The 51,522-nt window shown below is 62.0% G+C and carries 36 protein-coding genes and 1 rRNA gene; 7 read left to right on the top strand and 30 right to left on the bottom strand.

Translation table 11 applies throughout. From position 1 onward, the window contains the following. The 17 genes from C8K58_RS31795 to C8K58_RS31715 all read right to left on the bottom strand — a co-directional run. On the bottom strand, nt 1–4,805 hold a 4,805-nt coding region (locus tag C8K58_RS31795), incomplete at its 3' end, for a filamentous hemagglutinin N-terminal domain-containing protein (protein WP_146188259.1). Nucleotides 4,806–4,834: 29 nt separating this feature from the next. Then, the gene (locus C8K58_RS31790; RefSeq protein ID WP_074848304.1) at nt 4,835–6,556 is read right to left on the bottom strand and encodes a ShlB/FhaC/HecB family hemolysin secretion/activation protein; all 1,722 of its coding nucleotides are present in this window, start codon (nt 6,554–6,556) and stop codon (nt 4,835–4,837) included. Nucleotides 6,557–6,978: 422 nt separating this feature from the next. Beyond that, nucleotides 6,979–7,461 carry a poly-beta-1,6-N-acetyl-D-glucosamine biosynthesis protein PgaD gene (pgaD, locus tag C8K58_RS31785; RefSeq protein WP_108574897.1) on the bottom strand — a complete coding sequence of 161 codons (483 nt, stop codon included), beginning with the start codon at nt 7,459–7,461 and terminating at the stop codon, nt 6,979–6,981. Between the two features lie 2 nt (nt 7,462–7,463). Then, the gene (gene pgaC / locus C8K58_RS31780) at nt 7,464–8,804 is read right to left on the bottom strand and encodes a poly-beta-1,6-N-acetyl-D-glucosamine synthase (protein WP_027608081.1); all 1,341 of its coding nucleotides are present in this window, start codon (nt 8,802–8,804) and stop codon (nt 7,464–7,466) included. 2 nt (nt 8,805–8,806) lie between these two features. Continuing rightward, nucleotides 8,807–10,804 (bottom strand): poly-beta-1,6-N-acetyl-D-glucosamine N-deacetylase PgaB, encoded by a 1,998-nt coding sequence (gene pgaB, locus C8K58_RS31775; RefSeq protein ID WP_108574896.1) that lies wholly within the window; start codon nt 10,802–10,804, stop codon nt 8,807–8,809. A gap of 12 nt (nt 10,805–10,816) precedes the next feature. Beyond that, the gene (gene pgaA, locus C8K58_RS31770; RefSeq protein ID WP_027608079.1) at nt 10,817–13,297 is read right to left on the bottom strand and encodes a poly-beta-1,6 N-acetyl-D-glucosamine export porin PgaA; all 2,481 of its coding nucleotides are present in this window, start codon (nt 13,295–13,297) and stop codon (nt 10,817–10,819) included. A gap of 300 nt (nt 13,298–13,597) precedes the next feature. Further along, a complete protein-coding gene (locus tag C8K58_RS31765) occupies nt 13,598–15,094 on the bottom strand; it encodes a YdgA family protein (RefSeq protein WP_098480630.1) in 1,497 nt (498 codons plus the stop codon). A gap of 148 nt (nt 15,095–15,242) precedes the next feature. Then, nucleotides 15,243–15,875 carry a hypothetical protein gene (locus C8K58_RS31760; RefSeq protein ID WP_027608077.1) on the bottom strand — a complete coding sequence of 211 codons (633 nt, stop codon included), beginning with the start codon at nt 15,873–15,875 and terminating at the stop codon, nt 15,243–15,245. 81 nt (nt 15,876–15,956) lie between these two features. Next, a complete protein-coding gene (locus tag C8K58_RS31755; RefSeq protein ID WP_027608076.1) occupies nt 15,957–17,399 on the bottom strand; it encodes an efflux transporter outer membrane subunit in 1,443 nt (480 codons plus the stop codon). Then, entirely contained in the window at nt 17,396–18,286 is an 891-nt protein-coding gene (locus C8K58_RS31750) for an efflux RND transporter periplasmic adaptor subunit (protein WP_027608075.1), read from the bottom strand. The genes C8K58_RS31755 and C8K58_RS31750 overlap by 4 nt, the downstream gene beginning before the upstream one ends. Further along, the gene (locus C8K58_RS31745) at nt 18,283–18,492 is read right to left on the bottom strand and encodes a DUF1656 domain-containing protein (protein WP_012721577.1); all 210 of its coding nucleotides are present in this window, start codon (nt 18,490–18,492) and stop codon (nt 18,283–18,285) included. The genes C8K58_RS31750 and C8K58_RS31745 overlap by 4 nt, the downstream gene beginning before the upstream one ends. After that, entirely contained in the window at nt 18,489–20,567 is a 2,079-nt protein-coding gene (locus tag C8K58_RS31740) for an FUSC family protein (RefSeq protein ID WP_092358613.1), read from the bottom strand. Before C8K58_RS31740 ends, C8K58_RS31745 begins: the two co-directional genes overlap by 4 nt. Then, nucleotides 20,564–20,974 carry a MarR family winged helix-turn-helix transcriptional regulator gene (locus tag C8K58_RS31735; protein ID WP_027608073.1) on the bottom strand — a complete coding sequence of 137 codons (411 nt, stop codon included), beginning with the start codon at nt 20,972–20,974 and terminating at the stop codon, nt 20,564–20,566. Before C8K58_RS31735 ends, C8K58_RS31740 begins: the two co-directional genes overlap by 4 nt. Before the next feature lie 413 nt (nt 20,975–21,387). After that, entirely contained in the window at nt 21,388–21,804 is a 417-nt protein-coding gene (locus C8K58_RS31730; protein WP_027608072.1) for a hypothetical protein, read from the bottom strand. A 644-nt stretch (nt 21,805–22,448) separates the two neighbouring features. Then, the gene (locus C8K58_RS31725) at nt 22,449–23,942 is read right to left on the bottom strand and encodes a Fic family protein (protein ID WP_108574895.1); all 1,494 of its coding nucleotides are present in this window, start codon (nt 23,940–23,942) and stop codon (nt 22,449–22,451) included. A gap of 100 nt (nt 23,943–24,042) precedes the next feature. Next, on the bottom strand, nt 24,043–24,288 hold the full coding sequence (locus tag C8K58_RS31720) for a DUF2789 domain-containing protein (protein ID WP_027608071.1): 246 nt from the start codon (nt 24,286–24,288) through the stop codon (nt 24,043–24,045). 33 nt (nt 24,289–24,321) lie between these two features. Continuing rightward, nucleotides 24,322–25,926: a glycosyltransferase family 39 protein gene (locus C8K58_RS31715; RefSeq protein ID WP_098480636.1), complete on the bottom strand. Its 1,605-nt coding sequence runs from the start codon at nt 25,924–25,926 to the stop codon at nt 24,322–24,324. 179 nt (nt 25,927–26,105) lie between these two features. Here C8K58_RS31715 and C8K58_RS31710 point away from each other — a divergent pair, with 179 nt between their 5' ends. Further along, nucleotides 26,106–28,268 carry an outer membrane assembly lipoprotein YfiO gene (locus C8K58_RS31710; protein ID WP_098480637.1) on the top strand — a complete coding sequence of 721 codons (2,163 nt, stop codon included), beginning with the start codon at nt 26,106–26,108 and terminating at the stop codon, nt 28,266–28,268. Beyond that, nucleotides 28,265–28,969, top strand: coding sequence for a DUF3142 domain-containing protein (locus tag C8K58_RS31705; RefSeq protein WP_098480638.1), 705 nt, complete (start codon nt 28,265–28,267; stop codon nt 28,967–28,969). Before C8K58_RS31710 ends, C8K58_RS31705 begins: the two co-directional genes overlap by 4 nt. A 105-nt stretch (nt 28,970–29,074) precedes the next feature. Here the strand turns inward: C8K58_RS31705 and C8K58_RS31700 are convergent, their stop codons facing one another. The 11 genes from C8K58_RS31700 to C8K58_RS31650 form a co-directional block, all read right to left on the bottom strand. Further along, nucleotides 29,075–31,525 carry a TonB-dependent siderophore receptor gene (locus C8K58_RS31700; protein ID WP_027608067.1) on the bottom strand — a complete coding sequence of 817 codons (2,451 nt, stop codon included), beginning with the start codon at nt 31,523–31,525 and terminating at the stop codon, nt 29,075–29,077. A gap of 92 nt (nt 31,526–31,617) precedes the next feature. Next, on the bottom strand, nt 31,618–32,568 hold the full coding sequence (locus tag C8K58_RS31695; protein WP_027608066.1) for a FecR domain-containing protein: 951 nt from the start codon (nt 32,566–32,568) through the stop codon (nt 31,618–31,620). Continuing rightward, nucleotides 32,565–33,074 (bottom strand): sigma-70 family RNA polymerase sigma factor, encoded by a 510-nt coding sequence (locus C8K58_RS31690; protein WP_027608065.1) that lies wholly within the window; start codon nt 33,072–33,074, stop codon nt 32,565–32,567. The genes C8K58_RS31695 and C8K58_RS31690 overlap by 4 nt, the downstream gene beginning before the upstream one ends. Before the next feature lie 73 nt (nt 33,075–33,147). After that, on the bottom strand, nt 33,148–34,593 hold the full coding sequence (locus tag C8K58_RS31685) for an efflux transporter outer membrane subunit (protein ID WP_098480641.1): 1,446 nt from the start codon (nt 34,591–34,593) through the stop codon (nt 33,148–33,150). Continuing rightward, nucleotides 34,590–35,648 (bottom strand): HlyD family secretion protein, encoded by a 1,059-nt coding sequence (locus tag C8K58_RS31680; RefSeq protein ID WP_092358600.1) that lies wholly within the window; start codon nt 35,646–35,648, stop codon nt 34,590–34,592. The genes C8K58_RS31685 and C8K58_RS31680 overlap by 4 nt, the downstream gene beginning before the upstream one ends. Nucleotides 35,649–35,663: 15 nt before the next feature. Next, nucleotides 35,664–37,199 (bottom strand): MFS transporter, encoded by a 1,536-nt coding sequence (locus C8K58_RS31675; protein WP_092358598.1) that lies wholly within the window; start codon nt 37,197–37,199, stop codon nt 35,664–35,666. Between the two features lie 235 nt (nt 37,200–37,434). Continuing rightward, nucleotides 37,435–38,355: a LysR family transcriptional regulator gene (locus tag C8K58_RS31670; RefSeq protein ID WP_027608061.1), complete on the bottom strand. Its 921-nt coding sequence runs from the start codon at nt 38,353–38,355 to the stop codon at nt 37,435–37,437. Nucleotides 38,356–38,414: 59 nt separating this feature from the next. Further along, nucleotides 38,415–39,263: an ABC transporter permease gene (locus tag C8K58_RS31665; RefSeq protein WP_027608060.1), complete on the bottom strand. Its 849-nt coding sequence runs from the start codon at nt 39,261–39,263 to the stop codon at nt 38,415–38,417. A gap of 12 nt (nt 39,264–39,275) precedes the next feature. Next, nucleotides 39,276–40,127 carry an ABC transporter ATP-binding protein gene (locus tag C8K58_RS31660; protein WP_027608059.1) on the bottom strand — a complete coding sequence of 284 codons (852 nt, stop codon included), beginning with the start codon at nt 40,125–40,127 and terminating at the stop codon, nt 39,276–39,278. Between the two features lies 1 nt (nt 40,128). Further along, nucleotides 40,129–41,154: an ABC transporter substrate-binding protein gene (locus C8K58_RS31655; protein WP_108574894.1), complete on the bottom strand. Its 1,026-nt coding sequence runs from the start codon at nt 41,152–41,154 to the stop codon at nt 40,129–40,131. Between the two features lie 14 nt (nt 41,155–41,168). Next, on the bottom strand, nt 41,169–42,062 hold the full coding sequence (locus tag C8K58_RS31650; RefSeq protein ID WP_027608057.1) for a TauD/TfdA family dioxygenase: 894 nt from the start codon (nt 42,060–42,062) through the stop codon (nt 41,169–41,171). A gap of 265 nt (nt 42,063–42,327) precedes the next feature. On the opposite strand from C8K58_RS31650, the gene C8K58_RS31645 reads away from it, so the two are divergent. The 5 genes from C8K58_RS31645 to C8K58_RS31625 all read left to right on the top strand — a co-directional run bounded on the left by C8K58_RS31645 (nt 42,328) and on the right by C8K58_RS31625 (nt 48,925). Next, the gene (locus tag C8K58_RS31645; RefSeq protein ID WP_098480644.1) at nt 42,328–43,035 is read left to right on the top strand and encodes a GntR family transcriptional regulator; all 708 of its coding nucleotides are present in this window, start codon (nt 42,328–42,330) and stop codon (nt 43,033–43,035) included. A gap of 338 nt (nt 43,036–43,373) precedes the next feature. After that, complete coding sequence (locus tag C8K58_RS31640; RefSeq protein WP_092358592.1) at nt 43,374–44,132, top strand: DUF3050 domain-containing protein; 759 nt, start codon at nt 43,374–43,376, stop codon at nt 44,130–44,132. Further along, nucleotides 44,129–45,067, top strand: coding sequence for a diiron oxygenase (locus C8K58_RS31635; protein WP_108574893.1), 939 nt, complete (start codon nt 44,129–44,131; stop codon nt 45,065–45,067). The genes C8K58_RS31640 and C8K58_RS31635 overlap by 4 nt, the downstream gene beginning before the upstream one ends. Beyond that, nucleotides 45,064–48,441 carry an amino acid adenylation domain-containing protein gene (locus tag C8K58_RS31630; RefSeq protein ID WP_108574892.1) on the top strand — a complete coding sequence of 1,126 codons (3,378 nt, stop codon included), beginning with the start codon at nt 45,064–45,066 and terminating at the stop codon, nt 48,439–48,441. The genes C8K58_RS31635 and C8K58_RS31630 overlap by 4 nt, the downstream gene beginning before the upstream one ends. A gap of 19 nt (nt 48,442–48,460) precedes the next feature. Next, a complete protein-coding gene (locus tag C8K58_RS31625) occupies nt 48,461–48,925 on the top strand; it encodes an SRPBCC family protein (protein WP_108574891.1) in 465 nt (154 codons plus the stop codon). 38 nt (nt 48,926–48,963) lie between these two features. On the opposite strand, the gene C8K58_RS31620 is transcribed toward C8K58_RS31625, so the two are convergent. Beyond that, nucleotides 48,964–50,844 carry a methyl-accepting chemotaxis protein gene (locus C8K58_RS31620; protein WP_027608051.1) on the bottom strand — a complete coding sequence of 627 codons (1,881 nt, stop codon included), beginning with the start codon at nt 50,842–50,844 and terminating at the stop codon, nt 48,964–48,966. A gap of 375 nt (nt 50,845–51,219) precedes the next feature. Further along, nucleotides 51,220–51,335: ribosomal RNA gene (gene rrf / locus C8K58_RS31615) — 5S ribosomal RNA — on the bottom strand. Nucleotides 51,336–51,522: the final 187 nt, after the last annotated feature.

Below are 51,522 nucleotides of genomic sequence, written 5' to 3'. Positions count from 1 at the left end.
GTGGCGCCTTTTTCGGCAGTGACGGCACTGCCGGCCAGCAGCAGGTCTGCACCGGCGACGACGGTGCTGTTCGTCCCCGCGCTGACCAGGCTGCCGACGTTGTTCACGACGTCGGTTTCATCCAGGCGGAATTTTTTGCCCTGGGAGGTTTTCTTGGTCTTGCTGTAGAAGCTGTAGTCCTGGTCTTGCGCGGCTTTGAACTCGAGGTTTTTACCCGAGACCAGGTAAGCCTCGTTGTCGGCATTGACCTGGCTGGCGACCAGTTGCAGGTTCTGCCCGGCGCTCAGGGTGGCGTCGCCGCCGGCCTTGATCACGCTGGACACTTGCTGCACGTGGTCTTCGATGCTCTTGACCTTTTTCGTGTTGGTCGTGGAGTGTTGCTCATTGGCTGCCGCGATGGCGTTGAGGTCGCGGGTGGCAATCAGGTTGACGTCGCGTTTGGCATTGATCTGGCTGGCCACGGCGCTGATGTCGCGCCCGCCAATCACATGCAGGTCGCGGCCGGCCTCGACCACCGAGCCTTGCTGGGCGATGGTGGTGAAGCTGGAGCGGTTGCCGATGGCGCCGCTGTCGAGGCTTTTCGAGGCGGTGATGTTGACGTCACCCACGGCTTTGACCGTGGTGTCGGCACCGCTCTTGAGCACGCCGCCGACGTTGTTGATGTTGCCGCCAGCCTGCATGGCCAGATCGTTGGCCGATTCGATGCGCGCGGCGCTGTCGACGAAGTCGCTGCGTTCGGTGCGGTAGCTGCTGGCGCTTTCGTGGGTGGTGACGCTGCGTTCGTTGAGCAGGTCGGCGCCGGCGGCGAGGTTGACGTTGCCCGCGCTGATCACACCGCCTGCGCGGTTGGTCAGGTTGTTGCCGCTGAGCAGGTCGAGGCGACCACCGGCTTCCATCAACCCACTGTTGGTGAGGTTGCTGCCGACGTTCGCCAGCAGGTTGCCGGTGGCGCGCAAGGTGCCGGCGTTGTTGAGGTGGCTGCCGGTGATCAGGTTGACGTCGGTGCCGGAAATCAATGCACCGTTGGGTGCCAGGCGGTTATTGGCCTGGGCCAGGTACAGCACCGGCACCAGCACTTGTTGCCCGGCGACGGTGGCGTTTTCCAGCCACACGATGTCGTGGGTCAGGGCGGCGACTTGTTCGGCGGTGAGGCTTACGCCCACCGACAGGTTAAGCGCGGTTTTGCTGCCGATGGCGTTGTCCATCAGGTGCTTGAACAGGTCGGCGTCGCTGGTCTGGCCATCGATGAAGCGCTGGCCGGTGCGGGCGAGCACGGCTTGCTGGATCAGGCGTTGTTCATAGAAGCCATCGCCCAGGCGACGTTGCGCGGTGTCGGGGTCGTAGCCGAGCTTGGTCAGCATGTAGTCCGAGCTCATGAACTGGCGCATGTCGGTGAGCAGCGGGTTGGTTTCGATCAGGTACTTGTGTGGGTTGGCCGCGAACTGGCTGGTGGGCAGGCCTTTGGCGCCATCGCTGTCGTTGAGGTGGAACAGGCCGTTCTGGCCGGTGGGCAAGTCGAAGCCGGGCAGGCCCAGCGGGTTGACCTGCTGCTGGGCAACGTCCGGTGGCAGTTGCGCGTTGAGGCTGACCAGGGTCGAGTAGCCCGGCGCCTTGGTGTTGGCGCCGCTGCCGACGTAGGTGTAGCCACCTTGCACGACGCTGTTGTCGATGCCGGCCTGGGCCTTCACATCCACCGCGCCACCGGCCTGGATGACGGCGGCGTAGCTCTGGTCGGGCACCATCAGCTGGGTGGTCTTGCGCAGCTTGTCCTTCTCGCCCTCCATCTTGCCAATGAACGACGCCAGGCCGGCTTCGACGCCGGTCATGTCCTGGCCTGCCGAATAGCGTTGAGTGAAGGCCGCGGCTTCACGGTACCAGCCTCCGGGCTTGCGCTCGCGGGCTGAGGTAAAGACGCGGTCATACTGGGTATCGTGGGTCACGACGCCGACGTTAGTGAGTTGGTTGACGATGGCCGTGAGGTTGCCGCCGGCGGCGATGCTACTGCTGCTGTTGAGCAGCTCGCCGCCGGTGAGCAGCATGTTGCCGCCCGAGGTAATGCTGGACGCTGCCGTGGCATCGCTGACGATGAAGTGATCACGCTGGGTAATCTGGAACGGCCGGTTCTGCTTGCCGCCTTCACAGTCGCCACCGGTCACCCCGTCGATACAGGCGATGGGCGTGATGGAGGCGCTGTAGATGCCGGACTCGGTGGTGAGCACAGTACGGATGTTCTGGAGCGTGCTGGCCGCCAGGATCAGGTTGCGCTCACTCTCGATCGTCCCCGAGCTGTTGATGATGCTGGTGGCCAGGCCGCCCTGGCCGTCGCGGTCGACACGCAGGTTGCCCATGGCGTAGATCGCGGCGCCGAGGTTTTTCAGGCGGTCGACCTTGAGGTTCATGTCGCCGCCGCTGAAGATCAGGCCGTGGTCGTTGAGCAGGTTGTCCACCGAAAGATCCAGGCTGCCCTGGCTGGCGACGCTGCCGCCCACGGTCCAGTCCTTGCCGCTGCCGACCAGGGCGCGGGTGCCGAGCAGTTTGCCGGTGGCGGTCTGTTGCAGGTTATCGACGTTGACGGTCAGGCGCCCGGCCTGGATCGCGGTGCTGTTGGTCCAGTTGGCTTTATCGAGGATCAGGTCGCCATTGGTCACCAGGCTGCCGCCGACATCGTCGAGGCTGATGCCGCTGAGGTCGAGTGCACCCGTGCCCACGTGCAATACCTTGCCGCCGGTGTTCTGGAAGCGGGTGGCGGCGAGGCTCAATTGGTCGTTGGCGGTCTCGAGGCTACCGCTGTTGTTGAGCAGGCCGCCGATGGCGTAGCGGGTCTTGCCGGTGGTGCCGAGGGCGCGCATCTGGCCGCTGTTGGTGAGGCTGGCAGTGTCGACGTCGAGGGCGGTGGCGCTCTCGATCAGGCCACGGTTAACCAGGGCCCCGGCCAGGCTGACGTCGATCCGGTTGCCGGCGATCTCGCCGCCGTTATCCACATTCATACCGGTCAGGTGCACGCGATCCCGAGCAAACAGCGCGCCGCTGCCGTTATTGAAATCCGTGGCGTCGATCTGCGCATCACCGGCTTTGGCGGCGATGCGGCCACCGTCGTTGTCGAGGGTGCCGGCGGTGATGGTCACGCCGGACTTTTCACTGTGGATCAGGCCGTTGCCGCCGTTTTGCAGCAGGCCGCTGGTGGTCAGGGTCAGGCCATCGTTGGCGGCCAGGGTGCCGTTGTTGCGGTTGTCGATGCTGTTGGCGAACAGGGTCAGCAAACCTTGGCTGGCGAGCTTGCCTCCCTGGTTGTCAACGTGGGCGGCGCGCTGGATCAGCAACGGGCCGGCACTCGCCAGCTTGCCGTTGCGATTGATCAGGTCGCCGATCAGGTCCAGGGTGATTGCGCCGCCACCGGTGAGGCTGCCGGCGCTGTTGTCCAGGGTATCGCCGTGCAGGGTGAAGGCACCGGTGCTGTCGATGATGCCGCCCTGGCTGTTGTCCAGCAGGCCGCTGACGGTGAGGGTCTGCGTGCCGTCGCTGAGCAGGCGACCGTTGTTGCGGTTGTCGACGCTGGCGGCGGTGACGTTCAGTACCTGCCTGGCGTTCATGGTACCGCCCTGGTTGTCCAGGGTATTGGCGGTGGCGCCGAGCTCGCGATTGGCGATCACCGTGCCGGTATTGCTGATGTGCCGGGCCTCGAGCTTGACGTCGCCGACGGTGTTGCGCGTGTTATCGGCGTTGACCCCGGCCTCGACGATGCCGCTGTTGGTCAGTTGGCCGTTGCTGGTCAGTGTGATGCTGTCGCGGGCGGCGAGGGTCTTGCTGTTTTTCAGGGTGCCCTTGGTCTGTGCCTTGAGGGTGGTGCCCGCGTACACGGCGCCTTTGGTCTCCAGGCTCGCGGCCTTGATGTCCACCGCACCGCTGGCGGCGGCCTGGGCCATGCTCAGGTGGCCGTTGGCGTCGAGCTGAATATCGCCACCACTGGCAGCGAGCGTGCCGTCGAGCTTCACACCCACGCCGGCTTCGGTGCCCACCAGTTTGATCGCACCGGCATACATGCCGCCCAGGGCCGACGAGTCGATGGCCAGTTCCGGCTTGGTGCTGCCGTCGTCGGCGCGCGCGGTGGTTTTCAGGCTTTGGGCGTCGACGTCATTGCGTCCGGCAATCACGGTGAGCTGGCGCGCATTGATCTTGGCGTTGATCTTGGCCGAACGGGTAATGATCTCGAAGCGGTCGACGTTGCTGGCGTTCAAGCCCTGGCCGTCAATGGTCACCGCACCGCCGTCCACCTGGTAGCGGTCCAGGCGCCCGGCCTGGTCAAGAATCGGCTTGCCGGTGGTCAGGGTGACGTTGGGGGTATTGATAAAGCCGCAACCGTTACAGCTCACCCCATACGGGTTGGCCACGATGACCTTGGCGGACTGCCCCGCCACTTCGGTGTAGCCGCGCAACTGGCTGGGGCTGCCGCCGTTGACTTCGTTGAGGATGACATTCGCAGCGCCGCCCTTGAGGTTCGGGTTGCCGACGATGATCCCGCCCAGCTGCGTGCTCTGCACCATGCCCGTGGCGTTGTTGAGGATCACGCCGTTGGGACCGACGTTATAGTCCTTGAACTGGTTATGGGACAGCCCGCTGCCATTGGGCGTGGCGATGTTCACCACCGGCACGCCGTTGCCCGCCTGCCCGAGGGTAGTGCCGGGGCCGCTGACCACAATGCCCTCGGCCTGGGCCAGCAGCGGCTGCCAGAACAGCGCGTTGGCCAGGATCAGGGCCAGGCCGCGTTGGCTCAGGCTTTTCAGGGCAGTAACAGGGCGAACGTCCATATTCAAAATCTCAAGGCAGCGGTGTTGAATTACAGGAAGAAATCCAGGCGGAAATAGATCGGCGCTTCGCGTTCGGTCACGACGCCAGGCCTTTCCAGCGAATGGGCGAACGTCACGCTGGTGCTGACGTGCTTGCCGCGGGCAAACAGCTCCAGGGAGTTACTCGATACCCGGCCGTGCTGGTCATCGTTGTAGCGATCGTTGCGAATCACGCCCTGGTCGTAGCCGACACTGGCGCCGTACTCGGCGAAGGCCGGGCGCATCCAGTCGAGGGTCACCGGGCGCGCCCAACGCACTTCGTTGCGCCAGTAGCCGCCGCTGTCGCCGTTCAACTGCTGGTCCTTGAAACCCCGCACCGAGTACGAGCCGCCAAGACTCATGCGTTGCGGCGCGTACAGCACGTCTTCACTGCGCTGCCCGGTGGCCAGGCTGGAAAAACTCAATGACTCGCCCCACAGCGTGAACGGCTGCAGGTAGCTCAGGGTGGCGGTGTATTTGCGGTAGCGCGGCGTGGGCGTGAGGTTGCCGCGGATACGGGTCTGCTCATCCTTTTGCGCATCGAAGGCACCGATACCGTTTTGCATGCCCACATCAAGGTTGACGAACGCGCTGCCAATACGGCGCCCGTGGCTGATACCCACCTGGAATTCGCTGAGGCGGTTGCTGCTGACGCCCAGGCGTGTGTCGTTGATGTAGTTGTTGGTGCGCAAATGAGTGAGGCCGACATTGACCGACGTCTTGCTCACGTCATCGCGATGCACCACACGCTCGGCGCGCAGCTGGTGATTCTGGCTGTCGCCCCATTGCTTGTATTTGAAGTCATCGACGCTGCCCGGCGTGCGGTAATCGCTCTCACTGTAGGTGTAACTGAAGTTCCACCAGCCCCACGGCACGTTGTAGTAGAGCATGCTGTTTTTCGAGGTTTTCTGGTGGTCGCTGATGGCGTCGTGGCCGCCGCGCAGGATCAGTTGGTCGGCCAGGCCCAACGGGCTGTCCCATTCCAGGCCCGCGCCCCACTGCTGTTCCCCGGTGCTTTTCTGGCCATCGTTGTTGCGCGACAGGCTAGCGCGCCAGGGTTTTTGCGGCTGGTTTTTGACCAGCACTTCACTGCCGCCGATCTGGGTGCCGGGGGTCAGTTCCATTTGCGCCTGTTTGGACGGCAGGCGGCTCAGTTGATCCACCAGTTGCTCGACCTCACGCAGGTTGAGGGCCTCGCCGACCTTGCCGGGAAACGCCATGGCCAGCTCGCGGTCGGTGACCGTGCTGCCCTGGGCGCCCTTCAGGCCTTCGAGTTTGCCTTCGACCACCAGCACTTGCAGGTGGCCGCTGGAAAGGTCCTGTTGCGGCAGGTAGGCCCGGCTGGTGACGCGGCCCTTGGCAATGTAGTAATCGGTGATGACCTTGAGCAGTTCATTGAGCTGCGTAACGCCCAGGCATTGGCCGATATAGGGTTTGAGCAGGCGGTTACGGTCGGCAGCGGAAAGGCTGTCGGCGCCCTTGAGTTCGATGTCCTGGATGGGGAAGCAGCGGGTGTCAGCAGGCTGTGCCGGGGCCTGTGGCTGATTGCTCTTGCCGGGCAGGTCCTGGAGCTCTTCCAGGCGCCGACGCTGCTCTTCGAGAAGCCGGTTCTGGCGGTCGCGGATAAGGTCCTGATCCCCCGGCGTAGGGGCGGCCAAGGCACTGTTGCCGCTCAAATAAGCAAGCAGCAAAGTGCATAGCAAGTACCGAGTCCGTGGCAATAAAAAAGACATGTTCGGTCCGTCGAAAATCAGGGGCCGCGAAACTAACATCGAACTAGCAGTAACCCAAGAAACAGAGTCAGTTGCATGCCCGTGCTAGTTATTCACGCAACACATTGATTAATAACAATAAAAAATCATCAAAAAGATACACGGCCTGAAACTGGAAGTATTATTCCGACAGGCGGCAGCTGTTCTGATAGCGATTCGTCGGAGAACTTATAAGTTGCCATCACTTGGCCATCAAGTTCTTTCCGAGATAAGTTAGTACCGAAAAAAGCAGATAAGTTCGCGGGAGTTTTGTGAATTGGATCCCAATAATCGGGATCGGCAGGGTAAGAGTCCCGATAGGGAGGTGTCAGCCAAGCATTCATTAGCTGATCGACCGCAATCGGGGGCAAGCCCCCTCCCACATTGGATTGTGGTTTACACCACTAGCTGGCGTCTTTGTTCTGAGACGCGCCAGGCACGAGGGTCAAGCCTGGTTTTTCCACGTCGCGGGAGACGTGGGCTTTGACTTCCGACACGCCGCCGTCTTCGTCGTTGTGGATCACCAGTACGCCCGGGCGGCGCAGTTGCTCCAGGTCACCCTCGGCGAGGCTGAAGCTCTCGCTCAGGTTCTTGTCGGTGAGAGCCTTGGCTTCGGCGCGGCGCTGGGCGAACTTGCGCCCCTTGCGTTGCTGGTAGCGTGCCCAGGTGACCAGGATCACGGCGTTGAACAGTGCGATCCACAGGTAGATCTGCAAGGTATTGAGCGCCGCGAAAATCGGCGCCTCGATACGCGGGCCGCCGTGGGTTTCAAGCATCGAAGTGATCCCGCGCGCCAGCAGCCAGACCAGTCCGGCCCAGGCCATCAAGGTCAGGATCACGTCGATGATCCACATCACGGTACTTTGGCGAGTTCTGACCAGTTTCATGCTCACGCCTCCTCTTCAACAGGTTTGATACCGCGATCCGGGCTGACCCAGCGCGCGCGCTTCTGGTGCTGGTTGAACAGCACCTTGGGGAAACTGACCAGGGTGGTGAACAGGCTGACCAGCCAGAACACCATCGGGTACCACACGGTCCAGAACAGGGTTTTCCACAGGTCTTTCTCGTAGCGGCGGTCGATCAGGATGCTCACCGCGAATTGCACCAGGCACACCATCGCCAGCACCAGGCCGGTAAAGGCCGGCGGGACCAGGGAGTCCACCGTGATTGCCGGCGGCAGCACGATGAATTTGCCCAGGCCCCAGAAAATCACCGACAGCAGGAAGGTGAATGCCCAACCGGTGGACAGGCAGTATTCGAACAGCAGCGGCCACAGGTAGCGATGGCGCCATTGCCAGATGCCACGGATATTCTTGAACAGCACTTCGGCACCGCCCTGGGCCCAGCGCAGGCGCTGTTTCCACAGGCCACCGACGGTTTCGGGCATCAGGATCCAGCACAGCGCGCGCGGCTCGTAGAAGATGCTCCAGTGATCGAGCTGCAGCTTCCAACTGACATCGATGTCCTCGGTGATCATGTCGGTGCTCCAGTAGTCGATGCGGTCCAGCGCCTTTTTACGGAACGCCACCACCACACCCGACACCGTGAAGATCCGCCCGAACACGCGCTGGGTGCGCTTGATCAAGCCGATGATCGAGGAGAACTCGCCCACCTGCACGCGGCCGATCAAGGTCGAGCGTGTGCGGATGCGTGGGTTGCCGGTCACGGCGCCCAGGCGCGGGTTGTCGAGCATCGGCGCGACCATATAGGCCGCCGCGTTTTTATCCAGCAGCGCATCGCCGTCGATGCACACCAGGTATTCGCTGCGCGAGGCCACCGCCCCCATGCGCAAGGCCACGGCCTTGCCCTGGTTCTGCGCCAGGTGCAGCACCCGCAGGCGCGGATGTTCCAGCGCCAGGGCATCGAGGACGGCGGCGGTGTTGTCCTTGGAGCCGTCGTTGACCGCGATCACTTCGATGTTCGGGTACAGCTGGCCCAGCGCCGCATGAATGGTGTCGGCGGCGTTATCGCCCTCGTTGTAGCAAGGGATGATGATCGAGATCAGCGGGTTGCCGGCCAGGGTCGGTGCCGGAGTGTCTTCCTCCCAGGGCCAGTGGCGCTCCCAATGCAGCCAGAAGTACAAGCCACCGGCGATCCACAGCGCCGACATGAACAGCGGGTAGAAAAACACGAAGTCCATCAGGAACTGCCCGGTGACCAGGAAGATCAGGCCCAGGGGCACGCCTAATACCAGTGCCAGCACGAATAACGCCAGGATTCTGTCGAACATGGTCAAGGATTCCATTGGTTGGAAAGGGCCGGACGCACAGTCTTCAGGTCCGGGGAATTTTCCAGGAAGTTGTCCGGGTAGTAGCCAAAACTCGTGACACCCTGGCGCTTGAGCACACCCATCCATTCAGCCATCTGCACAGCGTCGATATCCGGCGCGGCCTTGGTGCGCCAGTCTTTGGCCTGCAGTTCGAATACGGTGCGTTCCATCGCGCCGGGACGCGCCTTGACCGTCGCCACCAGCTTCTCCAGCCAGGCATTGGAGGTCTTGTACTCCTGCCCTTCCATCAGCGGCATGGCCATCGGCGCGGTCCAGTCATAGGTCTGGAGGAAATCATCGAGGTTCTGGGCGAACCAGGCCTCGCTCGCCGGGTTGAGCATCGGCTCGGCGAAGATATTGCGCGCGGTCTGCACCTGCGGCCCACCGATGGCGTGGACCTTGGCGGTCAGCTCTTTGGTGAAGTCGATCAGGTAGCGGCTCTTGAAGCGCGTCCAGCGTTGCATCACGGCAGGGTCGGCGCGCAGGGCCTGGATGCTGCCCGGCAGGCCGTTGGCGGCATAGGCCTTGAGCGCGGCAGGGCTGGCGTCTTCGAAGTCCGAGAGCACTGCGTCGTCGTGGTACAGCACGCCGTCGATGGCATTGTTACGCGCCAGGTCTTCATAGATCTCGCCAATGATCCTGCGCACCTGCGGGTCGAACGGCGACAGGCGTTTGTATTGGTCAGGGTCGGTGCCGACCTGGCCGGTTTCCGGGTCCCAACGCGTCACGCGGGGCAGCTTGGGATCGAGGGCAAAACTCAACACCGGCATCCACGCATACACGGCGGCATGGGCACGGGTGTGCAACTGCCAGGAGACGCGGTTGAACAGGTCGGCGCGCACCGGCAAGTGACGGTTGGGGAAGTACAGTTCGTGCACCAGGCCATCACCCTTGGGGTCGGCGAAGGCTTGCAGGAACACCGTACCGGCGCCCATGTCCACCACGCGCTGCACCAGTTGGTCGAGGTTGCGCGCCTGCTGGGCCGGGTCCGGGTCGTAGACGTTGTCCAGGTCCACATGCAGCACCCGCAGCGGTGCCGGGGTTTGCACGGCGACGATGCTGTTGGCGAAATGCTCGCCGTCCGGGTCGGAGGCCACCAGGAAGCGGGGGCTGTTCATCAGGTCACTGGAGCTGTCGAGGCCGTCTTCCAGGGTCAGGGCCATCTGGTAGCCCTGCTCGCTGACGATCGCCAGCGAGGTGCCCTTGGCGGCGCCGTACGGCCACACCCATACCCGTGGTTTCTTGCCGGTCACGGTTTGGATCTTGTTGGAGATCGCCGAGACATCCGCCCACATCCGCGCCTGGAACTGGGCCTGGCTTTCATAGCGGCCCGTGGCCGGGTCATAGCGCAGCGAGGTCGCCGCCGGCTCGAGGTTGCCCTGGGGGTTGGCGAGGATCCCGGTGTGGCTGGCATCGGTGTGCGCGGCGATTTCCACCAGGCCGGACTGAGACACTTCGCGGATCTGCTGCCAGGTGAGGAACTCGCCGCGCGGCCGTGGCGAGCCGGCGAAGTCCACCGGTTTGTTCATCGGCGTGTCGATCCAGTAGCCCACCGGCGCCAGCAAGGCCGGCCAGCGATAGGCACGCAGGATCGGCATCACGCGGGTATAGAAGCTCGAATAGCCGTCATCGAAGCTGAGCATGATGGCTTTGGGCGGCAACGCGGGGCCGCCACGGCGGGCAGCCAGGATCTGGTCAACGCTGACCGCCTGGTAGCCGTTCTCCCGCAGCCAGGCCAACTGTTCGATCAATCGCTCGGTGCGTACCGCCACCACGGCCTGGTCGGGGTCACGGTCCGACACGTCATGGTAGGCAATGCCCAGGAAATGGTTTTTCGGCCACGCCGTTTCGTTGGCCGGTGTCGGCCGCTCGGCGGGTGGAGTGAAAGGCGCGGGTTGCTGGGCGCAGGCACTGGCCAGCAATACGCCCAGAACCAACAAGCAACGGCTGAGGAAGGTCATGGTCAGGCTCTTTTAGAAACGGTAAGTGAGGTCGACGAGCAGACGCAGATCGCGTTCGCGATCCCCGTCATAAGGTCGGCTGATCAGGCTCAGGTTGGCGCCGGCGTCCAGCACGTCATTCCAGCGAAAGCGTTGGCCGTAGCCCACCAGACCGATGCCACCGGTGGAATAATCCCGCTGGCTATAGGTACCCGCACCGACCTGGAACTGCTGACTCCACTGGGTCTCGTAGCGGTGATAGAGCACATGGTTGATGTTGAGGACGGGCAGCACGGTGAAATCCGACTTCGGGTTGAAGTACACCGTGTCTTCCTTGCTGTTGCGGCTGGCACCGACTTCCAGGCCCAGGTCCACTTGCACCTTCGGCGAGCTGTAGAGGCCTTCGCGGCCGCTGAGCAAGGCTTCGAAGCGGTCGTTGCCATCGCTGAAATGGGAGGGGCTGAGGGTCAGTTTCCATTCGCGGCTTTCGTTGGCGCGCCAGCGGATAAAGCCGCTGCCACCGTTGGCCGTGACGCCGTCATTCAACGCCCGCAGCGGCGTGGTGCTCAGGAGGTAGCCCAGGCTGCCGCCGTATTGCCAGTTGTCGTTGATGTCACGGGCAATCGACACCGCGGCGCCTTGTTTGGCGCCATCGCCGTAGGAGTGGTTGGACACCTCGGCTTCAATGGTCATGTCGCGGGTACGCCGCTCCACGCCCACCACCTGCCAGCGATGCTGGCCCGTGCCTTCGCTGAAGTCGGCCTTGGCGTACCCGGCGCCGGCGAATACACGCCAGTCTTCGTCGATGGGCGGCGTGTAGATCCGACTCTCAATGCCCCAGTCGCGGCTACCCGCGACGGCGCCCGCGTCACTGTCATTGCCGCCGCCAAAGCTTTTGCCGGTATACGCCTCGACACGCAGTTCGGCCATGTCATGCACGTCGCGCAGGCGGCTCAGGCGCTGCACCTGGCGATTGTCCGGGTTGCGGGCGAGCACATCGTCGGTGAGCACGTCGAGCTGGCGCCACTCCTGCAGGTCCATGGCGGTGTAGGCCTGGCTCACTTCCAGGCCCATATCCCGTGGGGCCTGGGCTTCGGTTTCCTTCAGGATGCCTTCGGCACGCCGTGGCAGGTCGCGGGCGCGGTACATGTCAGCCTGGGCCAGGCGCAGGCCGACGTTGCCCGGGGCTTTCGCCACCAGCGCTTCGAGGCCGGCTTCGCTGCCCGGCAGGTCGCCGCCGTAGACGCCGGCCTGGGCCGACAGTTGCTGGGCGTCCATCCACGCGTCGTTGGGGTTGCCGATGGGCAAGCCCTTGAGCTCGACCCGCGGGTTCTGGCTGTTGGCGAGGCCCTTGGCGACCTCGTTGGCGTCCTCGGCTTTATCGCTTTCCTGCAAGGCGTAGAACAGCGCAGTGGTGTCTTCGACCCGATCATCGGGCTCGGCGTCGGTGGCGCTCAGGGCCTGGCGATACAGCGGCTCGGCTTTTTCCGGCTGGCGCTGGTCCAGGTAGGCCGCGGCCACCCAACGCACGGCGTAGGTCGGCAGTTGCACGCCTTCGGCCTTAAGCGTCTCGTATTCGCGGATCACCTCGGCGGTACGCGCCCGCGCCTTGAGTGCACCGAGACGGTCGATGCGCCAGCGCACCACATCGTCATGGGCGCTGGCGTCCGGGGTCCAACGGGCGAGCAGTTTGTCGTAATCCGCCAGGGCGCGGTCGGCAATCACGTAGCGTTCTTTTTCGCTGCGTGTGGCGAACTCGGCCATGCGCACACGCTCGGCAGCGAGATCGCCTTCCAGGCGGCGCTGGGTCACCGGGTCCAGCAGGCCAGGACGCTGGGCCGACAGGCGCAACGCGGCTTCCGGCAGGCGGGCCTTTTGCAGGGCGACGATGTATTCGCGGGCGACGTCAGGCTTGTCGCCGGCGCGGATAAACGCCTGGTCGAACTCGAACAGCGCGTCGTAGTTCAAGCCTGCGCGGGTCAGTGCATAGCCCAGGGCCATGCGGCGGTTGGGGTCATCGGGCTTGGCGGCGACCAATGCGCGGGTACGTTGTACCGCTTCGTCCGCCTTGCCGCCGTCGGCCTGGGTCAGGGCCAGGCCCAGTTGCAGGTCGACGTTATTCGGTTCACGCAGCAACGCCTGGCGATAGACCGCCTCGGCCTGGGCCCATTGCTTCTGGTTGCGATAGGTCCGCGCGACAGTGGCGAGCGCCTGGGTGCTGAGGTTGCGATGTTTACCCTGGGCCTCGTACACCTTCAGCACTTCGGCGTCCTGGCCGGCCCAACCGGCGATCACCACATGATCGCTGACCTGGCCTGGCGTCTGGCGCTCGGCGGACAGTTGGCGCAATTGAGTCAGGGCGGGGGTGAAGTTGCCGTTGCGCGCCTGAATGATCAGCGCGTCATAGGCCGGATCGGCCATGGCGAAGGCGGGGATCAGTAATTGGCTGCATAAGGCGGCCCCGACGAGCAGTCGCAACCGGCCTGATGCACTGAGTGGTAGGTTTCGCAACATATCGTGAGCTTCCTTACACACGGAAAGCTGTAACGATAGGTGGTCCTGAGCGAATTGCCGCAGGGTGCCGGCGTCCAATGACCCGGCCTAGCTTTCCTGTGTGAACTATCTCTCAGGAAAGTAGGAAAAAGACCAATCCGGAACAATTGTTCAGAATTGCGCGGCCCGCCTGAAATGTGAATGCGGGAGCGGACTTGCCTGCGATAACGGGGTGCCGGCCGACAGGTGCGTCGACTGTTTGACCCTTATCGCGGGCACTCCCGCTCCCACATTATTTATTTCCGGGCGATGGCGAACGCTTTACTGGCCGCCGCTGACCGCGCCGAACTTGGCCATCACAAACCCAATGAACTGCTCGACGGTCATCTTCTGGCCGTTGAAGGTCACTTCATTGTTGGCGTAGTGCAACTTGGACACCACATCGCTGCCGACCAGGGTCGCCAACTGAGTACCGACCGCCATGCCGCTGACCATCTCGGCGGCCATCTGGGACTGCTGCTCGATGGCTTTCGGATCGGTCACGCCACCGAGTTGCGCCTGCAGGGCAGCCACGTCACCGATCATCGGCTTGGACAGGGTCAGGTTGGCATCCAGCAATGCAATCATCTGCTTGCCCAGCTCAACCGGCGGCAACTCCATGGAGGCCGGCTTGGCCAGGTCCACCAGCAGGTTGAACTTGCTTTCGCCATGGGTGGTTTTCAGCGACAGGTTTTCCACGGCGATCTGCGGCTTGGCGGCCAATACCTGGTTGACGTTGGCTTCGGCCAGGGCCTGCTCGGCTTCGGTCAGTTGCAGCTCAGGCGTGGGCTGGCCCGCTGCGGCAGCGGCTTGCACCGGCTGCATCTTGTCCTGGTACAGCTTGGTCAACACCAGCATGGCCGGGATGTCGACGTTCTTCATGCTCAGGGCCATGGCCGCCGAACCCACGGGTTTGCCCTGGTAACCGATCTCGTCGATCTTGTAGTCGACACGGCCGGCCAGGTTGTTGTCCTTGGTTTCGCTGGAGTCTTTCTGCTCGAAGCCTTTGACCGTCAGCACGGCTTTCTGCGGGCCGAAGGTGAACGTGCTGTCGGTCAGCTCAACGGTGTTTTGCCCGGTGTAGAAGCCAAAGGTGGATTTTTCCAGGTTGCTGGCGATGGTCAGGCCAGACAATTGAGCTTCGAAGTGTTCGCCCTTGCCATCTAGCCCGGCGATCTTGAAGCTGTTCATGAAGCCGTCAGCCTTGACCTTCTGGCCTTCTGCGGTGCTGTCGAAATTCAGGTTGGCGCCAGAGAAGCTCGCCGAAGCTGCGGCGTCCTTGAACTCCAGGGGCAGCAATTCGATGTTGCCGTTGACCGAGCGGCTGTAGCCGATATTGGCCACGCCCTTGAGCGGCGACACGTCTTTGGCGGCGGCGAACCACTTCTCGGTGGTGGGGTTCTTTTCCAGTTCGTAGTGACTGGTGGCCATGACCGGCAGCCATTTGAGCGTCACCAGGCGCGAGAACGGCAGCGGGCCGTGTTCGATATGGTCGACGAACAGCAGTTCCGGATTAGGGTTTTCTTCGCCGAACACCGAGCCTTGGCCCTTCAGGCGGTAGTGCGCGGTGCTGCTGAACACGCCACGCTCCAGGGACACCAGCTCCAGGGCCACGGTGCCGTCGACGCCGGCCATGGAGGTCTGCAGTTCCTTGTTGGCGTTCTGGATCGCGGTTTGCAGCACCGGTTCCAGTTGTTTACCGGTGTACCAGGCGCCGCCTGCACTGACGACGCCTACGGCGACAACTAAACCCAAAAGAACGACTGCTGGCTTATTCATGAAGTGACCTGATCAAATCCTGTGAGAAGTGGGCTGTCTTCCTTGAACCCCGAAAGGGTTGGCTCAAGCCCGCCGAAAACGGGGGAAGATTAGCACTGGCGGCCGCAAACGGCCCAGCTTTCTCAGAGGGGTCAGGCGTGCAGTTGGTTCACGAATACTCCAACTCGATCTCGTCGAGCTGGTGGTCAAAACTCTTCAGGCGCGCCGTCCAGGTGTACACCAGCACCTCAAACTCGCGGTGTATCACCGCATTGCCGGGGGTGTCGGACTTGGGGTCGCAGAAGTCCAGCTGGTAGCGCTCCCGGGCCATCTGCGTGGCGACGTCGGACAATTCCCGCGCGTTATTCAGCCAATGCCGGCCATCGGCGACCTGCCGATCGAGGGCCACGCACTGTTTTTTCAGGACTTCGAGGCTTTTTTCCAGGGGCGTGCCGGTAAGGTCGCCCATGACTTCCTGGAAGGTGCGCCCCGGCTGCCAATAGCTGCCCCAGAAATAGCGGTCGAACACGGTTTCGACCCGACGCAGAGCGACCTTGGTGTCCCAGATCGCGACGCGGGTCTTGCCTTGTTCGAGGAGTTTTTTCTTCACGCGCTGGTTCTGGTAGGACGCCCAGGCCACCACGCCGATGGACAGGGAGCCGATCACCAGGCAGGCGCTGTCGAGAAACACCATGGCCTTGTCGAGTTGATGGGCGAGCATGACGCCGTAGAAATACGCGGCCGATAACAACACCAGTGCGAAGAGCACGCACCAGAAAGCGGGAGCATAAGGGTTTTTCATTATTGGAATCCCCATGAGCAAACGCGAGCAGTGTCAGGCGAGTCGTCACGGCGACCCGCCTGTCCAAGCATAGCTATTCGCTCAGGGTTTGCCGGGCTGTGACGCTTGCGTTCGTCCGCTTTCCCAGCCGCCGCCCAGGGCCAGGAACAGATCGATCTGGCTCATGGCAACCTGGGTATTGGCCGCCGCCAGTTGCGCGCGCATCGCGGTGTAGGTGCGGGTGGCTTGCAGGTCGGCGAGGAACGATTCGCGGCCGGCCTGGAAGAAGCGGTGGGTCTGGTCCGCCGCCTCTTGGGCCGAGCGCTCGGCGTCCGCCAGCGCCTCGCGTCGTTGCAGCACGGCGGTGTATTGCGCCAGGCCGGTCTGGGTTTCGCGGATGGCGTTGAGGACCACCCCGTCGAAATGCGCCAGGGCGCCCTGAGTCGCGGCTTCGGCCTCGTGGATGCGCGCACGGGCGCCGTTGGTCGGCACCGTCCAACTGATCATCGGGCCGAAGCCCCAGCGGTTGGTCGCCGGCTGGCCGAGGTTGTCGAGCAGGCCCACGGTGCCCACCGTGGCGCCGATGGCGATGTCCGGGTACAAGGCGCCGGTGGCCACGCCGATACGCGCGGTGGCGGCGGCCAGTTGGCGCTCGGCCTGGCGCACGTCGGGGCGACGTTTCAGCAGCGCCGCACCATCGCCCACCGGCAACAGCTGGGCGATGTGCGGCAGCTCGGCGCAGGTGCCGGTGCCCGCCGGCAGTTGGTCCACGGGCTTGGCCAGCAGCATCGACAGGCGGAACAGCCCGGCCTGGCGCGCCGCTTCATAGCGCGGCATGTCGGCGCGCAGGGATTTGTATTGGGTTTGCGAGCGGGTGACCTGGGTTTCATCGCCACGGCCCGCGTCACGCAGGCGTTGGGTCAGTTTGGTGCTCTGGGCTTGCAGGTCGAGGGATTCGTTGGCAATCGCCAGTTCTTCGTTGGCCGCGCACACCTGGGTGTAGGAGCGCACCACATCGGCCACCAGGGTGATGCGCGCGATATCGGCGGCGGCCTGGGCCGCATCGGCGCTGGCCTGGGCGCTTTCGATGCCGCGCTGCAAGGTGCCGAACAGGTCGAATTGGTACGAGGTGGTAATGCCGATGCTGCCGATGTTATCCACCGGCACTTTGTCCGCCTGCAAAAACGCTTCGCCGGATTCCTGCAGGCGCTGCACCTCGGCCTTGGCGCCGGCACTCCAGCCGCCGGCGGATTCAGCCTGTTGGGTCTGATAACGGGCGCGCTGCAGGTTGGCTGCGGCTACGCGCAGGTCGGTGTTGGAGGCCATGGCCTGGCGTACCAGCTCGTCCAGGCGCGGGTCTTTGTACAGCTTCCACCAGTCGGCCGGCACCGGCGCCGACACCACGTCGCTGCCCTTGCCCGCCAGTTGCCCTTGCAGGTCAGCGCGGTTGACGGCAGACGTTTGCGGCAACTGGTAATCCGGCCCCACCACTTGGCAGGCCGACAGTAACAACCCCAGCGCAGCGGTTGCCCACAGCGGCTTCATGGCTTGGCTCCGTCATTGGGTTTGTCGCCAATGATCGACACCGTGGCGGTGCGCCCGGCGATCATGCGGAAGTCCGCCGGGACATCGTCAAAGGCAATACGCACCGGAATCCGCTGGGCCAGGCGCACCCAGCTGAACGCCGGGTTGACGTTGGGCAGCAGGTTCGAGCCGCTGCTGCGGTCGCGGTCTTCGATACCGGCGACGATGCTCTGCACATGCCCGTGCAGGCGGGCGTTGTCGCCGATCACACGGATGTCGACGCCCATGCCGACGTGGATGCCGTCGAGCTTGGTCTCTTCGAAGTAGCCGTCGATATGGAAGGAATTGCTGTCCACCACCGACAGCACCGGCCGCCCGGCGGTGACGAACTCCTGGGTACGCGGTGCGCGGTCGTTGACGTAGCCGTCCACCGGGCTGCGGATTACCGAGCGGTCGAGGTTGAGTTGGGCCGAGTCCACCGTCACTTGCGCTTCGGCCAGGGCCGATTGGGCGCGGGCAACACGGGACTGGCTTTCTTCCAGCTGCTCGCTGGGCACCAGGTTGCCGAGGCCACGGTTACGCTTGTACTCGCGACTTGCCTGGGCCAGGGTTTCCTGGCGGTCGGCCACGGCGGCCTGGGCTTGGCGCAGGGCCAGCTTGAAGCGGTCCTGGTCGACGGCAAACAGTACCTGGCCCTTGGTCACCAGCTGGTTGTCGTGCACATCGACGCGCTGGATCAGCCCGGACACGTCCGGCGCGATCTGCACGATGTCGGCACGGATGTGACCGTCACGGGTCCAGGGCGCAAACATGTAGTACATGACCATGCGCCACACAACGACGACCGCGAAGCTCACGATCAACAACGTCAGGACTACACGGCCGATGGTCAAAAAAGGTTTTTTCATGTCATCAGGTATCGACTGAGTGAGTCCACCGCGCCCAGCAACAGCGCGTAGAGCCCCACATTGAACAATGCCCGGTGCCAGACCAGGCGATAGAAGTGGACGCGGGTCAACAGCCCGTGCACCACCAGGAATAACACGTACGTAATGCCCATCAGCACCAGCAGCGTGGGCAGGAACACCCCGCTGATATCCAGATCACCGATCATAAAGGCGCTCCATCGGGTAGCGGCGCTTCCATCTCCGTGCCGCCAATGAATTCCACACCCGGCAGCAGTGCCAGGCGCAGGCCGGCCAGCGCGTGCAGCAGGTGCAGGCGGGTGTCGTCTTCGTCTTGCAGGCCCTGGCCATTGAGGGCGCGGCGTGTGCGGTCGAGGGTCATCAGCAGACCGCTGGGCGCAGGCAAGCGTTCACCCGCCTTGAGGCAGGCCTTGAAGTAACCGCCCACGCCTTCCACCACCTGGTTGAGCAGCACCCGCGGCACGCCGAGGATGCGCGGCGAATAGGCCAGCAGGTCGAGCAGGTTGAGCGCCACGCGCAGGTCGCGCAGGGCGATGCCGGTGTCCTGGCCGATCATCGCCAGGCGCGGCAGGTGTTGCATCAGGCGGTCGAGCATTTGTGCGGCGAGGTGCCGGTGTTCGTTCAAGGTGGCGGGCTCGGTCAGGCCGACGATGTCGCGCCAGCTGAAACGGGTCAGGCGCTTGGCCGCCAGTTCGGCGCCGAAGGGCCGGGCGATCAACGTCCACACAAAGGCGAACAGCAGGCCCACCGGCCCGGCCAGGTTGACGTTGGCGAAGTTGAGGAAGTCCGCGTCGTAGGCACCCTGGATGCTGATGAACGACGAGGTGTTCACCAGCGTCAGCAGCATGCCCAGGTAAAAACGCGGCTGCACGGTCAGCGTGCCGATGCAGATGAACGGCACCGCGAACGCCAGTACCAGCATCGGGAAATCGTGCAGGTTGGGCAGGACCAGGAACAGGTAGAGGCTGGCGAACAGCACCGACATGGCGGTCCAGAAAAAGAACCGATAGATCTGCGGCGCCGGGTCGTCCATAGAAGCGAAAAAGCTGCAGGCCACGGCTGCCAGGATCACCGCGCTGCCGCCATCGGTCCAGCCCAGCAGGATCCACAGCACCGACGCGACGATGATCGCGGTGACGGTGGAAAACGCCGAATAGAGCATCAGGCCATGGTCGAGGAACGGTGTGAGCCGGCCCAGGCGCCAGTGACGGTACACGGCACGCCAGGTGTCCTGGCTTTCGCACTGGATGGCGGCTTGCAGGCTGCGGCAGTCCTGCCACAGGTCGATCCACTCGCCCAGGCGGTAGAGGGCGTTGGAGAACAACAGCGTGGGGCGCTCGTCCAGGGCTTCGCCTTGGGGTTGCAGGGCGTCGACCTGGTCACGCAGAGCGCGCCAGCGTTCCAGCGGTGCGCTTTCGGTGGTGTTTTCCAGCCACTGCCGGGTAGCTTCCAGCAGCGGCGTCAGTTGCTCGAGAAACTGCGGCGCACGCTGTTCGACGGCATACAGCGCATCGTCGAGTTCCTCCACCAACGGCAGCAGGTGGATCATGCGCCCGCGCAATTCCTTGGTATTGCGCACCGTCTGCGGCCGCGCGCCTTCGTGGGGCAACTGGCCGATCATCAATTCAAGGGTATTGAAGGTGGCGACCATGCCGCCGCGCAGGGCGCTGACTTCTTCCGGTTGCGCATTGCGAGAAAGAAAACGCTGGCTGTAGACCTGGGCGTCGCCAAACCACTTGGCCACCGCGCCATCGAACACCGGCATCAGCCGCCGTGGCCAGAACATCGCGCCCACCACCGCCGCGACCGCAATGCCGAGGAAGATTTCCTCGGTCCGCGCCTCGGCCACATCCCACACCGCCAGCGGGTTATCCACCACCGGCAGGGCGATCAGCGGCAAGGTGTAGCCGGCGAGCATCAAGGCGTAGTTGTTGGCGGTGCGCAGGTGCATGGAGAGGAACAGCAAGGTGCCCGTCCACAGTGCGATCACCACCACCAGGATGTACGGCGATTGCACGAACATCGGCACAAAAAACACCGCCGCCGCCGCCCCCATCAAGGTGCCGATGGCGCGGTACAGGGCCTTGGAACTGGTAGGGCCGACAAACGGGCTGGAGACGATATACACCGTGGCCATCGCCCAGTACGGACGCGGCATTTGCATCAGCATGGCGATATACAACGCGATCATCGACGCGGCGAAGGTACGAACCCCATAGAACCAGTCACGGGCGGGCGGAAAACCGGTAAAAAATCCGTTCAAAGCGTCGCCGCCTCAAAGGCCCGCAGTACGCGCAGTGCGGCTTCCATGTCGGCGGTCGGAAGGTCCGCCAGCACTTCGCGGCGCAGGCGCACCAATTGCACCTCCACCGCCTGCACCAACTCGCGACCACGCTCGGTGAGGCTCAGGGCCTTGGCGCGGCGGTCGTGGACGTCTTCGGTACGGCACACATAGCCGTCATGGCACAGCCGGTCGAGCAGACGCACCAGGGACGGGCTTTCCATCCCGGAGGCCTGGGCCACTTTGACCTGGTGCACCCCGTCGCCCAGGCGGCCGATCATCAACAGCGGCACGGCGCAGGCTTCGGAGATGCCATAGCTGACCAGCGTGCTCTGGCAGATTTTGCGCCAGTTACGGGCGCCCACCACCATGCTGCTGCTGAGGTTCATCTGGAGTTGTTCGAGGGATTGAGGCACTGGATAGTTCGCATACAGTTAGTTTGCTAACTATCAATATGGCCGAGGGATCGAATTGCGTCAAGTTTTGAAACAATTTAGCGGATGGGTGGAGCGATTCAGTGGCAACGCCGCAGGCCGAATGTGGGAGGGGGCTGGCCCCCGATAGCGGAGTGTCAGTGAACAGATTCGTTAGATGATCCACCGCCATCGGGGGCAAGCCCCCTCCCACATTTGGATCGGTGTCGGCTTCAGGATTGCTGTGCGGCCTCGCCATCCAGGTGGCGCTTGTTTTGGCCCATCACCTCGCGAAGGGGGATCCGTGTGGCCGTGACCAAGGGGATGGTTGGGTCTGTGCAACCGGCTTATTGCCCGCTCAGCCTCCTAAGCGGCCCTGCTGGAAAACGTCAGCACCTTTTGCTCCACCGCCAGACGCTCCAGATTTTCACTGCCTCGGACGCAACGACTAACGCAGCCATTAACACCAAGTTGTAGTTAGGAAAAAACTGAGCACCTACCAGCAACAGCGAAACAGAAGGCACAATAAAAGCCAATCGCAAGGGTGTTTGAAGGTAAGTAACCCACCTCACCTGTTCACGTCCAAGAAAGAACAGTAAGCACGAGATTACGATGGAAGCTTGCAGCAGCATGGCAAAGCCGAACATGTATAACTGCACAACACTATGATCACGCAGCACCCATAAAGCACTTTCAAAATCGCTTAAATAAGGAATCCTTCCCTCTATTGCGCTGGCCACTGCATACCGAATCAGATAAAGGGCATCCATGACTCCCCAAAACCAAAAAACATGCTTGCGCGTCATCTTCCTGCTTCCTTGTACTCATAGGCCACATCCGGTGTTACAGGCTGCCAATGCCATGACTTACCACCCACCTGCCAGCTGTCATCGCCCTCCAGATAACGTTGTTTTATATACCGCAGCTCTCCATATCGACGCTCAACTGATCGGTGAGTAAATTGATCATCTCGACTATCAAGCCTTACCCACCGTTGAGTCATAACGCTAGTGGTGTTCGCGAGATCTTTCCCATCCGAGAGAAATACCCTTCTCCCATTTGCCAGGCCCAACATACAGTCGGCGTCCCATTAGATGTCCATATTTGACGCGACATTCGCGACTTAAAGGGAGAAAGGGATAGTCCATCACAAACAACCAATCACCGGCTGCCAGTTTATCCAAGACCCGCCGTTGGTCTTTTTCAGCGGAGCAGCAAACGGGAGAAAGACCGCACTCACTGAGCAGTTCACTCAACCCGGGCAACGCATACGGGGCACGAAAAAACTCTCGGACTTTTAGTCTTGCAAAATAGGGACTCTCGATCTTTGTGAGTTCATAGCTTTCAATTTCGCTGCGTGGGACCAAGCGTTTCATGTTGTGTCCAGAGCAGGGAGTTAGCGCCTGTTAATAGCGAGCGCCTCCCACCGGCCACTACCGTCCACTTCCGTTTAGTCGATAGGAAATTTCCCAGTGTCGCGCAGAGCATGCCCCACCTCCTCCTCAATAAACTCAAACACCTCCTCCGATACGCTGTACTGAAACTGCTTGCGTCGGTGCTTGGAAACCTTGCCCTCGTTATCCAGGCACATCATCACCAGCTTTGATAGATCACTGCCGCGCACATCAAAGCGCTGGTTCACGGCCTTGATCACGCGGTCGTAGCGGTCGAGAAATTCGGTTTCTTCGCGCAGTTCCACTTCCAACGCGCGGCGGGCCATTTGCAGGGTGAATTCGACGCAGTGGGTGGCGTCCCAGTAGCGGTAGATCGAGGGGTGGCCGATGAAGTCGAAGGCCATTTGATCGCCGTCCAGCCACGTGACGTTCCAGAATTCCCGCGTCGGCTGGGAAAAGGCTTTGAGAGCGGCCAGATAAGCTTGCTCTTCGTGCTTCATTGCGACGGACACCGGTAGCAGCAGGCCGTTTTCCAGTGCACCGTAATGGCAGAGCGTCTGATGGATCAGGAAGCGCGACAATCGCCCGTTGCCGTCCATAAACGGGTGCAGGAATACGAAGCCGAAGGCAGTGACTGCCGCCGCTACCAGGGGGTCGACTTCACGTACTGGCTGATTGGCGAAGGCCATCAGCTCTTCCATCAGTTCCTGGCAAAGTTCAGGGGCTGGAGGAACATAGCTGACGCCCGCCGCGCCGCGCAGGCCGTTGTGCAGATGATTCTGCTCATGGCGAAACGCGACAGCTTTGTCGAAGGGGTTGGAGACGGTGCTGTTCTGCAGATCTACCAGGTAGTCCTCGGTCAGCAAGCGGCCTTCGTGGGCCTGGCGTAACAGTTGAACGAAGCGGCGGGATTTTTCTTCGCTGGGTTGTTCTTTTTCGATGGCAAACGAATCACGGGTTTCGTGGAGGTAGGCCCACTGGATGGCACGGTCCATCATTTCGGGTGGGAGGGTGGCCATGAAGGATTTGGCGCGGGCCAGCACATTGAGCGCCAACAACGCGTCCAGCTCAGGCGTTCGCTCCACGGTGGCGCAGTAATGCAAAGAACCCAAGCCGTTGAAATCCACGCGCCAGCGGCTGTTGCGGATGCTGGGTCCGGTTACGTAGCGCTCGGGATCGAATAAGGCAACGACGCGGCCTCGAACGGGCGTTGAATAATCCAGGGCCTGCCCGGTAAATCCCTCCCATAGAAAACAAGCTTTGCGAATGAACGCACCATTGGGCGAATCCGCCAAGGCAACCAAAAACGGCTCAGGACCAAGCCGTTCAAAAGCCTGGGCGAGCACGGCCAGGTTCACGCCTTCATGCTTGAGAGCAAATAGCACATGCTCAAATAACGCAGCATGCGCGGGCGCCACAGCGGCCGGCACAGCCAGACAAGTGCCGATTCGAGTGATTCTGGTCACGGGTTTAATCATCGCAACACGGGAGGGCGCAATAATCTTTAGGTCCAGGACTTCACATAGATGGGCATATCCGACTGTTGCCAAGGTGAATCCCCCAAGAAAAAATAACCCAGGCGATTAAAGCCCAGATTTTTTTACTGCTCACCTTTTTTTTTTACAAAAACACAATTTTCAAAAGATTTTTTTACACCCCTCGCCCACCCCGCAACATCAGATTCAACTCATCCACCACCTCCGCCCAATCCGCATCGTCCAAGATTTCCTCACGCAAAAATGCTTTCTGGCTGTCTGTCCAGAAAAACGCCTCAGCCAACTTCAAATCCGGCTTGAGTGGCGAGTGGGCGGTCACAAACTGATCAATACCGACCGGGTCATCCGGCAGCCCAAGCTGTTTGAACAGTGACGGCAAGCTGTGCACGGGCGATTCCATGACGGGCTCCTGAAAAAAGGTATTTAACCGAGTCTAGCGGCAGGCCTCGGGTTGTGGTGGCGGCACGTTGCACAACACGAACAAACGCGCCCTGGCACCACCACCGTCCTGGCGACTGAGTTCGCGCCAGCCCTGGGGCAGTGGCGCGAAATCGTCCGACGCTTCGTTGCTGCTGATCAGCCACACGCGGCGGGTGTCGGCGGGCAGTGCCGACAGACGGTCGAGGTAAATGCGCCCGCCGTCCTGGTCCACCAGGGTGCCGAAGCCGTAGGCGTTGGGCCGGGTCGGCGTGCCATCGGGCTTGGGCGGGGTGTAGAGCTGCAGTTGGGCGTCGGTCTGGTCGTAATACACATAGCTGAGGTACCACATCATGTCGCTGAGGACGATGCGATCGTCTTCCTGGTAATTGCGATTGACGAACTCCACCGGCACATTGAATTGGTCGTGCTCATCCACCGTGAAGTTGTTTTTGAGGCCCACCAGCTCCACGCCGACAAACAGCACGAACAGCGCCGCACCCAGCAGCGACAAGCGCGCAGGCAGGCGGTCGATCGCCATGGCGACAAGGATCGGCAAACCCAAGGCGTACACCGTAAGGTAGCGCTCGATAAACACCGGGGAGATAAACGATACCCCGTAGACCAGCAACAGCGGCAGCAGGAAAAACAGCGCCAGCAGGCAAGCGGGCCGATGGCGTTCGCGGTCTCGCGCGGCCGTCATCACGACCACGGCCATCAGTAACAGCGGGACAAACCAGAACAGCGGTGGCCAGAAGCCGATACCTTCATCCTGTAACACGAACTGCCAGATCATCGAAGGCAGGGAAAACAGGCTGACCGGTTCTTCCCAGCCTATGTCCCCGCCTACCTTGAGTTGTTCGACGTGCTGCACCAGGTCCAGCAGGTTCGGCAGCCACGGTACGTACAACAGCACAATCGCGGCATTGGCTACCCACCAGGCCGGGCGTGCGATCAGCCGTCGGCCTCGCGGCTGCGCCTGCCACAGCACCCCCAGGTAAGCCCAATGCACCAGCACGCACAGGGCGGTGAAGTAATGGGTGTAGAACCCGGCGCTCATCAACGCCACATACATGGCCAGGTAGCGCAGCCGCTCGGGCTGGCGTACCCAGTACACCAGCGCCAGCGTGGCCCCCAGCAGCCACACGCCCAGCAGCGAATACATGCGCACTTCCTGGCTGTAGCGCACCGCCGTGGGCAGCAGCGCCAGCAGGATCCCCGCCAGCACGGCAGCACGCCGGGTAGACAGTTGCCGTGTCAGCCAGACACCCAGGCCCACCGCAACCACGCCGGGGATGGCACTCATGCCACGAATCGACCAGATACTGTCGCCGAACAGCTCGATCCAGCCGCGCAGCATGAAGAAGTACAACGGCGGGTGCACATCGTGAGCGGCGTGAAACCACAGGTCGGCAGCGGCGTATTCACTGAGCAGCAGGCTGGAGCCCTCGTCGCCCCAGATCGCCGCCGATGTCAGGCGGTAAAACCGCAGGGCCATGGCCAGTCCCAGGATCGGCACCCACCACAGTCGGCTCAGCCAACCGACGCGTTCCCACGTAAGACGATTGAATGCGGGCAACGCCCCGACCTTTTCGTTTTGCTCTACCACAGACCGGCGCACCTCGATTCCCCCGCTGTTGCCTTGAGTGCCTCAGCGCAAACACCGCCACTCTAGGACAAAAGCCCCCGGTTCGCTTCTGGAATCGGACAAATCAGCAATTTGTGTAGGGCTTCACCGAAGCGCCCGCAGGAACACGCTATGATTGCCGCCCTCCAAGGACCCAGGATCAAGGACACGTCATGCGTATCGGTTTTCTCTCCCCCCTGGCACTGGCCCTGCTGGCCGGTATTTCCCAGCAGGCCCAGGCCAGTTCCGACGATTCGTGCTACCCCGATTGGCGTGTCTCGCGTGACAGCCTCGACCCTTGCAACAACGTGCCGTTCCTGAGCCCGGGCAATGACAGCCGGGCCAACCTGCGCCTGTTGCTGGCGGACAAAAAGGCCGCGCCGTTGGCGCCCAGGGCGTTGAGCGAGGATGACCTGGCCCAGGGTTTCGGCCCGGTGCCGTTCCCGGTGTATCGCCTGGCCGCTGCCTCCAGTGCAGAGACCGAGCCCGACTCGGACGATTCGCCTACCGCCGAGCTGGACACCCTGCTGACGCCCCTGGGCATCAAGCGCGAGGCGTACAAAACCGCCGGCGAAGCCTTCCTCAATGGCGAAGGCAGCCGCTGCCGCAGCAACGACGATGACAGCGCCACGGCGTTTATCCGCCAGGTGGTCAAGGCCGACATGCCGGCGGCCGAGCGCGCGCTGCTGGCGAAGGCGCGGCTGCAACTGCTCACCACCTGCACCTGGGATGGCCCGGTGATCGCCGAGCCGCAGCAGATCCAGTCAGCCGACGGCCAACTGTTTCGCACCTACCTGCAAGCCGCCGCCGATTTCTACAGCGGCCGCTTCGCCGAGGCCGCGCAAGGCTTTGCTGGCGTCGGCAGTGCACAGTCGCCGTGGCTGAAGGAAACTGCGCTGTACATGACCGCCCGCACAGCGCTCAACCAGGCCCAGGCCGACACCTATGACGAAGACGGAGTGCCGCACCTGGACCGTGTGGATAAACCCGCATTGGCCACGGCCGAGCAGGGCTTCAAGGCCTACCTGAAGACTTATCCACAGGGCGAATACGCGGCCTCGGCCCACGGCCTGCTGCGCCGGGTGTACTGGCTGGCCGACGACAACACCCAGCTCGCCGACGCGTTCGCCTGGGCACTGACGGCCACCGACGAGCAGCGCAATGTGTCTGAGGATGAGCTGGTAGAAGAAGCTGACCTCAAGCTGTTGATGGTCAACAGCGATACCGTCAAGACCCCGATGATCCAGCTCGTCAGCGACCTGATGGTGATGCGCGGCGGCAACCAGCCGGCCCTCAACCGCGCAGACCTCGAGAAGCAAAAAGCCGCGTTCGCCAGCGAGCCGGAGCTCTATGAGTACTTGCTGGCCGTGTGTGCGCTGTACATCGAGCATCAACCGGACGCCGCCTTGAAGCAGTTGCCGCAAAGCGTGCCGGCAAGCCTCAACTACTTCGCCTTCAGCCAACAGACCCTGCGCGCCCTGGCCCTGGAAGCCAAGCAGGACTGGAAAGGCGCCGAAGCGCTGTGGCTGCAACTGTTGCCGCTGGCAAAACTGCCGCTGCAACGCGACCAGCTGGAGTTGGCCCTGGCCATGAACTACGAGCGCAGCGGCCAGTTGGCCAAGGTGTTCGCCAGCGATTCGCCGATCAGCGCCAAACAGGTGCGCTACATCCTGCTGCGCAACATCGCCGGGCCTGAACTGCTGCGCCAGCAGATCGCCCAGGCGAGCGATCCGCTGGAACGCCAGACCGCGCAATTCGTGCTGCTCTACAAAGACCTGCTGCACGGCCAGTTCGCCACCTTCGCCGAAGACCTCAAGCAGCTGCCGGCCCAGGCCCCCGAGGACAAGCTGGGCACCAGCCTGGGTTATGTCTACAGCGCCAGCCAGACGCTTAAGCTGTTCCAGTGGAACGGCGACAAGGCCGAATCCGGCTACGCCTGCCCGAGCATCGCGCAAACCGCAGCGACCTTGCAGACCGACGCGAAGAACCCCCAGGCCCTGAACTGCTTCGGCGAATTCATCCTGCGCAACAACCTGGACGGCATGCCTCTGGAGCAGGCCCGCGCCGCCGGCAGCCTGGGCAGCACCGCTTCGGATTTCAAGGGTGAAACCTTCTCGCGGCTCGACGGTTACCAACAGGTCATCGGCAATGCCAAGGCACCGAAAAACGACAAGGCCTACGCCCTGTTCCGCGCCATCAACTGCTACGCGCCGGCCGGCTACAACAGCTGCGGCGGCAAGGACGTCGAACCTGGCGTGCGCAAAGCCTGGTTCCGCCAACTGAAAAGTGGTTTCGCCGACACCCAGTGGGGCAAATCGCTGCAGTACTACTGGTGAAGCACCTGTGGCTGGGCGTGCTGTTGCTGGCAAGCCCGGCCTTCGGTGCCGTCGATGCCCGCGACTACGACGCCTTCTGGCTGTGGAGCGGCGTCACGCCCCAGCCGGTACTCAAGCAGGCCAAGACCCTGTACATCCTCCAGGGCCAGATCAACGCCACCCGCCGCGCGCCCCAGCGCGGTGTGCAACTGATCGCCCAAGGCATCAGCGTGCCGCGCCTCACCCGAGGCGACGTCTGGGTGGTCTACCGCGCCCACACCCTGCGCTGGCCCGAACAGGTCTACACCCAACTGCTCGGCCAGGTACAACGCTGGCGCGACGCAGGCAACCCGGTGGTCGGCATCCAGATCGACTTCGATGCTCGCACCCAATACCTGCACGAATACGCCGACTTCCTGCGCGACCTGCGCCAGCGCCTGCCGGCCGATCTGAAACTGAGTATCACCGGCCTGATGGACTGGAGCAGCAACGCCGACCCCACCGCCATCGCCCAGCTCAAAGACGTGGTGGATGAGGTGGTGGTGCAGACCTATCAAGGGCGCCAGAGCATCCCGGATTACGCGGCGTATTTGCCACGGATGAACCGGATGGGGCTGCCGTTCAAGATCGGTTTGATTCAGGGTGGAGAGTGGGAGGAGCCGGGGTATTTGCAGGGGAGTGAGTGGTTTCGGGGGTATGTGGTGTTTTTACGCAATCCTTGATGGATGCTTGCTCGCGAAAACCTGAGATTGCCGCGAGCATTCAGAAAGACCCGCGTCATCGTTAACGTTTTTCGCGAGCAAGCTCGCTCCTACATTGGAAGGTGGTTACCAGTCATAGGTCAGGCTGGACACCACCGTACGCCCCTCCCCGTAGTAGCAATCCAGGTCGCTGGTGCACTGCGAGACATAGGTCTTGTTGGTGAGGTTCTGCACGTTCATCGCCAGTTTCACGCCTTTGAGCTTGAGCGGCGAGGCGCCCAGGTCGTAGTTCAGGCTGGCGTCGTAGACGCTGTACGACGGCACGCTGAACGCGCCTTCGTAGTAATCGCCCAGGCTTTGGCGCGCGTAGCGGACGCCCAGGCCGGCACCGAGGCCGGCGAGCGGGGTGTCGCCCAGTACGGTGTAGTTGACCCACATCGACGCCGTGAGCGGCGAGATGCCAGCGGGGTGGCGGCCTTGGCGACCTTCTTCGTCCTTGGTGTACTTGATGTCGTTGCGCGCGGCCGAGGCGATGATCTCCCAGGCGTCGCTGAGGGCGGCCTTGGCTTCCAGCTCTACGCCGCGGGAACGCATGGCGCCGCTCTGGGTACTGAAGGTGTCGTTGGGGTTGGTGGTGAGCACGTTTTCCTGGTCGAGCTGGTAGACCGCGACCTGCACGAAACTCTTCTGGCCCGGCGGCTGGTACTTCATGCCCACTTCGTATTGCTTGCCGGTGGAGGGGTCGAACGGTTTGCGCTGGGCGTCGGTGCCGGTCAGCGGCAGGAACGATTCGGAATAGCTGATAAAAGGCGCCAGGCCGTTATCGAACAGGTACACCAGGCCGGCGCGGCCGGTGAAGGCTTCGTCCTTGCTGGCGAAGCGGGTGCCTTGCAGCGGCTCCTTGTTCACCACGCTGGCCCAGTCATAACGCCCACCGAGCACCAGGGCCCACTTATCCAGTTTGATCTGGTCCTGCACATACAGGCCGGTCTGGCTCAGGGTGCGGTCCCAGCGGTACGGTTGGCCGAAATTCAGGCGCTGGCCGTAGACCGGCTTGAACAGGTCGATTACCGGTGGGTTGCGGTCATACAGGCCATGGAACAGCGAGCCGGAGTGGTAGTAATCCAGGCCGACGATCACCGTATGGGACAACGCACCGGTGTCGAATTCGGCCTGGGCGATGCTGTCCACGCCAAACACTTTGTTGTTCTGCGCCCAGTCCACGCCGAAGCGTTGCAGGTAGCGTTGGTCCTGCACACCGGTGGCCGGGTTGGCGACGAAGCGGTAGCCGTGCAGCGGTGCGGTGTAGCGGTCGTCCACTTCGGCGTAGCGCGCGTTCTGCTTGAGGGTCCAGGTGTCGTTGAGGCGATGGGAAATCTCGTAGCCCAGCACGTACTGCTCGCGGTTGTACTGGTTGACGCCGGGCTCGCCGATAAACACATCGCGCTTGATCTTGCCGTTGGGGTTGGCCCACAAGGTGCCGGACGCCGGCAACCCTTGGGCCTCGGGCACGCCCTTGTCCTTCTGGTATTGGGCGAACAGCGTCACACGGGTGTCGTCGTTGGGGCGCCAGGTGAGGCTGGGGGCGATGAACTGGCGTTTGTTCTCGACGTAGTTGATCTCGTCCTGACCGTCGTTGGCCAGGCCGGTGAGGCGGTAGAGGAATTGCCCCTGTTCATCCAGCGGGCCGCTGAGGTCGATGGCCGCACTCTTGTGCTCGTAGGTGCCGGCTTCCAGCACCACCCGGTGCACCGGGGTTTCGCTGGGGCGCTTGCTGACCATATTGACGATACCGCCAGGCTGGTTTTGCCCATACAGCACCGAGGCCGGGCCCTTGAGCACTTCGATGCGCTCCAGGGAGTAGGGCTCGATCTGCAGCGCGCCACCCGTGCTGCCGCCGCCGTAGGGCAGGTGCAAACCGTCAAGGTACAAGGGCGTGGGGGTGAAGCCGCGCGAGGTAGGTTCGTCGAATAACTTGACCCGGTCGGCAAAGCCACCGGCGGTCATGCCCGGGGTGTAGAGCAACGCCTGGGTGACGCTCTGGGCGCCGCGAGCCTTGATCTCGGCGGCGGTGATCACGTTGATGGTCTGGGGGATTTCCACCAATGCCGAATCGGTCTTGCTGCCGGACGCACTGCGCGTGGCGACAAGGCCGTCCACCGGGCCCCAGGCGCTTTCCTCGGCCTGCTGGGCGCTGATCTGAGTCGCGCCGAGCTGCAACGGCCCGGCGGATGGCATCGCCTGCAACGACCAACCACCCTGGGCCTGCACCGCCACCAGGCCGCTGCCTGCCAGCAGCCGCTCCAGGCCGGACCCGACGCCATAACTTCCCTGCAGGCCTGTGGTGCGCTTGCCTTGGGTAAGGGAAGCATCGACCGACAACAAGATGCCCGACGCACTGGCGAACTGGTTCAAGGCCTGATCGAGACTGCCCGCCGGAATGTTGTAGGCACGCAGCGCTTCGGTGCTGTCTTCGGCATGTACCTGGGTCGGCAGCATCGGCACCGTCGCCAGCAGGCTGACAAACAGGCCACGGCGCAAGGCGCGGGCCAAGGGTTGGATTGGGTGGTGCGGCATTGCAGGACTCCCCGTGAGAACGCTTCTTGATTGGCTTTCAAGAGGTATCCCGAACGGGGCGCGCAAACCGACAAGCATCGATAAAAAAATTTTCAGGCCCGTGCCTTGATGGTCACCCAGTAGCGCGTCACCGACTGCACCTGCACCGGCAGCGAACGCTCCAGAGCCGCGAGGATCGCGTCGGTATCGTTCAACGGGAACACCCCCGTCAGCAGCAGGCCAGACACCGCCTGATCACAACGCAACAGGCCTGGACGATAGCGGCTCAGTTGCGCGACAAACTCGCCCAATGGCTGGCGCTCGGCGATCAGCCGATGCTCGGTCCAACTGCTGGCATTGGCACTTACCGCAGGCAACGCCGAGCTTTGGCGCGAGTTGAACCACAGGCTGTCGCCGGCATTCATCTGCACCGCCGGGCCCTGCAACGGGGTGACCCGCACGCGGCCTTCATACAGGTCGACGCGGCTGCCATCGGGCAGTTCGCACACGGCAAAACGGGTGCCCAGCGCCTGCACGTCACCGGCCGGGGTTTCGACGATCAAAGGGCACACCGGGTCGTGGCCGCTGGTCAACAGGATCTCGCCACGGATCAGGCGAATGCGCCGCTCGCTGGCGCTGAAACGCAGGTCCACTGCACTGTCGCTGTTGAGGTCCAGGCGCGTGCCGTCGCTGAGGGTCACGTGGCGAATCTCGCCGGTGGTGGTGCGGTAGTCGGCAAAGGCTGCCTGCCAGGGTTCGCTGCGCTGCACCAGGTAGCCGCTGCCACCCGCCACCAGCAGCAGGCCGAGCAGTTTCAACGCGGCGCGGCGCTGGGTGTCCGGGGTGTCGCGCAACACCGCACGGGCGCTGTCGATAGGCACGCTGCCAAGGGTTTGTTGCAGGTGCTGCAGACGTTGCCAGGCGCGACGGTGTTCCGGATCCGCCGCCTGCCATTGCACAAACGCCTGGCGTTGCTCGCCTTGCAGCTCGCCGCTCCAATGCAGCATCAGCCATTCGCTGGCTTGCTCGACAATGGCCGGGGCGATGGGGGCGTCGGGCCTCATTCTGCGTACGCCACCTGGTAACAGGCGACGATCGCGCGGGTCATGTACTTCTGCACCGAACTGACCGTGACGCCCAGGCGCTCGGCGATCTGCGCGTAGCTCAGGCCTTCGAACTGCGAGAGCAGGAACGCGCGGCGTACGTTGTCGGGCATGCGGTCGAGCATGGCGTCGATCTGCATCAGGGTTTCGAGAATCAGCGCACGGGTTTCCAGGCTCGGCGACTCGGGCTCGGGTAAATGCGCGATGCTTTCCAGGTAGGCACGCTCGATACGCAGGCGGCGCCATTGGTCGATCACCAGGTTGCGTGCGATCTGCACCAGGTAGCTGCGGCTTTCCTTGTCACCGGGGTAACGACCGGAGACCAGCAGGCGCAGGAAGGTGTCCTGCGCCACATCGGCGGCGTGTTCGCGGTCGCCCAGGCGCTTGCGCAGCCAGCCTTGCAGCCAGCCGTGATGGTCACGGTACAGGAGGTGAAGCTGTTGCTGGCCGTCAGTCGCGGTGTCCATGAAAAGCTCAGATACATTATTGAGAGCAATTATCATTACACCTTGTTTCGCGGCTGGCAAAACTCTTTGTGGTTCAGCGCTCGGCGGTTTGCAGCGGATACACCGATTCCCACCCTCCGCCCAACGCCTTGTACAGGCCGACCATGGCCAACGACACGCCGGTAGAACTCTCCACCCACTGCTCCTGCGTGGCCAGCAGCGCGCTCTGCACGGTGAGCACGTTAACGAAATCCACCACGCCTTCAACGTATTGGTGCTGCGCGGTGGTCAGGGCGATCTGGTTCTGGCGCACGGCTTCGGCGAGGCTATCGCGACGCAGTTGGCTGGCGTTGTAGCGGGTCAGTTGGTCGTCGATTTCATGCCAGGCTCGCAGCACGGTGTGCTGGTAGGCCAGGGCCGCTTCCTGTTGCTGGGCTTCGCGCAGGTCCAGCATGCCTTGCAGGCGGCCGCCGTTGAACAGTGGCAGGCTCACTTGCGGGCCGAAGGCAAACGCGCGGGAGCCCCAGGAGCCGAAATCCGACAGTTGCATGGCCTGGGAGCCGAGGCTGCCGGACAAGGTAATACGCGGGTAAAAATCGCCCTTGGCCACGCCGATGCTGGCGGTGGCGGCGTGCAGGCGCGCCTCGGCCTGGCGTATATCCGGACGGCGCTCGGCGAGTTCCGACGGCAGGCCGATGGCGACCTGGCGTTGGGTCTGCGGTACGGCGGCGTCCTTGGACAATTGCGCGTGCAGGGCCTGCGGTGGCTCGCCCATCAGCAGGCTGAGGGCGTTGATCAACTGGTCCTGGCGTTGCTGCAGATCCGGCAGCCGCGCTTCGATGGCGGCGACCTGGGCGGCCGCTTCGGCGACATCCAGATCGGTGGCCACGCCGTCGGCCAGGCGCAACTGCGAGAGCTTGAGGCTGTGGCGGGCGACGTCGAGGTTTTGCTCGGTCACCGCGCGGGTGTTCTGTACGCCACGCAGCTGGATGTAGTCCTGGGCGGTCTCGGCCAGTACCGACAACAGCACGGCGCGGCGGTCGTTTTCCGCCACTTGCAGGGTGGCGTCGGCGGCTTCGGTTTCGCGTTTGACCCGACCCCAGAAGTCCAGCTCCCAGGACGCCGAGAAGCCCACATCCCACTGGTTGAACGCGGAACGCCCGTTTTCGCCGGAGGGGTCGTTCAAGCCTTTGCCGCTGTTGCGTTTACGCTGGTAGGCGCCCGTGGCGTCGACAGTGGGATAGCGCTCGGCGGTGGTCACCTGGCGCACCGCACGGCTTTGTTGCAGGCGGCTGCTGGCCAGTTTCAGGTCGAGGTTATCGGTCAGCGCGCGGCGCGTGAGGGCCGACAGTTGCTCGTCGTGGAACACGTCCCACCAGCGCTCTTGCAGCGGATCACTCACTGCTCGGCTGGCGGCTTGTCGCCCTTGAGGTTCGCTCCACCGCGTGGCTTGCGGCGTGTGCGGGCGCTGAAAATCCGGCCCGACAGTGCAGGCACTCAGGCTGATAACACTCAGGGTGAGCCAGGCAAGGTGTCTCATTGCTGGGCCACCTCACGCTGCGGCGCGACCGGCTGGGTGTCGACGCTGGCCTCGACCGACATGCCGACCCGCAGGCGCTCGGTCAGCGGTTGGTTGGGTTCGAGGACGATTTTCACCGGGATACGCTGCACCACCTTGGTGAAGTTGCCGGTCGCGTTGTCCGGCTTGACCGATGCGAAGGTCACACCCGTGGCAGGTGCGAGGCTCTCCAGGTGGCCGTTGAGCAGCTCCCCGTCGAGGCTGTCGACCCGCACCTGCACGGCCTGGCCGGCGTGCATATGGGACAGCTGGGTTTCCTGGAAATTGGCGACCACGTAGGCCTCGGCCAACGGCACCACCGCGAGGATCTTGCTGCCCGGGGTCACATAGGCCCCCACCCGCACCGCGCGCTCACCGACCATGCCATCCACCGGCGCGACGATGCGCGTGTAGGACAGCTGATAACTGGCCATTTCCAACGCGGCCTGGGCACGCTTGAGCCCACCTTCGGCGGCATCGCGCTGGGCCGTGAGGATTTCCACCTGCTTGCGCTCGGCCGCCAGCACCGCCGTGGCGTTAGCCAGGCGCGCGGTGGCCTGGTCGATGCGGGTCTTGGCTTGCTGGGCGTTTTGCACGGTGCCCGCGCCCACGCCGGCGAGGTGGTTGTAGCGGTTCAGCTCATGTTCGGCGAAGGCCACTTCGGCGCGGTCTGCCGCCACGGTGGCCTGGGCCTGGGCGATCACCGAGGTTTGGCGCTCCAGGGTCGCGGTGGCGTTCTTCAGCTGGGCCTGGGCGACCAGGGTGTCGGCGTCGGCGGCCTGGGCGGCGGCGCGAAAATCGCGGTCGTCGATCAGCGCCAACAGTTGGCCGGCCTTGACGCGCTGGTTGTCTTCCACCAGCACTTCCTTGATAAAGCCCGCCACACGTGGCGCCACCAAGGTGAAATCGGCGGCGACGAAGGCGTCGTTGGTGGCCTGGCGCTTGTTGCCCAACAGGCCGGGCGCGACCAGGTAGACCAGCACGCCGACGGCAAACACGGCGATAACGGAGACGGCGATTTTGTCTTTGCGTTTCATGGGAAGTCCTTGTGGCTAGGTCGGTGCGCGAGGCGGAAAAATCCGCGTGGGCATCCAGAAAATCAGCAGGATCAACGCCACCGCGACAGCGGCCATGACGTAATAGAGGTCCGAAGAAGTCAGCACCACGGCCTGCTCGTGCAGGCGCTGGGCCAGGCCCGGCGCATCGCCGTCGGCCAGCGGCGAGTTACCCAGGCGGTCCACCAGCATGGTCGAGTGAAAGTGCAGGCGCTGGGTGGTCAACGCATCCAGCACGCCGGTGGCAATCACGGCCGCCAGGCCTTTGACGGTGTTGAACCAGGCCGAGGCGAACGGCCCATCCGCCGGTTGAATGCTGCCGGTGGAGAGCATCAGCAGCGGCAACACCGCCATGGGCTGCCCGAAGATTTGCAGCAGGTACAGGCCGTAGAAATCGTCGCGAATCCATGCCGAGGTCAGGTGCGCACTGCCCACGCAACACAGCACCAACATCCCCAGCCCGATCCCCAGGACCCAGCGGCAATCGACCCAGCGCAGGTTGCACAACGCCGCCACCAGCGGCAGCGCGATCAATTGCGGCAGCGCCATCAGCAGCATCACCGGCGCGGTTTGCAATGGGCGATAACCCTGGACCTGAGCGAGGAAACTCGAGGGGATGATGATCACCGAGGTCAGCACCATTAGCACGCCTGCCAGCACGATCAGGGCAAACGCCAGGTTGCGCAGGCCTAGCATCTGCAATTTGAAAAACGGCATCGGGTGCGACCATTCATTGAGCATGAACAGCACCAGCAGCACACTGCCGCCGCATAGCAGGAAGGTGATCAGGCCCGACTCGAACCAGTCCAGGCGATTGCCCTGCAGGATGCCGATCACCAGCATGCAGATCGCCGGAAACCCCAGCAGCAGTCCGCGCCAGTTGAACTGCTTGAAGCGCTCCAGGCGCAGCGGGTCTTGCGGCAAACCGTAGGCCACGGCGGCCATGGCCAGCAGGCATGGCCCGACGATCTGCCAGAACGCCCACTGCCAGCCGACGTATTCGGTCCACAGCGCCGCCAACGGCGTGCCGAGGCTCGGCCCGAACGTGGCGGTAAGTGCGTAGCCAGCCAGGCCATACAGCTTGACGTTGGCCGGCAGGAAGCGCAGCGCCACGGTCATCAGCATCGGCGGTAAGGCACCGCCCGCCAGGCCTTGGACGGTACGCAGCAGCAGCAGGCTTTGGTAGTTCGGCGCAAACGGGCACAGGATCCCGAGCACGGTGAACAGGCCAATAGCGCACAGGGTGAAGCGCCGCAGGGAAAACGTCACCGAACACCAGGGCGCAAAGGCCATGGCCGACACGGAGGTTGCCGTGTACGCGGCCACCAGCCAGGTGCCTTCGTCAAAGCCGATGTACAGCGCACCGCGAATATCCGCGAGGGCCACCTTGGTGACCATCTCGTTGAGGCCGGACACCAGCACCGCGAGCAACACGCCGACCAGGCCGATGATGATGCGCGGGCCGAATACAGGCGGGGTGATGGCGGTGGGTCTGGCTGCGGCCGCAAGGGTGGGGGCAGCGAGGGAAGTCATGAACAGGCAGCTCGGGATTAGAAATACCCGAGCAGTTTAATCAGGCACATCCATGACAAAAAGTTACATGTTGGCAGGATATAAGTGCGCCAGGCGCAATCCTGGACTCACTATAGAACCCTTGTGGGAGGGGGCTTGCTCCCGATTGCGCTGGATTAGATAGAAAATCTGGGTCTGGCACACAGCAATCGGGAGCAAGCCCCCTCCCACATTTTGACCGCGCATGGCTTGTAGATCAGGTGGGTTGGGCTTCCAGCCAGGTGGCGTGGCAACTTTCGCGCATGGTTTCGCGCAGCCACTTATGAGCCGGGTCTTTGTCGAAGCGCGGGTGCCAGGATTGGGCCAATACCAACGTCGGCAGCGAGATCGGCAACGCAAACGCGCGCAGTGGCAGCTTCAAGCGGTTGGCGCTCAACAGGGCTTCCTTGGGCACCGGCAGAATCAGGTCGGAATCGGGCAACATGAACATCGCACCGTGAAAACCCGGCGCAATCATCGCCACCCGCCGCTCCAGGCCCTGGGCATTCAGTGCAGTGTCGATCGGGCCACGGGCGATGCCACGTCGCGAGATACTGATATGGGAATAGCTTGCGAAGCGCGCGGCGGTGATCTCGTCGTCAAACAACGGATGGTCCTCCCGCGCAAGGCCCACGAAGGTGGTGGAAAACAGGTTCTGCACCTTCACTTCCGGAGTGACCGGCATGGTGTTGCTCACGCGCAGGTCCAGCCGCCCTTCGCGCAGGGCTTCATCATCGGTGTCGCCTTCAGGCACGAAACACAGCTCGCACAGCGGCGCCATGCGCTCCATGGTGTCGAACAGCCGACCGCCATACACGCCGATGAAAAAGTCATTGGCGCGCACACTGAAGCGACGGCGCAAGGTGCTCAAATCAACCTGATCCGCCGAGCGAAACAGCAACGCCGCCTGCTCCACCACGTTGCGCACCTGGCCTTGCAACTGCAGGGCCTTGGGCGTCGGCACCAGGCCACGACCGGCGCGCACCAGGATCGGATCGCCCACCGCTTCGCGAATACGTGTGAGGGTACGGCTCATGGCCGCCGGACTGAGGTTCATCCGCCGCGCGGCGCCCACCACGCTGCCCTCGTCGAGCAAGGCGTCGAGGGCGACCAACAGGTTCATGTCGGGTAGTTGCATGCCAAGCACTCGTGGTCAGTCGGGAGTGAGCTGGCCGCAATCGTAGCAGGCTGGGGGTATCAGCGCTGCATGCCCCACCGTTTCACGGTGAGGCGCTCGAAGGTGTCGAACACCAGGTTTTCCACCAGCAGGCCGATCAGGATCACCACCGCCAGGCCGGCGAATACCTTGTCGGTGTACAGCTCGTTGCGGTTCTGGAAGATGTACCAGCCCAGGCCGCCCTTGCCGCTGGTCGCACCGAATACCAGCTCGGCGGCGATCAGGGTGCGCCAGGCGAAGGCCCAGCCGATTTTCAGCCCGGCGAGGATCGACGGCAGTGCCGCCGGGATCAGGATGAACAACACGAAACGCATGCCCTTGAGGCCATAGTTGCGACCGGCCATGCGCAGGGTTTCGGACACACCGAGAAACCCGGAATAGGTGTTGAGCGCCAGCGCCCACAACACCGAATGCACCAGCACGAAAATCAGGCTGTTCTGGCCCAGGCCGAACCACAGCAGCGCCAGCGGCAATAACGCAATGGCCGGCAGTGGGTTGAACATCGAGGTCAGGGTGCTCAGCAGGTCACGGCCCAGTTGCGTCGACACCGCCAGGGTGGTCAGGGCAAACGCCAGCACGATGCCGATCAGGTAGCCCTTGACCAGCACCACCAGCGAGATGCTCACCTTGCCCAGCAGTTCGCCACTGAGCAGGCCGTCATAGAGCGCGTGAAAGGTCTGCAGGAAGCTGGGCAGCAGCAGGTCGTTGTTCTGGTAGCGCGCGACGGCTTCCCAAAGGATCGCGAGCACGATCAGGATCAGGCCCTTGCGTAGCCAGCCTTGCTGCCACAGGCGTTGGCGCAGGGGCAGTTCGCGTTCCACGGGGACGCTGAGCAGCGGCTCAAGGTTGATTTCGTATTCCTGGCGCATTGGGTTGTCCCCTTAGTAAGCGATGCGGATGTCGGCGAAACCCAACTCACGTTCGGCCTCGGGCGCTTCATCGAACAAAAGGCGATGAATCCGCCGCGCCGACGCCTGGAACTCCACGCCACCGAGGCTGTGCAGGTCGTATTGATGGCTGTGGATTTCCGCGCGCACACGCCCCGGATGCGGCGACAGCAGCAGGATGCGATTGCCCACCACCAGCGCTTCTTCGATGGAGTGGGTGACGAACAGCAGGGTGAAGCGCACCTCTTCCCAGAGCAGCAGCAATTCCTCCTGCATCTTGCGCCGGGTCAGGGCGTCGAGGGCGGCGAAGGGTTCGTCCATCAGCAGGATTTTCGGCTGCATGGCCAGGGCGCGGGCGATGGCCACGCGGGCTTTCATACCGCCGGACAGCGTGTGCGGGTAAGCGTCGGCAAAGGCGCTGAGGCCGACTTTGTCGAGGTAGTGCAGCGCCCGTTCTTCGGCTTCGCGACGCGCTAAGGTCTTCGACGCCAGCAGCGGAAACATCACGTTCTGCTTGACGGTTTTCCACGGCGGCAGCTGGTCGAACTCCTGGAACACCACGATGCGGTCCGGGCCCGGCTGTTCGACCTTTTGCCCCAGCAGGCGGATCTCGCCTTCGCAGGGTTTGATAAACCCGGCAATGGACTTGAGCAGTGTGGATTTGCCGCAACCCGATGGGCCGAGCAGCACGTAGCGATCCGCCGGGTCGATCTCGAAGCTGACTTGGTGAGTGGCGCGCACCACGCGCTCGGGGGTGCGGTATTCCAGGCTGACGTTATCCACCGCCAGCAATGGTGCGGCGGTGTGCAGGTTGCTGGCCGTGTGGCCTTGCAAGGGCGCGTTCATCTCAACTTCCTTGCAGGGGCTTGGCATCCTGGAAGAAGTAGTCCTTCCACGATTCAGGCTTGTTTTTGATGGCGCCGACGCGGTAGAGGAATTCCGCCAGCGGGTAGGTGTTTTTTGGCGTGACGCTGAATTCGAACTGAGGGTTGTCGATGATTTTCAGCAATTCGGCGCGGTCGATCTTGGCCTTGGTGACGCGGATGTAAGTGTCGGCCGCCGCGCCTTTATCGTTCTGGGCGAATTGCGCGGCTTCGGTCAACGCCTCGACAAATGCCTTGTAGGTTTTCGGGTTGTCGTTGCGGAATTTCTCGGTGGCGAACAGCACCGTTGGCGAGTTCGGCCCCAGCAGGTCGTAGGTGTTCAGCACCACATGCACGTTCGGGTTGGCCAAGGCCTGATCCTGGAACGGCGGGTTGGAGAAGTGCCCGGTCAGTTCAGTGCCGCCGGCGATCAGGGCGGCGGTGGCATCCGGGTGCGGGACGGCGACGGTGTACTTGTCGAGGCGATTGAATTCCTTGTCGCCCCATTGCTTGGCGGCGGCGTATTGCAGGAAGCGCGACTGCACCGACACGCCCACCGCGGGCACGGCGATACGGTCCTTGTCGGTGAAATCGGCAATGGTCTTGACCTTGGGATTGTTACTGACCAGGTAGTAGGGGAAGTTGCCCAGGGAGGCCACGGCCTTGACGTTCTGCTTGCCATGGGTGCGGTCCCAGATGGTCAACAGCGGGCCGACGCCGGCACCGGCGATATCGATCGAGCCGGAGAGCAGTGCGTCGTTGACCGCTGCGCCGCCGGACAGCTGGGTCCAATCGACCTTGATGTCGAGACCTTCCTGCTTGCCGTATTTTTCGATCAGGTTCTGGTCGCGCACTACGTTAAGCAGCAGGTAGACGATACCGAACTGTTCGGCGATGCGGATCTCGCCTTCGGCCTGCGCAGCCGTCGGAGCCAGCAGGCTGCCGGCCAACAGGCTCATACCGAGGCCGACGGTCGTGGCCAGCCGTGCAAATGGGGTTTTCCTGGACATGGTCATGCTCCGAATCAGAAAGGCGCGTCGCCCTGGATGGTGGTGCGAAACAGCTTGCGGCGCAGATGGCTCGGGCAACCGGCGGCCAGGTGGATCAGCGAGCGGTTGTCCCAGAACACCAGGTCGTGGGGCTGCCATTGGTGGCGGTAGATGTTATGCGGCAGCACACTGTGGGCGTAGAGCTGGGCCAGCAGTTCGCGGCTTTCATCTTCCGGCAGGCCGACGATGCGGGTGGTGAAGCCTTCGCTGACGAACAGCGCCCTGCGGCCGTTTTCCGGATGGGTGCGCACGATGGGGTGAACCACTTCCGCGACTTGGGCAAGCTGCTCGGGCGTCAACGTCGGGCGCCAGTTGCCTTCGAATTTGGTTTCGCTGTAGCGCGCGGTATAAGAGTGTGCGGCACTGCGGCCTTCCACGGCTTTGCGCAGGTGCTCGGGCAGTTGGTCCCAGGCTTTGTGCATGTCGGCAAACAGGGTATCGCCGCCTTCGGACGGCAGCTCCTGAGCGTGGAGCATCGAGCCCAGGCTCGGCAGCTCTTTATAGGACAGGTCCGAGTGCCAGAATTTGCCTGCGTCACCCAGGCCGATGGATTGGCCGTTTTCGATGATGTTGGAGACGATCAGGATTTCCGGGTGGTTGGCCAGCAGGAACTGCTTGAGCACGTGGATCTGCAGGACGCCAAAGCGGCGGCTGAAAGCGATCTGTTGTTCGGGCGTGATGCGTTGATCGCGGAACACCACCACGTGGTGATCCAGGTGCGCGCGATGAATGCGGGCGAAATCCTGGTCGTTGACTGGCCGGGACAAATCCAGGCCGACAATCTCGGCACCGACGCTGCCGGGCAGTGGTCGAATCTCGAACGTTTGAGTGGCAAGGGTCGCTGTTGGAACAGTAGAGGTGGCGGACATGAGTTCACTCCCGGTCAGACAGGAGAGTGACTTTATAGGCATAAGAACGGTAATTTAAATACCGTTAGAGAATATATATATGCGGTAATGTCGCAATACACCAGCGGCGTGTCAGACCTGGCAAAACCCGCGCGTGGGCCGCCGGAGTCGAGCGTTGAAACGCTTACAAGCCGAAACCGTGCCCGTTTGACAAGCCTATGGGCAGCCTCTAGTGTGCATTGGATCCAATTAGCCACCCTATTTTAATAAGGAGGATAGCGTAACCGTGACGCAGAAGCCGAACCCGTTGAACAGCATCAAGATCACCGGCCCTATTCCCGCCCATCTTGCTCGCTCCGTGATTGAAGAAACCTTGCGCAATGCCATCCTTGATGGCCGCTTGCCCTGCGGTACCGCCATGCGTCAGCAGGAGCTGGCCAGCCTGTTCGGGGTCAGCCGCATGCCGGTGCGTGAAGCCTTGCGTCAGTTGGAGGCGCAGTCACTGCTGCATGTGGTCACCCACAAGGGCGCCGTGGTTGCACCGTTGATCGAAGACAATTCGGCTGAGACCTATGAGCTGCGAATGTTGCTGGAGTCTGAAGCCCTGCGTTTGTCGATTCCCTTGCTGACCGAAGCCGATATCGCCGAGGCAGACACGCTCATCTGTGCCCTGGAACAGGAAAAAGACTACACCGAGATTGGCCGTCTCAATCGCCTGTTCCACATGACCCTGTATGGCAAGGCCCCCAACCAGCGGCTGCTCAAGCTGGTGGAGCACGGGCTGAATGAGGAGGAGCGCTTCCTGCGTTTCAACCTCGAGGCGATGGGGCTGGGCGAAACTTCCCAGGAAGACCATCGTGAACTGCTGAACCTGGTGACACAAAAGAAGGTCGAGGAAAGCATCCTGACGCTTCGTAATCACCTGATGCGCGGGATGGACGTGATCACAACCTATCTCGATAACCTCGAAGCCGCCGCAAAGAAGACGCTCTAACATCGCGTAAGGTCGCTCGGCTTGCCCGTCGAGCACTGCGGGGTTCCCTACCTGGCCAAGTAGCGCCCCGCGCAGAAGAAACTTCCCACTCTTATAAAGTAAGTTACCGACAGCTTATATTATTTAGAAAAACATCTAATGCATTCATATACTGGCCAACTTGTTTAACCCGCTTATTATCTTTCATTACTAAACCAGCCACTTAATTCGACCGTGCAGCCCCACTTGCGTGAGCGCGCGTGCGCGCAAAGCCTGGTTTACATCTTTCTTATCTTTTTGCGGCATACAAAAGTCCAACGTTGTTTTAGCGACGACGCAATAATTTATAGGCATCAACTATGTACCCACCTTTACTGGAACAAAGAAAACGGCTGTTGTGCAGCCATCCGTTATTTCTGGAAATAACTTCGCTGGAAAAGTTACGACTGTTCATGGAAAACCATGTATTCGCTGTCTGGGACTTCATGACGCTCACCAAACGCCTGCAGCAGGACCTGACCTGCACTCGCCTACCCTGGCTGCCACCGGCCGACCCGCAAGCAGCACGCTTGATCAATGAGATTGTGCTGGGCGAAGAATCAGACTCACGCCCCAGGCAAGGCCATTGCAGCCACTTCGAGTGGTACCTGGAAGCCATGGTCGAAGTCGGCGCCAGCACCTCGGCGATACACCGTTTCATTGCACTGCTGCACCAGGGCGTGGAAGCAAGCACGGCCCTGCGCATGGCCGATGTTCCTGCTGGGGCCGCGCGCTTCGTCAGCGACACGCTGCACATTGCGCTGCAAGCCCCTACCCATTGCGTAGCCGCCGCATTCCTTCATGGGCGTGAGCGTGTCATACCAAGTATGTTCGAACACCTCCTGCAGCCCGATACGCTCATCCATCGCCAGGCACCGTCCCTGTGTGGCTATTTCAGGCGCCACATCGAGTTGGATACTGAACATCACGGGCCAGCAGCTGAGGAGCTGCTCGAACGCCTGGTGGGTGCAGACCCGGCTTATCCGCAACAGGCCCATGACGCAGCCCTTGCCGCCGTAGAAAGCCGTATCACGTTCTGGGACGAGGTGCGCGCCGCGCTGCACGAGGTGCACCCATGAATACCGCCGGCTACACCACCATCGCCGACGACTGGGAACGCCGCGCCACCATCCGAACCCGCCCTCGTCGCCTGCTGGAAGACGACAACAAGCTGATCTACCCACTGTGCCGTCAGCCCTTGGTACTCAACGCGACCTTCATGGAACATTGCTCGCAATGGCGCGACTTCGTGCTGGTGCAAAGCTTCTATAAGTTCATCCACGATGTGGTGATTTTCGAAACCGAAATCGTCGACAAGACCGCGCGCAGCATTGCCAAGAATCGCTTCTCGGTGCCCTTCCCGCTTGCCTGTCGCGTTGATGCGATGACGGTTGTGGTGGACGAGGACTATCACGCCTTGGTGGCCTTGGATTTCATGCAACAGACTGTCGCAATGACGGGCATACAGCCGATTGACCTGCCCGGGCATATCGAACTGAGTCGCGCGCTGCCGGCGGCGCAGGCGCAAGCTCCGGAACACCTGAGCGATGCTGTGGAGCTGATTGGCGTAGCCATCGCCGAAAACACCGTGACCCACGATGTCGCAGCGTTTTCCAAGGACCGCAGTGTCAAGGCCTCCATACGGGGCTTGATGGACGACCACCTGTTTGACGAAGGTCGCCACGCGCAGTTCTGGACGCGGCTGGTGCGCATCTACTGGCAAGCCGCGAGCCCGGATGACCGTGACAGCATCGCTCACGTACTGCCGACATTCCTGGCACATTACCTGACCAACGACCTGCAGAAAAACTTCGACCTGCGCCTGATCGAACATCTGGACATCAGCGAGCGCCTGCGCGGTGTGCTGCGCGATGAAATATCAGCGCTGGCGTTCCCCATCACCCGCCAGCACCCGTTGATGGCCAATATCATGGGCTTCCTGCAACACAGCGGCGTGCTGCAAACGCCGAGCGTGGGACAAGTGCTGAACGACTACCTGTCGGTGTCGCCATGAGGTGCCTGACCATCGGCTGGTGCGGCACAAGCAAGGCACTGGACGAAATCAGGCCAATGCTGGAACAGTACGGCCATGTTTCAGGGGATGAGGCCACCGACCTGTGGATTGAAGACGGCAGCCTGCCGTTGCCGGATGACGTGGGCGAAACCACCTGTATAAGTCTGCGCCTGGGGATTGGCCCGTTGAGCGACGGTGGGTTGCCTGCGCTGCAAGTGCGCGCCTATGACTATGGCCGACGTTTGTTCGCCGTGCTGGACATCGCCGAGGAGCCCAGTGGCAACGGCCAGCGATTGCGTCGGCAGGCAACAACCGCGCTGGTGGATTGGGTCGCACTGCTGGTCAGTGGCTTCTCACGTGACCCCGAGTCTCTCTCTACACGCGCGATTGCCACTGACTGGCCCGACCACGGCCTGCACGGGCTTGAGCCGTTGGCATTTATGCATCGATTCAATCGTACGGCAAACCCTGCCCTGATCCAGGAAGCCCAGGTACCGGTGATCGAACGGGTGCAGGCCAGCCTTCACCTGTTCGCCGACCGGCAGGCGCTGAACATTGCGGGGCACACCGTGACCTACCGCCAACTGCACCTACAGGCCATGGCGATTCAGCTGCGATTGCGCCCGCTGCTGGAGGCGCTTGAGGCGCCACCGGTGATCGGTGTATGCCTGGAAAAATCCGTGGAATTGTATGCCAGCATTCTTGCCGTACTGGGCAGTGGCGCGGTGTACCTGCCACTGGGACCTGATCAACCCATGCAACGCCATCAGGCCATGCTCGACAGCGCCGGGGCCCGCATATTGCTGGATGCCGGCCAACATCCATTACGGGAGCGTTTCATTTCACTGGATGTCAGCACAGTCGAGCCGCACAACGCCAACTCCCCATCCTCGCTGATGCACGATCGCCCCTGCTCGGATATGCCGTGCATGGTGCTCTATACATCGGGCAGTACGGGCCAGCCCAAGGGTGTGCTGCTCAGCCAAGCTAACCTGGCGCATTTCACCGCTTGGTTCGGGTCCTGCATGACGCAGGATGAACGGAGCCGCGTCCTGCAGTTTTCGCCCCTGGGTTTCGACTCGTCATTGATCGAAATCTTCCCCGCCCTGATTGCCGGCGCCGAGTTGATCGTACCCAGTGAGGAACAGCGACGCGACCCTGGGCAACTGTTGGAATTGCTCCGCCGACAGCGTGTCACTCATGCCTTCCTGCCGCCTGCGCTGCTCAATATCCTGCCGCCGGATCCCCCCCTGGGCGTGACGCATCTGCTCACCGGTGGCGATGCCTGCGAACCCCATGTAATCGAGCGGCTGGCGGGACGGTGCCAGTTGCACAACCTCTATGGCCCCACCGAAACCACGGTACTGATTACGCACCGGACGTTCGCCCCCGATGACAATAATCGTAATGTCGGCTACCCCATCGCCAATAGCCAGGTGCTGATCCTTGATGACGATCTGCAACCGGTGGATGAACAGGTGATGGGCGAGTTGTACATCGTCGGGCCCGGAGTGAGCCTGGGGTATGTGAATGCGCCGCGGCAGGCTGACAGCCCGTTCGTCGAACTGCTGGTGCCGGGCGGCCAAAGGCTGCGGGCCTACCGCAGCGGCGACTTGGCGCAGTGGAGCGCCGCAGGGATTGTGCTGGGTGGGCGTCGCGACGACCAGGTAAAGATCCGCGGTTTTCGGGTCGACCCCCGGGAGATTGAACAATGCCTGCGCAGCAGCAGGCTGTATCGCGAGCTGGCCGTGGTGATCGACCATGAAAGCAGGATCTGCGCCTTTGTCGCCCAGCCCGAACCCAACGCTACGCTGGTGGCCTTGCAGCAGCATGCGCGCCAGTGGCTACCGGACTACATGCAACCTGGTTTCTGGGTGGAACTGCCAGCCATTCCGCACAGCGACAACGGCAAAGTCGACCGCAAGGGGCTGCTGTCGCGCCCCTTCCTCCCCATTTTGCAGGCCACTCCCGGCGCCGCGCACACGCCGCTTCAAGCGCGATTGAGCGACCTTTGGGGTGAGCTGCTGGGCTTGCCCACCAGCCAGTTGCCCATCGATGAAAGCTTCTTTGCACTGGGCGGCCATTCGATTTTGCTGTCGACGCTGTTGTTGCGCGTTCGCGAGCAATTTGGCCGTAGTTTCGCGTTAAGCCATTTCATTGAAGTACCGACTATTCGTACGCTCGCAACGCTGATGGAGGAAGGTGAACTGCCAGACGCATCCTCTGCCCGAGCAGCCGTGGACGCTCAACGGGAGTGGGAAATCAATCCGTTGCAAGGGGACCGCGCAGGCAATCCGCACAAGGTGATCGTGACAGGGGCCAACAGCTTCGTCGGCGTCCATATTGTCGAGGCGTTGTTGAACGCCGGGGCCACCGAGGTGGCGTGCCTGGTGCGTGACTTGCCGGGGAGTCCTGCGATGGCTCGTTTTACCCAGGCGTTGCGTGACTACCAACTGGAACATCTGGACTTGAGCAGGGTGCGAGTATTCGCCGCCGATATCAGCCTTCCGCGGTTGGGTTTGGCCTGTGACGCGTATGACGCACTCGCCGCAGACTTTGGCACGCTGGTGCACAACGCAGCACGGGTCAACCACGTGCTGGACTACGCCTCACTGGCCAGGGACAACGTCGACCCCATATTCGAATGCCTGCGTCTGTGCGAAACCCGCTGCAAGAAAGTCTTCAACTTTGTCTCGACATTGTCGGCCGCCAGCAGCATCAGCACGACGGGGCATGTGCTCGAAGCTCCGGCGGCAACCACCCTGCCGCTGTACATCCGAAATGGCTACAATCTGTCCAAGTGGGTCGCCGAGCGGATCCTGGGGCGTGCAATCGAGCAAGGGGCCTGGGTGAACATCCATCGCCCTGGAAATATCAGCTTCAACAGCCATAACGGTATCTGCCAACCACAGAAGAATCGCCTGATGTTGATGCTCAAGGGATCGCTGCAGTTGGGCATGCTGCCGAGGTTGGACCTGAATTTCGACCTGATGCCCGTGGACTTTCTGGCTCGCTTCATTGCGTTCCACTGCAATCGCTTTCAAGCCGATAGAAGCGTATTCAACCTGCATAACCCACAACCACTGAGCTGGGAGCACTACCTGGATGCATTCAACCGGGCGGGCCACCGGTTCGAGCGGGTCAGTACTGCGCATTGGCAGCAGGCGCTGCGAACGGTAAGCCAGGACAATGCGATGTTTGGTGTCCTCGGGTTTTACCTTGATCGACTGGATGAAGATATCGGTGACACCTCGATGATCCTCCATGACAACGCGCAACGCGGCGTTCAGCAGATGGGTGAGCAATACCCCGAAAAAGACCCGACACTGCTGAGTAAAGGCTGCAACTACCTCAAGGCCATCGGCTTTCTTTGAACCGCTTCAGGACAACTTCATGAAACCGCTGCAACCCGATACGTTAATTCATAACCCGAACGGCCAGCCGATAGTGTCCTCTGTGGTGATCGACTGCCATGCCAACCGTCTATGGAACATAGTGGGGCAGTTTGCAGGCTTCGATGCGTTCATCCCTTCCTTGACGCATATCGAAATGACCGGCACCGGAGTGGGCGCTTTACGCACGAAATTTTTCCGCGATGGCAACCGCGTCGTAGAACAACTCAATAGCCGGGATGAGCAAGCGATGCACATGACCTGGACCACGATCTACAACACCCTGGGCGTGGCCAGGTTGTGGGCCGCAATCAAAGTGGAAGCGCTTGGAGCACACTGCTCCAAGGTAACCTGGACCATCATTGCCGACCCCCTGGAGACGGCACAGGAAGGATTTGAACAGTTTGTACAAGGCTTCGCAGACAGCGCGCTGGACAATGTTCGCCGCTTGCTGGGTAAGCAGTAGGAGCGAACCGGCTCGCTCCTACTCGTACACTCAGCGGCTCAGATCTTGAAGCTGTCGACCAGTTGCTTCAACCGATTGGCCTGTTGCGACAACGCATCGCAGTCTTTCAGGGTTTCGTTGAGGTTGGTCACACCCTGCTGGTTCAGCAGGTTGATCTGGTTGATATCGACGTTGAGGGTTTCCACCACGGCAGTTTGCTCCTCGGTGGCCGCAGCGACGGACTGGTTCATGCCGTCGATCTCGACAATTCGCTGCGTTACGCTGACCAGGCGCTCACCGGCCTGGTTGGCCACCTGGACACTTTCCTCGCTGGAGGTCTGGCTGGCATTCATGGTGGTCACGGCTTCACGCGAACCCACTTGCAGCGAAGTGATCATTTTATGAATTTCCTCAGCCGACTCCTGGGTACGGTGAGCCAGGTTACGCACCTCGTCGGCGACCACGGCAAACCCGCGTCCGGCTTCCCCGGCACGTGCTGCTTCAATCGCAGCGTTCAGTGCCAGCAAGTTGGTTTGCTGGGAGATGCCTTTGATCACATCAAGGATGTGGCCGATATTGTCGGTGCTGGCGTTCAGGGTTTCGATCTGAGTGCAGGACAGGCTGATTTTCTGCGACAGCTCCGACATTGCCAGGATGGTTTGCTCGACCACTTTGCGCCCATCATCGGCCTGCTCGCTGGCACCGCTGGCGTGCTGTGAGGCATCGGCGGCGTTACGCGCGATTTCCTGGGTGGCAGCCCCCAGTTCGTTGATTGCGGCGGCCACGCTGTTGGTGCGTGCGCTTTGCTCATCAGAGCCGATGATCGAGGCGTTGGATGACGCCATCACACGCTGAGACAGGTCATGCACCTGACGTGTTGCAGAAGACACTTCGGAAATCGAGGCGTGGATACGCTCTACGAACCGGTTGAACGCGCTGCCCACTTCACCGAACTCGTCTTTACTGGTGACCGTCAAGCGGCGAGTCAGGTCGCCCTCACCTTGGGCAATGTCCTGCATGGCAATACCCATGGTGGTCAGGGGCCGCAGTAACACTTGAATCAGCAGGCTCAAGAGCACAGCAATCGCGACTACGGCGATCAGCATGGCGATCAATGCAGACGTACGGAATTTGCCCAACGGTGCGTAGGCTTTGTCTTTATCAATCGACAGGCCGATATACCAATCTGCACCGGGCAAGCCACTGATAGGTGTGAACGACAGGATGCGATCCTGGCCCTTGAGAACTACGTCCTGATTAACTTTCTCAATACGGACGTTAGTGCCCGGGTAGATGTCCTTGAGGTTTTTCATCACCTGGTCTTCGTCAGGACTTACGATGACTTGGCCGTCGCCGCTGACCAGAAACGCATGGCCGATGCCGCCGAAGTCCACCGAATTGATGATTTTCACCAGGGTTTGCAGGCTCAGGTCTCCGCCGACCACGCCGAGCAACTCGCCGTTCTTTTTCACCGGCATAGCGATAGTTACGATCTGCCCACCCACGGCGGCCATATAGGGCGGTGTGAGCATGGGTTTATCGGCAGCCACGGCTTGCTTGTACCAGGGACGCTGACGAGGGTCGTAGCCGTCAGGCATTTTTGCGTCCGGGCGCTGGGTGAACACACCGTTGGTTTGGCCAACGTAGGTGAACTGGAAGTTCGAGGTGAACGCCGGTTGATCAACCAACCCTGGAAGATCAGCAGCACTACCCTGATGGGCAACGTTTTGCGTCAGACTTTCGAGCACCAGTATTCGACCGCTAAGCCAGTTCTGCACACTACTCGCGGTGAGCTCACCGGACTGCTGGATAGACGACTCCAGATTCTGTTTGATGGTGCTGCGCTGCAGGTAATCGTTGTAAAGCGTGAATAACGCGAAGGCCAGAACCACAACGCCTGACGCGGCCAACAGAATTTTATGACTGAATTTGAGATTCATTTCATCGACTTCTTTTTGCCAAATGGGGGTGAGCGTGCCGAGAGGAACATTCCATGTACGGTATAGGCGGCGTCTCGGGCCGCTCTATTTCGGTGCACGCATGGCTCATCAGGCTTTCGGCCAAGCTGGAGGAAAGCTTAGGGAATTGTGGGATGAATCGTCCTTTTACGTAGGAAACCGACCAAAGGTTGTCGTACAAGATTTAGAAGTAAAAATTCTTCCCTATTACCTGCGTCGTGCTCTTAAAGCAGGTCAGTGCCATGAACCTGATTTTGGAGTTGGGTAGGCGTAGTTGCTGCTCGCTTACAGAGTTCATAAACCCTCTAAACGACAAAACCCCTGTCTGCATGAGCAGACAGGGGTTCTGGGATTTAATCTTGACGATGACCTACTCTCACATGGGGAAACCCCACACTACCATCGGCGATGCATCGTTTCACTGCTGAGTTCGGGATGGGATCAGGTGGTTCCAATGCTCTATGGTCGTCAAGAAATTCTGTGTACCGGAACGTTGCTTTAGCAACGTGCCGATGAAATTCATGGACTTCTACATAAACGAAACCCCTGTCTGCGTTAGCAAACAGGGGTTTCGGAATTTAATCTTGACGATGACCTACTCTCACATGGGGAAACCCCACACTACCATCGGCGATGCATCGTTTCACTGCTGAGTTCGGG

It is taken from the genome of Pseudomonas sp. GV047 (assembly GCF_003058245.1).
In the GTDB taxonomy this organism is placed as follows: Bacteria; Pseudomonadota; Gammaproteobacteria; order Pseudomonadales; family Pseudomonadaceae; genus Aquipseudomonas; species Aquipseudomonas marginalis.
The sequence above is the reverse complement of the archived record's forward strand: the minus strand, read 5'-3'. Positions and strand labels throughout refer to the sequence as shown.

Coding starts and splice junctions, on each gene's coding strand:
- C8K58_RS31790 (WP_074848304.1), bottom strand. CDS start 6,556: ATGTCTTTTTTATTGCCACGGACTCGGTACTTGCTATGCACTTTGCTG.
- pgaD (WP_108574897.1), bottom strand. CDS start 7,461: ATGAAACTGGTCAGAACTCGCCAAAGTACCGTGATGTGGATCATCGAC.
- pgaC (WP_027608081.1), bottom strand. CDS start 8,804: ATGTTCGACAGAATCCTGGCGTTATTCGTGCTGGCACTGGTATTAGGC.
- pgaB (WP_108574896.1), bottom strand. CDS start 10,804: ATGACCTTCCTCAGCCGTTGCTTGTTGGTTCTGGGCGTATTGCTGGCC.
- pgaA (WP_027608079.1), bottom strand. CDS start 13,297: ATGTTGCGAAACCTACCACTCAGTGCATCAGGCCGGTTGCGACTGCTC.
- C8K58_RS31765 (WP_098480630.1), bottom strand. CDS start 15,094: ATGAATAAGCCAGCAGTCGTTCTTTTGGGTTTAGTTGTCGCCGTAGGC.
- C8K58_RS31760 (WP_027608077.1), bottom strand. CDS start 15,875: ATGAAAAACCCTTATGCTCCCGCTTTCTGGTGCGTGCTCTTCGCACTG.
- C8K58_RS31755 (WP_027608076.1), bottom strand. CDS start 17,399: ATGAAGCCGCTGTGGGCAACCGCTGCGCTGGGGTTGTTACTGTCGGCC.
- C8K58_RS31750 (WP_027608075.1), bottom strand. CDS start 18,286: ATGAAAAAACCTTTTTTGACCATCGGCCGTGTAGTCCTGACGTTGTTG.
- C8K58_RS31745 (WP_012721577.1), bottom strand. CDS start 18,492: ATGATCGGTGATCTGGATATCAGCGGGGTGTTCCTGCCCACGCTGCTG.
- C8K58_RS31735 (WP_027608073.1), bottom strand. CDS start 20,974: ATGAACCTCAGCAGCAGCATGGTGGTGGGCGCCCGTAACTGGCGCAAA.
- C8K58_RS31730 (WP_027608072.1), bottom strand. CDS start 21,804: ATGACGCGCAAGCATGTTTTTTGGTTTTGGGGAGTCATGGATGCCCTT.
- C8K58_RS31720 (WP_027608071.1), bottom strand. CDS start 24,288: ATGGAATCGCCCGTGCACAGCTTGCCGTCACTGTTCAAACAGCTTGGG.
- C8K58_RS31710 (WP_098480637.1), top strand. CDS start 26,106: ATGCGTATCGGTTTTCTCTCCCCCCTGGCACTGGCCCTGCTGGCCGGT.
- C8K58_RS31700 (WP_027608067.1), bottom strand. CDS start 31,525: ATGCCGCACCACCCAATCCAACCCTTGGCCCGCGCCTTGCGCCGTGGC.
- C8K58_RS31695 (WP_027608066.1), bottom strand. CDS start 32,568: ATGAGGCCCGACGCCCCCATCGCCCCGGCCATTGTCGAGCAAGCCAGC.
- C8K58_RS31690 (WP_027608065.1), bottom strand. CDS start 33,074: ATGGACACCGCGACTGACGGCCAGCAACAGCTTCACCTCCTGTACCGT.
- C8K58_RS31685 (WP_098480641.1), bottom strand. CDS start 34,593: ATGAGACACCTTGCCTGGCTCACCCTGAGTGTTATCAGCCTGAGTGCC.
- C8K58_RS31680 (WP_092358600.1), bottom strand. CDS start 35,648: ATGAAACGCAAAGACAAAATCGCCGTCTCCGTTATCGCCGTGTTTGCC.
- C8K58_RS31675 (WP_092358598.1), bottom strand. CDS start 37,199: ATGACTTCCCTCGCTGCCCCCACCCTTGCGGCCGCAGCCAGACCCACC.
- C8K58_RS31670 (WP_027608061.1), bottom strand. CDS start 38,355: ATGCAACTACCCGACATGAACCTGTTGGTCGCCCTCGACGCCTTGCTC.
- C8K58_RS31665 (WP_027608060.1), bottom strand. CDS start 39,263: ATGCGCCAGGAATACGAAATCAACCTTGAGCCGCTGCTCAGCGTCCCC.
- C8K58_RS31660 (WP_027608059.1), bottom strand. CDS start 40,127: ATGAACGCGCCCTTGCAAGGCCACACGGCCAGCAACCTGCACACCGCC.
- C8K58_RS31655 (WP_108574894.1), bottom strand. CDS start 41,154: ATGTCCAGGAAAACCCCATTTGCACGGCTGGCCACGACCGTCGGCCTC.
- C8K58_RS31650 (WP_027608057.1), bottom strand. CDS start 42,062: ATGTCCGCCACCTCTACTGTTCCAACAGCGACCCTTGCCACTCAAACG.
- C8K58_RS31640 (WP_092358592.1), top strand. CDS start 43,374: ATGTACCCACCTTTACTGGAACAAAGAAAACGGCTGTTGTGCAGCCAT.
- C8K58_RS31635 (WP_108574893.1), top strand. CDS start 44,129: ATGAATACCGCCGGCTACACCACCATCGCCGACGACTGGGAACGCCGC.
- C8K58_RS31630 (WP_108574892.1), top strand. CDS start 45,064: ATGAGGTGCCTGACCATCGGCTGGTGCGGCACAAGCAAGGCACTGGAC.
- C8K58_RS31625 (WP_108574891.1), top strand. CDS start 48,461: ATGAAACCGCTGCAACCCGATACGTTAATTCATAACCCGAACGGCCAG.
- C8K58_RS31620 (WP_027608051.1), bottom strand. CDS start 50,844: ATGAATCTCAAATTCAGTCATAAAATTCTGTTGGCCGCGTCAGGCGTT.